Consider the following 57,671-nt stretch of genomic DNA (forward strand, 5'->3'; position numbering starts at 1 on the left):
AGATGTGTATAAGAGACAGGTCACCGTGGCTGCCATCGCAGCGCGTCGAGCACATGCAGCGCAACAAGCTGGTATTCGACAGCCGCAAGCCCTCGCGCACGCGCTCGGCTCCGATGTGATCAAGCGCATGCGCGCAGACTTCGTCCAGTTCCCGCCATTCGCAGGCGGCAACAAGCATTTTCCGATGCTGACGCGGATGGTGCGGCCCAAGTCTTAGAGAACCGAGAGTGTGGAAAAAACCAGGGCGTGAACCCATAAATTCGGATTGGTCGGCGGAGCTAATGGACTGCGCCGCCTTCGGTCACCTGCGTCCGAACAGTCCTCCGACCACGCCGCCGATCAGTCCGCCGGGGCCGCCCCCACCGTTGTGATGGTGAGCACCCGTGCGACGACGGGCCGAATGGTCGGCATCAGATTTGTCGCTACCGCTGAGGCTGGCAGGCGCCGCCGAGGCGGACTCGGTCAGTAGCGCCTGATGCTGCACCAGGTTCAGGAAGCCGGTTCTGGGATAGCCGCGTGCCGCCTGCCAGCGCGTGATGACGGCGCGGGTCGACCCGTCGAAGCGTCCGTTGACCTTGGTGTCGAAACCGAGACCGGTCAGCCGGCGCTGTACGTCGCGACGCCGTCCCTTGTTGAGGCCGATCTGATCTTCGGTTTCCTGACTTGCCTCGCCTGCCACCATCGTCGGATCGACGGATGCGATCAGCTCGCGGTCGGCCGTGCTCGGACCGGCTGTGGCGGCATTTGCACCGACGAGAATTCCCAAGACTGATAATGCGAGGATGAAGACACGCAATGGCATATTCTTCGCTGATCTTGAGTCTCGCAATGATTTCGCGTTGAACACCTGTATCGGTTCAAACAGCACCGCTGTGACACTCGAACGTCCGGCGGCGTCTAAATCAAAGGTCAACTCCGGGTTTCGTCGCTGGCAACTGTTACGGGGGGCAATTGTTCCCTAGCAGGCGTCGGTTGTTACACGACATTGCGCTGAGACTGCCCAACAAGAAGTCGGCGATGGACCGCGGCGGCATCCTTGCCAGCTTTCCGATGCTGACGCGGACGGTTAGGCCCAACGCCGCCTGGGGGCGTGGACTCAGAGCGGACGATTTCGGTCTGTCGTCGAGGAACAGTCGGCCTTCGCCTCGCGGCCGCACCGCGGTCGTTTATATCTGCGTCGAGGTGATCGTCATGCGATGGACTTCCATCTTTTGACCGATGCCCTTCAGGTTCTCGTAGTTGCGCGATACCGAGCGCGAGTTGACGATGTCACTGACGCCCGGTGCCTCCATCACCGTTGCACTGATGCAGATTTCGTCGACATCGGCGAGACCTTGCACGCGTGCGGCGATATTCACGTCCTGCCCGAAATAGTCGATCCGGTCGTTGAGCGTCACCGCAATCGCTCGACCCTTGTGGACACCGACCTTGAGGCCGAGCGGCCGCGAAGCGGTCCGGTTGAATCGCGACAGTTCTTCGATCATCTCGATGGAGGCGCAAACGGCGTCCTGGGGACGCTCGAATCCGGCCATGACCGCGTCGCCGATCGTCTTGATAATGGTGCCGGATCGTTCCCGGATGATCCTGTTCAAAATCTCGAAGTGTTGACGAACCAAAAAATACGCGTTCACGTCACCAACGCTTTCATACAGCGGCGTCGACTGCTTCAGATCGGTGAACAGGAAAGTCATGTCCGAGACATTGATGCTCTCGCCCTCATCCACCAGCTGCGCCTTGTAGAGTTCGCGAAAGCTCGGGGTGAGCAGCAACCGCTTGCCGGACAGGAACGGTTCATATTCGACCAGATGGGGCGTGAAACCCGGGGGATACTGGACGAACCAGAAGCGACCGCAATCGCCAGTGCGGTTCTCGATCCGGATGGTGTGCTTGCCTGGGTTGAGATCGGCCGTCTGCCGGAACGAAAAACGTCCGTCGCCGAGGACCATGTCTCTCGGTGCCGTGGGGCGGTCCGGTAGCAGAAAGCGGCCCGACTCGAGCTGGACCAGCGTCTCTTGCCGTTCTGCCGGCTCCCCGCCCGCGAAGAAGACCACAAGGAGTTTGTGGCAGAGGTCCAGCACCTCGAAACGGCCAGCTGTGACATCGAAGTCGAAGCTGCGGTGCTCATGGGCCTTGATATCGGCGAATCCGCGCGAGAGCGCAGCAACAAGCTGCTGGTGCGTCATCCCGTGCGGAGCGATGAAACCTTTCGAAAAGCTGTAGCGCAGGTAAAAGTCCTCAACAGTCAGCATTTCGGGATGGCGAAATATGATGTCGCGCACGCCGCTCGAGACCGTAAAGGTAACCTGAATGTAGTCGTCCAGCGACGCATCGTTGACCGCGTTGCAGAACGCGCACTGAAAGCGTGGATGGACCTGGTCGAGCTCGCGAAAGCTGCCGGCGACCTGCGGGCAATAGGCGCAGATGAGCAGCCAGTCCATCTCGAACAGGCCCACCTTGGCGGTGTGCACGTACAGCTCTATCGCGTCTGCCTCGGACAGACCGACGAGGCGGCCGTACTGGATCGGGTTGACGCGAAAGAGATCGTAGTCGTCGGCGGTACGGATGAAGCGTTCGAGATCCGAGAGAACATTCGGGGCCCAGCTTCTTGCCGATCCGAGCGCGCCGAGGCGTTGGCTCAGGAGAGTCTCCTTGACCGGAGACGGGGCACTCATCTCAAGCCTCCTATGGACTGACTTCAGCCGCTGCTCCGCTCGTCCATTTCAAGACCGGCGGCGGCGGCAACCCGCCTGCCTGCGCGCAGGAGTGCAAACTCTCGTCACTGAGCGGTAGCCGGGTCGGCCGTATCGGCAAGCACGATCAGCAAGTCGGTGCGTCGAGCTGCCCGTGCGGGCACTTGAAGCGATGCTCCGCGACAGCGCACCAATGTATCCTCGGCTCCACCCTCGTCGCAAGCAACCAACGCATGCATGGGCGGACAAGCGGACACGAGGCGTGCCCCTTACTGAGTACCTCGATTTATCGGTGCACTGCCTGGTGAGCCCTTCGATCGTTTTATTGTGCTGCTCGCGGGATCCCGGCGCGCTCTAGTGCCCGCCAAGATAGGCCGTGATCAGCTTGGGATCGTGGATGAGATCCTTGGCGGGGCCGGACTGCACGATCTCGCCGGTCTCGAGCACGTAGCCGTAGGAAGGATTACGGTGCCAGTGCACTCAACTAGACGCGGGTTGAGTGGGGTTGCGTGCCGTCCACCACTGTCACCGTAATTCCACGTTCCGCGATTGCCGCGAGGAGCTGCCGGAAGGGTTTAACTGCGTAACCGTAAGCTCACCTTAGGGCGCTAACGGCCCCGGATCGATTAATCGGGCTCCGCTTGCGAGCAATAGAAACATCGTCTGATAGCCGCGATATCTCGCGGCCATTCGCGTTCTCTCACGGCCCTTACCCAGGACAGTGCCAGACTGGTCGCAAACCCGCCATTCCCAACCACGACGATTGCGATCGATCAACATAAGCTCCAGCATTGAAGCTAAGCCACCCTGGATGCTGCACCGGGGGTTGGACCGCCGAAATTTATAGAAAACGGGAAAGTTGTCGCCGATAGCGCATCAATTGCGCTTTGCTCCTCCGACAGGCGCTTGATCAAGAACTCGCGTTCAAGATCTGATAAGCGTGTGCTCAGCAGACGGCGGTAGCGGTGGATATTGTTGCGATGGGCACGAAGGCACGCCAGTTTTTCATCCATTGTCATCTGGGCCTCCGAAGTTCACGCCGCGGCCGCACGTTCAGTCGAACGGAGGCGGTAAGGCTTTCCACCGGGTGGCGTTCGAGGGCCACCGTCCAGGGCGCATAGCGCTTCCAATATGTCATCGATCGATACCGGCTTTTTGAGCCCGGCAGGGGCGCGCATCGACGGGCAAGAGGCTATCGCAGATGCGTCGGACGCCCATGAAGCCAGAATTGCGCGCTTCTCGGCCGACGTTAGGGCCGGATGATTCAGGACGTCTTGCGGCGTTTCAAACACCGTACCGGGATGAAGCAGCGCGTTGAAGTCGAAAACGTTGTCGTCAGCGGTCGTCGGCCGCATGGTCTTCTCCTTTTCATGGACGAATGGATGGGAGCCGCACGACTTGCAGCGCGGCCCCCGCGGCGCTTGGGCTAGGCGGCGGCTTTGGCTTCAAGCCTCCGCACGTTGCCGGTCGAGGCATCACCAATCGCAATACGGCGCGGCTTCATGGCTTCCGGGATCTCGCGAACGAGTTCGATGGTCAGCAAGCCATTGTCGAACGCGGCGCTTTTGACCTCGACATATTCGGCGAGGCTGAACTGACGCTTGAAGCTGCGGGTCGAGATACCGCGGTAGAGGAAATCACGCTCGGTCTTGTCGGATTTACTGCCCTCGACCGTGACTACGTTCTGCTCGGCAGTGATCTCGATGTCTTCGGGCGCAAAACCCGCAACCGCCAGCGAAATTTGGTAGCGGTCGTCAGCCAGCCGTTCGATGTTGTAGGGCGGGTAGTTGTCCTCGCTGGCCCGTTGAGCCGTTTCCGCGAGGTCAAAAAGGCGGTCGAAACCAATGGTCGAGCGCCAGAGAGGAGCGAAATCGTAGGTGCGCATAGCCAAATCCTCCTAAGAGCAAGATGTCTACGAGCGGCACCGGACACAGCCGGTGCCCGTCTCTTGGCCCGGGCCCGTGAGGCGCCCGGACGCCATCCGTCCGATGGCGACAAGAAAATTAGCAAAGCTGATTTTGGTTTCAAGAGGGGTTTAAAAAAAATCGCTGGACCCGTCGTCAAGGTGCAACGAAGCGAGTTTGCGTTTGACGGTTGATATCGGATATCCGGGAGATGAGGGTCGGCGGTTGAAGCCCCCGCCATCCCACAAGCGGCGAGCATGGCATCATGCCACTGTTTTGCCCGACGGATCAAGTGGATTTCGTAAAATCCGCAATTGTTGCGACTAAGCGATTGATGTCGCTGCCACCGGCTACTGTGCATGGGGTTGTTTTCGCTATTTCTGTGTCGGGAGGCTCGCCGGGCCTGATCCTGACCGGCGCTAGTGTCCGCCGAGATAGGCCGTGATCAGCTTGGGATCGTGGATGAGATCCCTGGCGGGGCCGGACTGCACGATCTCGCCGGTCTCGAGCACGTAGCCGTAGTCGGCCGTCTCCAGCGCGGCGCGGGCGTTCTGCTCGACCAGCAGGATCGAGACGCCGAGGTCGCGGAGCGACGCGATGGTGCGAAAGATCTCGCGCACGATCAGCGGCGCGAGACCGAGGCTGGGTTCGTCCAGCATGAGCAGTTTCGGCTTGGCCATCAGCGCGCGCCCGAGCGCGAGCATCTGGCGCTCGCCGCCGGAGAGGGTGCCTGCCGCCTGGCGTTGCCGTTCCTTCAGGCGAGGGAAGCGATCATAGACCTCGCCCAGCGTCTTCTGGACGCCCGAGCGGTCGCGCAGGCTGTAGGAGCCGAGCAGGAGATTGTCGGCGACCGACATGTCGGAGAACAGCTCGCGCTTCTCCGGGACAAGGCACAGCCGGCGCTCGACGCGATCCTCGACGGACATTTTTCCGACGTCGTTGCCCTGAAACACCATGCGGCCGCGCGAGGCGAGCAGCCCGATGGCGGCCATCAGAAGCGTGGTCTTGCCGGCACCGTTCGGGCCGATCACGGTGACGATCTGACCTTCTTCGATCGACAGCGAGACGTTGCGGACCGCCTCGACATTGTCGTAGCAGACGGTCACATCCGTCATGGCAAACATCTCGCTCACGCGACGCCTCCGAGATAGGCCTCTTGAACCCGCTCGTCGCTGCGGATCGCCGCTGGCGCGCCTTCGCAAAGCTTGGAGCCGAAATCGAGCACCACGATGCGGTCGACCAGCGACATCACGAACTCCATGTCATGCTCGACGATCAGGATGGTCAGATGATCGGAGCGCAGCGAGCGGAGCAACTCCGCAAGCCTGAGCTTCTCCTGGCGGCGCAAGCCCGCGGCCGGCTCGTCGAGGACGAGCAGGGCAGGATCGGCGGCGAGTGCGCGGGCGATCTCGAGGATACGCTGATTGCCGAGCGGCAGATTGCCTGCGAGCTCAAATGGCTTTTCGCCGAGCCCGACGCGTTCGAGCTGCATCATGGCCTCGTGCCGGGTGCTGGCCTCCTCATGCTGGTTGAGGCGGAAGGCGCCGGCGAACAAGCCGGTGCGTGTGCGGGCGTAGGTGCCGAGCATCACGTTTTCGAGGAGGCTCATGCGCGGCCGCAGCTTCACATGCTGGAAGGTCCTGGCGACGCCGGCCTTGGCGATGCGGGATTGAGGATCACGCGTGATCGGACGCCCCGCAAAGACGATCTCGCCCTTGTTGACCCGCAGCGCGCCGGTCAGGCAGTTGAACATCGTGCTCTTGCCGGCGCCGTTCGGGCCGATGACCGCGAGGATCTCGCCGGAGCGGACCTCGAAGCTGACATTGTTGACCGCGACGAGGCCGCCGAATCGACGCTCGGCGCCATCGACCTTCAGAAGCAGCTCGCCCGGCGTCGGTTGGGGGCGACGCGGCAGCGGCGGCGCAGGCTGCGGCCGCTCGCGTTTGATCTTCGGCAAATGGCGCGCAACGAAGGGGACGATGCCCTGCCGCGCCCATTGCAGGAACAGAATGAACAACGCGGAGAAGGCGACGATCTCGAGCTGCCCCGAGGCGCCCTTGGCAATCAGCGGCAGATAGTCCTGCACACTGTTCTTGAGCAGGGTGACGACGGCGGCACCCACCACGCCGCCGAGCAGGCTGCCGGCGCCGCCGACCATCGACATCATCAGATATTCGATACCCATGCCGGCATCGAACGGACCCGGACTGATGAAGCGGCTCATATGGGCGTAGAGCCACCCCGAGAGCGAAGCCAGAAAGGCCGCGATCACGAAGGTCACGAGCTTGATCCGGAAGGCGTTGATGCCGAGGCTCTCGACCAGCGTATTGCCGCCGCGCAGCGCGCGCATGGCGCGGCCGAGCCTGGAGTCCAGCAGATTGTATCCGAGCAGGAGGACGGTAGCGACGATGCCCCAGATCAGGAAATAGATCTGCGCGCTCGAGACCAGCGCGAACGATCCGATGCTGATCGGCGGGATCGACGAGATGCCGTTGAAGCGGCCGAGCCCCTCGACATTGCCGAACAGGAAGCCGATGGCGAGACCCCAGGCAACGGTCGAGAGCGACAGGAAATGGCCCTGAAGCCGCAACGTAACGACGCCGAGGATGGCCGCGACGCAGCAGGTCAGCGCCACGCCGAACAGGAGGCCGAGCCATGGAGAGTATCCGTTCAATGCGGAGACCCAGGCGGTCGCATAGGCCGCGATGCCGACGAACGCAGCCTGTCCGAACGACACGATACCGCCGACGCCGGTGAGTAGCGCAAGGCCGATGGCAACCAGCGAATAGATGCCGATATAGTTCATCAGCGTGATGCTGAAGGGGCTCAGGACCAGAGGCGCGAGCGCGAGGCACACCACCGCCGCCATTGCCGCGAGTTGAACGTGAAGGCGCGTCATTCCTCGATCTCCTCCTCGGAATGCAGCGAGGCGAGGGATCGCCAGATCAGGATCGGGATCAGCAGCGAGAACACGATGACGTCCTTGAGCGCGCTGCTCTCGAAGGACGCAAAACTTTCGAGGATGCCGACGCCGACGGCGCCGATCGCAGCACCGGGATAGCTGGTCATGCCGCCGACAATGGCGCCGACGAAGGCCTTGAGGCCGATCAGGAAGCCGGAATCGTAGAACACCGTGTTGACCGGCGCGATCAGGATTCCGGAGACGCCGGCCATCAGCGATCCCAGCAGATAGGCGATCGTGCCGGCGCGGGCGGGCCGTATCCCCATCAGGCGCGAACCGGTCCGGTTCACAGCCGTGGCACGCAGCGATTTTCCGACCAGCGTAAAGTCGAAGAACAGATAGAGCAGTCCGCTGAAGACGAGGGCCGCGATCACGATCAGCATGGTCTGGCCCGACACCAGCGCGCCGGCGAACTCGGTCGAGAACGAGGTCAGCGGTTCGGTCCGGACACCTTCGGGGCCGAAGAACAGCAGGCCGAGGCCCACCAGTGCGAAATGCAGTGCGACGGAGACCGTCAGGAGCAACAGCACTGTTCCGTCCGCGATGGGACGGAACACGATCCGGTCCAGCAGCGGTGCGATCGGCGTGATCAGCATCAAGGCCAGGACGAGTCTGACGGCGAGAGGAGGATCGGCGCGCATTGTCAGCCAGGCGACGCCAACGACGGCGAGCGGAAGTACGAGATAAAAAAGAAGGGCACGCGGCAGCAAGCGAAGCTCGCCGGAGCGCAGCAGCGAGATGATCTCGATCAGGGTCGCGAGGCACGCGAGGATGACGACGAGCGCGCCGGTCCCGGGAAAACGCTTCGCATCGAGGGCTGCCAGCGTCAGCGCGGTGAATGCGGCGATGTCGCCAAAGGGAATGAAGATGACCCGTGTCACCGTGAAGATGAGGACGGTCCCGATCGCCACCAGTGCATAGACTGCGCCGGTGGCGATTCCGTCGATCCCAAGGATGGCTGCGATGTCACTCGTCATTGAGACGCCGTTCCCCCGTTCTGACTGCCTGCCGCCGTCCGACTACGGTGCGTACTTCCAGGCGCCGCCGCTCAGGCGCACCACGACGAGCGAGCGCTCGTCGACGCCGGTCACGGAACCCGGCTTGAAGTTATAGACGGCATGGACGCCCGGCAGCTCCTTGGTGCTGAGGATCGCGTCTCGCAGGGCGGTGTGGAATTCCGCCGTTCCGGGTTTCGCGGTCTTGAGCGCGCGCTCGGCGGCATTGGCGAAAATCAGCCAGGCGTCGAAGGAGTAGGCTGAGAAGCCGTCGGTGGTCGGAATGTTGTGGGTCTTCTGGTAGACGGCTCGGAAATCCAGCGCGATCTTCTTGGCGAAGTGCTCGTCGGGCAGCTGCTCGGCGACGATCACCGGACCGGCGGAGACCTGGATGCCGTCGGCCGCCTTGCCGCCGACATTGACGAAGTCCGGATTGACCAGCGCGACCGTGCCGTAGGTGTTTCCCTTGAAGCCGCGGTCGGCGAGGCTGAGCAGAGGCAGCGCGCCTTGCGTCCCGGAGCCGCCGTCCAGCACGGCGTCCGGCCGGGCGGCAAGCACCTTCAGAATCTGTGCGGTGACAGAGGTGTCGGTGCGGGCGTATCGCTCGTTGGTCTGGATCTTGATATCGCCGGCGGTTTCGGCAGCCTTGGCGCCGTTGTAGACGAGATCGCCCCAGGCATCGGAGAAGCCGATATAGCCGATGTTCTTCATGCCATCGCGCTTCATGCGATCGGCGACGATCTTGACGAGTAGGGACGCCGGCTGCGGCACCGACACCACCCACTGCTCGGGTGTTTCCGGCAGCTTGCCGATCGGCGAGACCGCGATCATCGGCACCTTCAGCTCGCTCGCCACCGCCGCCATGGCGATGGTCGACGGTGCCGTCGCGGTGCCGATCAGCAGGTCGACCTTCTCTTCTTCCACCAGCTTGCGCGCGTTGCGGGTCGCGGCCGACGGGTCGGAGCCGTCGTCGAGCTGGATCAGGCGAATGGTTTCGCCGTTGATGGTCTTCTTGTATTCATAGGCCGCGTTGATGCCGCGCCCATAGGGGATGCCGATCGACGAGCCGTTGCCGCTGAGTGAGGTAACGAAGCCGATAGTGATGTCGGCCTGCGCAGCCGGAGCTGCGACCACGCCGGCGACAAGTGCAAGTAAGCTCAGAGTCTTGCGCATTTGCGTTCTCCTCCGTTGATGCTGGATAGGAATGCTTCGATGCCGCCGCGCGGGGACTCCGAACGACGAACCAACCGATTGAAAACATTGCTGCGGCGCCAAATGCCGGGCGCGACCGAAGAGAGTGTGCTCGCCCGGGCGCTCAGCAGCCATGATGTTGCTTGCCGCGCGAACCACGGACCGGCGATGCTGTCACTGCCGGCTGTTCGAGCACGGCGACTGTCCACACGATTGAGTCTCTCAAAATCGGTGCCCTGCAACATCATTGTCATGGCCACCGGTCCCTGACCGGCGAGGAATTACTTAAAGCCTAAAGTATTGTCGGTGGCGCCGTCAACACGTGTCACGGGGCTGTCAGAAAAAAATGTTGTTGCATACAATTTCGTCAGTGTGCGGCGTTTCCCTGCTCCTCGACCGGACGAAAACGCCGTGCCCGCCTGGCCGTGACGGTGTCGGTTGTCGGCTCTGCCGCGCGCATTTGACGCGTGAATTAGTTTATGGTTGAAATATATTCATCGGCAGACGACGACCGATCCTCCGACCACCGCTTGAGGAGAAGGACGATGCGCATCTTCTGGCAGAGCTTCGTTGATGCGAGCGTCAACGCGCCCTACATGGCGCGGCTGTCGGAATACCTCAACAACATCGCTGCACCAGGCACGACGGTTCACGTCGAGGGCATCAGTCCGCCGGACCGCGAGTTCGGACGGCTTGCGGAATTGCGCTGCGCCGTCCAGGCCATCGACAACGGCATCGCGGCGGAGGAGGGCGGGTTCGATGCCTTTGTCATGGGGCATTTTCAGGATCCCGGCCTCTATGAGCTGCGTTCGGCGCTCGACATTCCCGTGATCGGGACCGGCGAGGCGACGTTGCTGGCGGCCTCGCAGCTCGGCCGCCGACTTGGCCTTGTCACGCTCGATCCCGTCTTCGAGGTCTGGCACTACGAGCAGGCCGAACGTCACGGCCTCGGCGGTCGCGTGGTCCACGTGACCGGTCTTGGCTGCAAGCCGGAAGATTTCGCCGATGCGTTTGCCGGCGACAATGCTGCGCAAGCCCGCATGATCGAGGATTTTGTCGCCTGCGCGCTTCCTCTGGTCGAGCGCGGCGCGGATGTCGTGATCCCCGCCGGCGTATTGCCTGGCCTCCTGATCGGGAAGGAGCATGGCCTGAAGGTTGGCCACGCGCCGGTGGTCAATTGCGCAGCCGTGGCGCTGAAGAGCGCCGAGATGTGGGTGCAGCTCCGGCAGCTCAATGGCACCGAACCAAGCCGCGGGCCGAGCTTCAGGCGGGCCAGCGCCCAGGCGCGCGCTGATTTCCGCGCGTTGCTCGCCCGTAACAGCCGTTAATCCCGGATAAGCTAGTCTTGGAGAACAAGTCATGATGACTCCCGAAAAGATCCTGTACGAGACTGAGGTGACGGCGACCGGAGGTCGGGACGGCAAGGCCGCCAGCGTCGACGGTCTGCTGTCGGTGTCGCTGTCCTTGCCGAAATCGATGGGCGGCCCTGGCGGCGAAGGCACCAATCCCGAGCAGCTCTTTGCGGCCGGCTACGCCGCGTGCTTTCTCGGTGCAGTCAAGCTCGTCGCGCGGACGCGGAAGGTGGCGCCCTCCGCCGAGCCGTCCGTGACCGCGAAGGTCGCGATGGGGCCGGTTCCCGTTGGATATGCGCTCGCTGTCGAGCTGAAGGTCAATCTGCCTGGTGTCGAGAAGGCAGTGGCCGAAGAGGTCGTTGCCGGCGCGCATGAACGCTGCCCCTATTCGAACGCAACCCGTGGCAATATTGACGTGAAACTGACGGTGGTTTGAGGCGGATGAACGAGGGCGGTCGGTGACCAAGACCTTACGTACACCGTATGATGGCGTCGTGATTGCGGCTCCCGTCACCATTCCTTATGTGCGCTACTCCATCGAGAGCGCGCAGTGGTGGATCGGGCGGGCGCTCAGCGCGCTCGTTGCGCAGGCCGGCATCAAGGCGTCCGATATCGATGGTCTGTGCGTCTCCAGCTTCACCATGGGCACTGACAGCGGTGTCGGACTGACGCAGCATTTCGGGCTCTGCGTGCGATGGCTGGATACGATTCCGCTCGGTGGCGCCAGCGCCATCGCAGGGTTGCGAAAGGCGGCGCGCGCGGTTCAGGCCCATGACGCCGACATCGTGGCGTGCGTGGCGGGCGACACCAACCACGTCGATTCCTTCCGGCTGACGCTGGAGAATTTTTCGCGGTTCAACCAGGACGCCGTCTATCCTTACGGAGCCGGCGGCGCCAATGCGAGCTTCGCGCTGATTGCGCGCAACTACATGCGAACCTTCGGTGTCACGCGTGAAGATGTCGGCAGGATCGCCGTCGCCCAGCGCACCAATGCCCTGCGCAACCCGCACGCGCTGATGAAGGCGCCGCTGACGATGGAGCAATATCTCGCGGCCCGGCCGATTTCTGATCCGATCCACCTGTTCGATTGCGTGATGCCCTGCGCCGGCGCGGAAGCGTTCCTCGTCATGCGCGAAGAGACGGCGGCGTCGTTGGACCTGCCGGCCGCACGACTTCTGTCGACGATCGAGCGGCACAACGCCTTCGCCGACGATCCGATGCAGGTGCGGGGCGGTTGGGCGATGGACATCGGCGATCTCTATGCGATGGCCGGCGTGAAGCCCGATGATCTCGACGTCGTGCAGACCTATGACGACTATCCCGTCATCACGATGATGCAGTTCGAGGATCTCGGCTTCTGCAAGAAGGGGGAGGGGGCCGAGTTCGTGCGCCAGCATGATCTCACCATCGATGGTGACTTTCCGCACAACACGTCGGGCGGACAGCTTTCGGTCGGGCAGGCCGGTGCCGCCGGCGCCTATCTCGGTCTCGTCGAGGGATTGCGGCAGGTTCTGGGGACTGCAGGCCCCACCCAGGTCAGGAATGCAAGCCTCGCCTTGGCCTCCGGGTTCGGTATGATCAACTATGACCGCGGTCTGGCCTCGGGCGCCGCGATCCTTGCAGGGCCTTCGCGATGATAGAGCCGATCAAGCCGCCCCGGCGCAAGAACCCGTTGCTGCGGACGCGGCTGCCTGCCTCGCCACCGCGACCGCGCAGCAGGACGTCGCACGGGTTCACACGGGCGGCCGCGGAAGGCCGCTTCATGCTGCAAAGCTGCGAAGCTTGCGGCTCTTTTGCTTATCCGGCGCGTGAGGCATGTCCGTCTTGCCTGTCGGCCGGCCTTGCCTTCGTCGACGCACCGCGCCGGGGCACGCTGCTCGCCGAGACGACGGCACGCGTGCCGAGCGACGTCTATTTCCGCGAACGGGCGCCGTGGCGAATCGGCCTCGTCAAGATGGATTGCGGTCCGACGATCGTCGCACATCTCCATGCTGACTGTGCGGAGGGCGCACCGGTCCGCATGTCGTTTCAACTCGACAAGAGCGGCCAGGCGGTGGCCTTTGCCCATCCCGAGGGGGAGACTCCCAACATGGCAGACGACAAGCAGTGGCGGGAAATGACGGCCGATCCGAAATTCCGGCGCGTGCTCGTGACCAACGGCCGCAGCGTGATCGGCCAGGAAGCTGTCGCTGCCTTGAAGGCCGCTGGCGCCAAGACGGTGTTCGTCGGCGTAGCCGAACCGTGGCGGCCGTTCGCCGGCGAGAGGCTGCTGCGCGGTCAGGACGGGATCGAGATCGTGACGCTTGACGCGGCCGACGAAAAATCTGCGGCCGATCTCGCAGCCGACATCGGCGGCAAGGTCGATATCCTCATCAACACGACGGAGTATGTGCGGCCGGGCGGCCTGCTCGACCGCAGGGGCACGAGCATCGCACGCGACGAGATCGACCAGGCCTATCTTGGCTTCATCAACCTCGCGCAGGCGTTTGGACCTGCTATGCGGATGCGCGGCGCCGATGGCATCAACAACAGTGCCGCGTGGGTCAACATTCTCTCGGTCTATGCGCTGGCGAACTGGCCTGCCTTTGGCGCCTATTCGGCCTCGCAAGCGGCGTGCCTGTCGCTGTCGCACTGCCTGCGCGCGGAGCTCAGGCCCGGTGGCGTCAGGGTGATGAACCTGTTCGCCGGGCCCGTCGACACCGAATGGTTCCAGACCGTGCCGCCGCCGAAGGTCGCGCCGCGCGCAATCGCGCAGGCGATCGTGTCGGGGCTGAGAGGCGGGCTCGAGGAGTTGTATGTCGGAGATGTCGCCGAAGAGATCCGGCAACGCCTGGCGGCCAATCCGAAAGCGCTCGAGCGCGAGCTCGATAGGTGAGATGCAGATTTCAAGCAAGCCGCAGGACGTGACGATGCAAAGCAACAATCTCCTGGAGCTGGCGGGTGCGATTTCCTCCGGCGCGGTGCGCGTGGTCGATCTGACCTTTACGCTCAGTCCGGACTTTCCGGTCATCGTGTTGCCGCCGGAGTTCGGCCAGGCAGCGCCGGTCCGCATCCAGGAAATCTCGCGATATGACGGTCGCGGCCCGGCCTGGTACTGGAACAACATCACCTTTGGTGAACACACCGGCACGCATTTCGACGCGCCGATTCACTGGTTCACCGGCAAGAACCTGCCAAACAATGCCGTCGACACCATGCCGGCCAAGGACATGATCGCTCCCGCCTGTGTCATCGACTGCTCCGCGCAGACGGCTCAGGATCCGGACTTTCTGCTCACGGTCCCGCTGGTCGAAGCCTGGGAAGCAACGCACGGCCGGATTCCAGAGCGGAATTGGGTGCTGCTGCGGACCGACTGGTCGAAGAAGGGCTGGCGCGACTATTCCAATCTCGGGGATGACGGCGCGCACACGCCGGGCCCGAACCCGGCCGTGATGAAGTGGCTGGTCGAGGAGCGCGGCATCATCGGGTTCGGCAACGAGACCATCGGTACGGATGCGGGGCAGGCCGGGCATTTCGAGCCGCCTTATCCGGCGCATCATTTCCTGCACGGCGCGGGCCGCTACGGCCTGCAATGCTTGTGCAACCTGGATCAGCTTCCGGCCACCGGCGCCATCATCGTGGCCTCGCCGCTGAAGATCCAGAACGGCTCCGGCAGTCCGCTTCGCGTCATCGCGCTGGTCTCGTCAACCTGAAGTGAATCAATGGCGCTTGCCAATCAGAACAAGAAATATTCGCGAAAGACAGGTGCCATGAACTCGATCAAGAGCCTGCTAGTCTCCACTGCATTGCTTCTCGCCGTCCCGCAGCTTGCGCAGGCCGAGATCCTCGTTGGCTTCGTTACCGGCCTCAGTGGGCCGGTGTCGTCGATTGGAATTCCGAACGCGAAGGGGATCGCAGCGGGCCAAGCTTATATCGGCGAGATCGGCGGCGAGAAGATTCGAGTCATCCAGCTTGATGACGGCTCCGATCCGACGGCGTCTGCGCGCAACGCTCGCAAGCTTGTCGAGCAGGAGAAGGTCGACGTTCTCATCGGCACGTCCGGTGCGCCGCAGACGCTCGCGATGGCGACGGCGGCCATCGAGATGAAGATTCCGATGATCGCGGTGTCGCCGATCGCGCCGGTGCCGGCAGGCGACGGTGGCCCCTGGGTCGTGCAGACGCCGCAGCCAACGCCCCTTCTCGTGCAAGGCATCGTCGACCACATGAAGGCGAAGGGCCTGAAGACCGTCGCGTTCATCGGCTTCTCCGATGCGTTCGGCGACCTCATGTACAATTCGCTCGAGCAAAGTGCGAAGACCGCCGACATCAAGATCATTGCCAACGAACGCTACGCGAGGTCGGATTCCTCGGTGACGGCCCAGGTGCTGCGCGCTCTCGCCGCGCGTCCCGACGCGATCATGCTCGGCGGCACCGGGACGCCCGGCGCGTTGCCGGTCATCGCCTTGTCCGAGCGCGGGTACAAGGGGCCGCTATACGGCAACCACGGGCTGATCAGCGCCGATTTCCTCCGTCTTGCCGGCAAGGCCGCCAACGGCATCATCTGCCCGACTGGACCTGTGACCGCGGCGGAGCAGCTTCCGGCCAGCAATCCGATTCAGAAGGTGGCCCTGGATTTCCGTGCGGCCTTCGAGAAGGCGAACGGCGAGGTGCCGACGGATTCATTCTCGTCCTATTCCTTCGACGGCTGGCTGGTGCTCGCCGATGCCGCCAAGCGCGCGATGGCAACCGGCGCCAAGCCGGGCTCGCCGGAATTTCGCACCGCGCTTCGTCAAGCGCTGTTCACGACCAAGGAGGTCGTGGGAACGCAGGGCGTCTACACCTATACGCCGGCGGATCGGCATGGCGTCGACGATCGCTCACGCATCATGGTCCAGATCGAGGACGGCAAATACAAGCTGTTGCCCTGAGCGAGGCGCAGATGACGGAGAGCAGCGTGCAGGCAAAGGCCGCCGTGGTCGGGGAGGGGAGTGTGACGCCAGCCTGGGCGCACGCGGTCGAGCTGTTTCCCCCGTCCGACCGGATCCTCTCCACCATCCTCACGCGGCAGGCGGAACGCTACGGTGAGCGCATCCTGCTGGTCGCGGGTGAGACGCGCTGGAGCTTTGCGCAGACCGCGGTGATCGCGGCCGCGTCGTCCCAGGCGCTCGTCGATGCCGGCATCAAGCCGGGTGATCGCGTCGCGCTGATGTGCTCGAACCGTCCGGAGTTTTTGCAGGTTTATCTCGGCTGTGCATGGCTCGGCGCCATCGCAGCCCGATCAATACCGCGCTGCGCGGCTTCCAGCTCTCCCACATCTTCGGCAACTCGCGTCCCGCGCTCCTCGTCGTCGAGGCTCAGTTCGCTAGCGCGATCGAGAGCGTCGATGCGGGTGTCGAGCTGCCGCCTCGGACCTGGATCATCGGAGCTGCCGCCGGGGAAATCGATGCCAGGCTTTCCGCGTTACCGTTGCCGGCTCTCGGAGCCGCGGCCCCGGCGGGCGCCGTCTGCCCCGGCGACACCGTTGCGATCCTCTACACATCGGGCACCACCGGGCCGGCAAAGGGTGTGTGTTGTCCGCAGGCGCAACTGTTCTGGTGGGGCATCTATTCGGCGCGTGCGCTCGGAATCCGCGAGGGCGATGTGCTGTTCACGACGCTGCCCCTGTTCCACACCAACGCGCTGAATGCGTTCTATCAGGCGCTCCTGAACGGATGCACCTACGTGCTGGAGCCGAAATTCTCCGCCTCGGGCTTTTGGGCCGCCGCTCAACGGCACAATGCGACGGTCGGTTATCTGCTCGGCGCGATGGCGTCGATGCTTCTGGCGCAGCCGAAGACTACGAACGATTCGACACATCGCCTTCGCGTCGCGCTTGGCGGCGGCGTGCCGCCGCAGATCCACGGTCCGTTCCGCGAACGCTTTGGCGTACCGCTAGTCGACGGCTACGGGTCGACCGAAACGAACTTCGTGTTCGCCGGCACGATTCCATCCGATCGTCCGGGAACGATGGGCTATCTGGCCGAAGGCATCGAAGCGCGGATCGTCGACGAGAATGATTCAGCGCTTCCTGACGGACAGGCCGGCGAGCTCGTGCTTCGGGCCCAAGAGCCCTTTGCTTTCGCCACCGGCTATTTTGGCATGCCGGAGAAGACGGTCGAAGCCTGGCGAAATCTGTGGTTTCACTCGGGCGATCGTGTGGTTCGAGATTCTGACGGACACTATCGTTTCATCGACCGCATGAAGGATTCGATCCGCAGGCGTGGCGAGAACGTATCCTCCTGGGAGGTCGAGCAGACCATCCAGTCCCATCCCGCGGTCGCCGCCTGCGCGATCTACCCGCTGCCGTCGGAACTGGGAGAGGACGAGGTTGCGGCTGCGATCCTGCTGGAACCAGGGCAATCGCTGGAGCCCGTCGACATCGTCAGGCATTGCGAAGGACAAATCGCTTATTTCGCCATCCCGCGCTACGTGCGCATTTTGAGCCAGATGCCGCTGACGGAGAACGGCAAGATCAAGAAGGGTGTGCTGCGCGACGCGGGCGTCACTGCGGATACATGGGATCGCGAGGCAGCCGGAGTGAAGGTTAGACGCTGACCGCTGCGCCGTTCAGGGTTTTTGCAGAGCTTCCCTGACGGCGCCCTTGAGCTCGTCGAGTTCGCCGATCAAGCCGTCGAACCGGTCCGCCGGGAAATCCGCCAGCAGCTCGGCAAGCCATGCGCCGTGGCTCTTGGCCATTCGCCTGAAGGTCTTGCGGCCTTCGACCGTCATGCAGACAATCTGCACGCGGCGGTCGAGGTTCGACGGCGTGCGGGTAATGTATCCGTCCGCGACCAGGCGGTCCACGATCGGCGTGAGGTTCCCGGCCGAGACCATCAGGCGCTTGGGCAGCTCTCCCAGCACAAGCCCGCTCGGTTCGCGGTCGAGCTGAGCCAGAACATCGAAGCGGGGCATCGTGAAATCGAACTCATCGCGAAACCGGCGCCGCAGCTCCCCTTCGATCAGGGTCGTGCAGGCGAGCAGCCGGAGCCAAACTCGCGTTTGAGCCCTGTACTCGGCCTCCTGATCCTCCCCATTCCTGGCTGATACAGGCGTGGACTCTTTCGCGAGTGCCAATCGAATCTCCCGGGCTTCGTAGCTTGTTGAAAGCTGGCGCAGCTCTCATGGTCGATAGCAAGATAGTTCGTGCCAAAAGTAAATTCAAGGCTGAGCCCTGGCGTCTCGGAACCGGCGCTGCTCTGTATCCAATTTGCACTGAATCTCAAGATCGACACTAGAGGGCCGAACCTGTCGCCGAGGTCTTTGCAGAACCCACCTTGACAAGGCACGCACCAGCGAAATATTTTAGGCTTAAAATAATTGAGGTGAAGGTTCAGCACAGGGCGTGACCCCGCGAAAGCGAGGCCGCGCAGTGAGCGGAGGAGGGATCAGATGAGCTCCGTTGCAAAAGTCATCAGGCGCGAATGGCTGGACTGGCCGTTTTTCGAGCCGCGTCATCATGCGATTGGCGATGCACTCGACCGCTTCGTGAAGTCGGGGGCCCTCGACAAGATCGATCACAGCGACATCGATGGCGCCTGCCGCAGGCTCGTGCGCGCGATGGGTGAGGCGGGGTTGCTCGATTGCGCGGTCGCGGCTCCCGATGGCGATGCCACGACAATCGATTCTCGTTCGATCTGCCTGTCGCGCGAATCGCTCGCCTATGCCGATGGCCTGGCCGATTTTGCCTTCGCCATGCAGGGGCTCGGCTCTGGCGCGATTGCGCTCGGCGGTTCGGCGGAGCTGCGCAAGGCCGTGCTGCCAAAGGTTCGTTCAGGCGAATGGCTCGCGGCCTTCGCGCTGTCCGAGAAGGAAGCCGGATCTGACGTTGCGGCGATGTCATGCACGGCGCGGGTTGACGGAAACGACTACGTCATCGATGGCGAGAAGACCTGGATTTCCAACGGCGGCATTGCCGACGTCTACACGCTGTTTGCACGAACGGGCGAGGCGCCGGGCGCGCGCGGCATCTCGGCCTTCGTCGTCTTTCCCGATGATCCCGGCTTTGGCATCGCCGAGCGCATCGACGTCATCGCGCCGCATCCGCTGGCGACGTTGCGCTTTAGCAATTGCCGGATCCCGGCGAGCCGTCGCCTCGGCGCGCCGGGCGGCGGGTTCAAGCTTGCAATGCAGACGCTGGATATTTTCCGCGCATCGGTCGCAGCTGCAGCCCTCGGCTTTACCCGGCGCGCGCTCGACGAGGCGTTGTCGCACGCGCGCAGCCGGAAGATGTTCGGTGCGACCTTGGGAGATCTTCAGCTGACCCAGGCCGCGCTCGGCGACATGGCGACTGACACCGACGCCGCCGCGCTGCTGACCTGCCGCGCGGCCTGGCGCCGCGATGTCCAGAAGCTTCCGACGACGCGCGAAGCGGCGATGGCGAAGCTGACGGCCACCGAGACTGCGCAGCGCGTCATCGACCGCGCCGTGCAGATGTTCGGCGGCCGCGGCGTGCGCAAGGGCGAGATCGTCGAAAGTCTCTATCGCGAAATCCGCGCGCTACGCATCTACGAGGGCGCGACCGAGGTTCAGAAATTGATTGTCGCGCGCGACCTGTTGAAGCCGCGCTGAGGGGGCTGAGAATTCCGCATGAGCACGATGAGAGAGCCGGAGGCCGGCGCGACCAGCGGTCTGCAAGTGCTTCAGCCCAGCGGCTGGCCGCAGCCGAAGGGCTATTCTAACGGTATCATGGCCGAGGGACGCCTTGTCGTGACGGGTGGTGTCGTCGGCTGGGACGTCGCAGGCCGGTTTGCCGACGGGTTTGTAGCGCAGGTCCGCCAGGCGCTCGAAAATATCGTCGCGATCCTGGCGGAGGGCGGTGCGAGACCCGACCATCTCGTGCGACTGACCTGGTACGTCGTGGACATGGACGAATACGTGTCGAACCTGAAAGCGCTCGGCAAAGTCTATCGCGAGGTGATTGGCACCCATTACCCCAGCATGGCGCTGGTGCAGATCGTGCGTCTCGTCGAGCCGTCCTCGCGTGTCGAGATCGAAGCGACGGCCGTCGTCCCGCGCTGATGAGGGCGCAAAGGGTCGATTAGAGCAGAAATATAGCTCTGTGACTTCAATCGCCGGGTGCTAGCGGTCGATCCAAACCGTCATGCCCGGCTCAAGGCCTGTCAACTCTCCCGCTGGGTCGAGGCGCAGGCGCAGCGTGTTGCGGTCATGATCGCCGATCACCCGCTCGGCCTGCCAGGTGGCGAACACGCCGAGCGGCCGCAGCTCGGTGACGACCGCCTTGGTTGCGGCGTCGGCGCCGCGCCGCATCACGTTCGCCGTCTCTCCCATCGCGAGACGATCGAGGTGATCTTCGCGCACGTTGAATGAGAGCCATTGCTTGCCCGCCGCCTCGACCACCAGGATCGGCTGGCCCGCGCGAACGTTTTCGCCGACCTCGGCGGCGATGACGCTGACCACGCCGTCGGCCGGTGCGCGCAACACCATCTTGTCCAGGCGGCGCTCGAGCACGGTGACCGCGGCGGCCGCGGCCTGCACCTGCGTGTCCGCGATCGCGCGCTCTTCCCGGGTCGGTCCCGCCACCGCGGCATCGTAATTGGCCTGGGCCTCGGCGACGTCGGCACGCGCGCTGGCAACGTCGTTCTCGGCCTGGTCGAGCGACTGCTGGGATTCGAAGCTCTGGCGCGCCAGCGTGCTCGTCCTGGTGAGTTGGGCCTGCACATAGTCGAGGCGGGCGCTGGCCTTGGCGATGGCGGCTTTCAGCGAGTCGACCTGCTCACGGCGGACGCCGGCATAGACGTTGTTGCGGTTGGCGGTTACTGATGCCAGTGCGGCGCGCGCCTGATCCGCCTGTGCCGTCAACTCCACTGCGGAGAGCCGTGCCAGAATATCGCCCGCGCGCACAGTGGCGCCCTTCTCGACCGCAATCGACTGGAGCTGTCCGGTCACCTCCGGCTCCACTCTCACTTCGGTCGTGCGCACGACACCGACGAGTGCAGGCGGTGATCCGGAACGATTTGCGGACATGATCAGGATGCCCGCGACGAGCGCGAGCGCAATAATGGCCGCAAGCCTAGCCTTGCGCATGTCGCTGTCCTCTCTTGACGACGAATGCCGAGATCACCGCAAGCGCGAAATAGACCAGCGCCAGCAACCAGAGCCCGAGCCAGTCATGGGTGACCTCCCAGATACTGGCGCCGAGCTGATTGATGCGCACGAGACCGTCGATCGCGGAATCGGCGGGGAAAATCCGGCCGAAGGCGAGGGCCACATCGGGAATCGCCTCGCGCGGCCATGCAAAGCCGGCCATGAAGAACTGCGGCAGGCTGGTCGCCAGCAGCAGGATGGTCGCGTTCTCCGGCCGCGTGAACCAGGCTCCGACCGCCTGGCCCATAAAACTCGTCGCCAGCAGGAAGATGGTCGCGAGCGCGAAAATCTGCGGCAGATGGCCGAGTGTCGAGAAACCGTAGATACGCGGCAGCACGATGAGATAGAGCGCGACCGCCGGCAGGTAGATGGTCAGATGCGCGACGCCGCGGCCGAGCACGCCGGTGAACGCGCCGCCGCGGCCCGCCAGCGCCGAGCCGGTCAGCATCGCCGCGCCAATCAGCAGGGTCTGCTGGAGGATCAGCACGAAGGCTGCCGGAACGACATAGCTCGCATAGCCGCCGACCGGGTTGAAGATCGGTTGCAGCAGAACGTCGGCCGGGCTCGCGCTTGCAAGCTTCGCCTTGACCAGGCTGCCATCCGAGCGTCCGCCGCGTGACACGAGTTCGGACGTCAGGGCGCCGAGCGCGGTGGCCACGCCGCTTGCAGTTGATCTGAAGACGAAGAGGTAGGTGGCGTCCGCATAGACCGGGATGTGCGCGGTGATGCCCTTGAGCACGTCGCGCTCGGTGCCTGCCGGAATGTCGACGGCGGCAAAGGCCTCTCCGCGATCGATTGCGGTGTGTGCCTCCGCAAGCGTGCGGGCGCGAACCGCAACGCTCAATGCGCCGCTCGCATCCAGCGTCTCGACCATCCGGCGGCTGAGATCGCTGAGATCGTTGTCGACGACCGCGATCGGAAGCTTGCGCAGGATCTGGTTCAGATAGGGCTGCGGGTAATAGACACCGTAAACCAGCGGCGCCAGGAACAGCACGCTAAAGGCGCTCCGCGTTCCCACCACGCGCCGCCACTCCGCGGTGAAGGCGCCGCCGATGCCGCGCGGTGCGGACTCGATCACCGGGGGCTCTTCGGGGCGCGCCGCCTCGAACCAGCCGCTGCGCGTCAGGTTCGCCATGCGCAGCCAGGCCAGGCCGGCAAACAGCAGCGCGAGGCCCGCGAGCGCCGCAAAGGGGACGGCGGATTCCGCGATCGGCAACCCGCGCGCCGCCTGTCCCAGCAGGACGGCCATGTACCAGCGCAGCGGCAGGATCGCGCTCCACACATGCGCAAAGGCGTTCATGCCGACGGTGGGAAATCCGACGCCGGCATAGCCGAATGCGGGAGAGGCAAACAGGCCAGCAAGCCCGAGCCCGGTCGCAAGGTCGCGGACCAGCAGCTGGAGCAGGGCGCCCAGCGACAGGTAGGCAATGATCAGGAGCGAGCCGGCGGCGATCATCAGCGGCAGGTCGCCCTTGAAGGGGACTTCGAGCACACCTTCGAGCACCAGCGGCTCGGCCAGCATGATCACGAGGAAGATGCAAAACAGCGGTGCGAGCTTGCCGGCCAGCGCTGTCACCGGATCACCTCCGGCGCTTGCGAGCCACGCCCGCGCATCGCGGCGGCGGAATTCAGAGCCGACCGAGTAGCCCGCAGCGAGCGTCATCACCACGTGGATGATCGTCGGCAGCAGCGCGCGCAGCAGGAACTGCGCATAGTTCTTCTGCGGATTGACCAGCGCGATGGTCTCGGTCGAGAGCGTCCCGATCGAAGCCGCCGCGGGCGCGGCGCGCTTGGCGGGAGCGGCCACGGCCGCCGCAGCGGACAGCGCATCGCTCAGACCCGACGAGGCGATGCCCGCCGCCGTCAGGAACTGCTGGTTATAGAAGGCGACCACCTGCGGGCGGCGTTGCGCCTGCAGGTCGCGCTCGAAATCCGGCGGGATATGGATCGCCGAGATCGCCTTGCCCGACCGGATGTCCTGCACCGCCGTGGACAATGTCCCGGAACGGTCGACGATGTTCAGGCTCGGCGACGCCGCGACGTATTCCACCAGCGCGCGCGAGGCGTCCGACTTGTCCTCGTCGACGACAGTCACGCCGAGCCCGCGGATGACCGGCTGGCTAAAGACCGTGGTGAGCACCACGAACGCAAACAGAGGCACGCCGAAGATCAGGAGCAGTGCCACGCGATCGTGAAACAGCCAGCGGCATTCGCGTCGCGCGACCAGCAGAAATCCGGGCTTTGGCGCCGGCCTCATGGCCGCGACTTCCAGTCGAGATAGGCGCTCATTCCCGGTCGCAGCTCGGGCACCGGCAGCACCGGATAGGCGCGGATCGAAAACGTCCGCAGGTCGAAATCACCGGTCGCACGTGTGGCCCGCCAGCTTGCATATTCGCCCTTGGTGGCTATGAGCTTGACCTCAACCGTGACGGAGCGGTCGCCCAGCGCCGGAATGCGGACATCGAAGCGATCGCCGACCTTCAGGCCTTTGACGAGATCCTCGCGAAGATCGAAGTGCACCCAGAGGTCGGCCAGATTGATCAAGGTGACGAGCGGGACGCCCGGCGACACGTATTCGCCAGGCTCCACGTTGCGCTGGTAGACCTGGGAGGCGATGGGCGCGTAGACCACAAGCTGATCGATGATCGACTGGACGCTCTGGATGTCGGCGCTGGCCTTTTCGACATTGCTCCCGGCAATGGCCCGCTCCTCCTTGGTGTAGCCGTTGACTGCCTGCTCATAGGCCGATTTGGCCTGATCGACCGCGCGCTCGCTCTCATGCAGCGCATCGGTCGCCTGGTCGAGGCGGGCCTGCGGCGCGTTGCCCTGATCGGTCAAAGTGTGCGTGCGGTCGTACGTCTTCTGCGCCAGCACGAGCGCCGCCTGCGCCCGCTCCATTTCCGCCTTCCGTGCCGCGATCACCTCCGCCCGCGTTCCGACCAGCACATTGGCAAGCTGCGCATCCGCAACAGCCTTGGCCGCCTTCATCTGTTCGTGCTTGGCCAGCGTCTCGGGATTGTCGATCTGGACGAGCACTGCGCCCGCAGCAACGTTCTGGCCGCGCTCGACGGGAATCTTGCCGACCCGTCCGTCCACGCGCGCCGCGATATCGAGCCGCGTTGCATCGACCTCGCCCTGGACCAGCAAGGGTTGAGGCCGCAACAGATAGAAGACGGAAAGCCCGACGACGGCAGCCGCAACGACACCGACGATGACGGAGGGTGTGCGTGTCGGGTTGGGCGCGGCTTTCACCTGTCCGTCACCCGGCGCGTCGGGCTTGCTTTGAATGTCCTTGTCAGAGCTCGGCACGTCCATGCCTGACTCCCTTTCTGATGGCCGGATGGCCATTTACTTTATTCGGTTGTCAGGCCCGGCTGCAATCGCGAGGCGATGAATTGTTTGAGTCAGAACGGACCATGTAGCCTGCCCGTTGCCCACGCTTGGACGTTTGATGTCCGACTTGTTGAAAGCTGCTGCTCTCGCTTCGTTCGTTGTCCCGATGCCCACGGAGGGGGGCAAGGGATCAAGCAGCAAACCCATCCCAGCGATGACATTCCTGTCCAAGATGAATGACCGCGATCGGGTCATAGTCGCGTCACCTGACCCGGTCCGTGGTCGGGCCAGGATGCAGGTGCGACATGCCAAACGCCGTCACGAAATCAACCCCCGCGATCCCTCGTCTCTTCGTCCTCGAACTGAATGCAGGCTGCATTCACGCCATGAAAACAGATGGCTCGGAACGCACGACCATCGTGACCGGCTGCCACCTTCCGGACGGCATCGTCGTGGATGTCGAGGCTGGCCATATCTACTGGACCAACATGGGGATCCCGAGCCTGGATGACGGGTCCATCGAGCGCGCCGACATCGACGGCAAGAACCGCAAGACAATCGTCCCGCAGGGACACACCCACACGCCGAAGCAGATCATTCTCGATAAGAAGAGTGGCAAGCTCTATTGGTGCGACCGCGAGGGCATGCGCCTCATGCGCTGCAACCTCGACGGCTCGCGGTTGGAGACGCTCATCGAGGCGGGGCGCGGCGAGGCCGATAGCAAGGATCAGACCCGGTGGTGCGTCGGCCTGGCGATCGATCCGAAATTCGGACGGATCTACTGGACGCAAAAGGGCCCCGACAATGCCGGGCTCGGCCGCATCTTCCGCGCCAATGTCGAAATACCCGCCGGCCAGACCGCAGCCACGAGATCCGACATCGAGATCTTCTACGACGGCCTGCCGGAGCCGATCGATCTGGAGATCGATCACAAGAACCGAGTTCTCTACTGGACCGACCGCGGTGATCCACCGCGCGGCAACACGGTGAACCGGGCGTCGATCGACCACAAGCCTGCCGAGTCCGAGATCGTGGTGACCCATCTCATGGAGGGGATCGGCATCGCGCTCGACGTCCCGAACGATCGCATGTTCGTGACCGATTTCGCCGGCTCGATCTACTCCGCACGGCTCGACGGATCCGGCGAGCGCAACTTCCTCTTCGCCCAGGGCAACCTCACCGGCATCGCCTACGCCGAAGTCTGACAACGCATTGGAGAGAATGACATGACCGACACCAAGCCCATTCGCCGCATCGCCATCATCGGCACCGGCGTGATCGGTGCGAGCTGGAGCTCGCTGTTTCTCGCCAAGGGACTTCAGGTCGTCGCGACCGATATCGCGCCGAACGCAGAGGTAGCTCTGAGGAAATTCGTCGAGACGGCCTGGCCGGCGCTCAAGCGATTGGGCCTGTCGCCCGGAGCGTCGCAGTCGAATCTCACCTTCACGCCCGATATCGCGCAGGCACTCGCCGGCGCCGACCTCGTCCAGGAGAACGGGCCGGAGCGGATCGAGTTCAAGCAGAAGCTCTATGGCCAGCTCGACGAGCTGTTGCCGCCCGACGTGATCATCGCATCGAGCTCGTCGGGGCTCACCATGAGCGAAATCCAGAAGGGCGCCGCGTCCCATCCCGAGCGCTGCGTCATCGCCCATCCATTCAATCCGCCCCACTTGATTCCGCTGACGGAGATCGTCGGCGGGGCAAAGACCTCGGAAGCCACGATCCGGCGCGCCGCAGAATTCTACACGTCGATCGGGCAACGGACGGTGCGCCTCAACAAGGAAATGCCGGGCCATGTCGCCAACCGCCTGCAGGCCGCGCTGAGCCGCGAGGTCTATTACCTCGTCGCCGAGGGTGTGGTGAGCGCCGCCGACGTCGACACCGCCCTGAGTTGGGGTCCGGGCCTGCGCTGGGGCGTCATGGGCAGCCTGATGCTCAATCATCTCGGCGGCGGTCCGGGCGGCATCGAGCACTTCTTCCAGCAGTTCACTGGCCCGATGACGGCCTGGTGGAAGACGCTCGGCTCGCCGGTGCTGACGCCGGATGTGCAAAAGAAGCTCATCGACAGCGTCCATGCCGAGGCCGGGTCGCGCACCATCGAGCAGCTGGAGGCGGAGCGCGATGAAATTCTGCTCGGCCTGATCGAGTTGCGCAAGAAAGCGGCCAAGCCGGGCTGACGAAACCGCCTGCGCCGACGAGATCAATCACAGCTTCAACCCGTCCTTCACTTTTCCGGCTTCCGAGCCGCAGCGAGGAGAGATCGCAAATGCCCACCGCAACCACAGCAGGCAAGACCGCCGCGCCGAAGCCGGCGCCCGCACCCGATGGCGACTTCTATCAACTGGTCGACCTTCTCACCCCGGACGAAAAGGCGCTCGTCAAGAAGGTGCGGACCTACATGGAGACCAAGGTTCAGCCGGTCATCAACAAGTACTGGTCCGACGATGCGTTTCCGTTCGAGCTGCTGCCGTCGTTCAAGGAGCTCGGCCTCGGCGGGCTCGGCTTCGAGGGATATGGCTGCGCCGGCGGGAGCCAGAAGCTGTTCGGTTTCGTCGCGATGGAGCTGGCGCGCACCGATGCTTCGTTCTGCACGTTCTTCGGCGTGCATAGCGGCCTCGCCATGGGCTCGATCTATCTCGATGGCTCCGAGGAGCAGAAGCAGAAATGGCTGCCGGCGATGGCGCGTTGGGAAAAGATCGGCTGCTTCGGCCTCACCGAGCCGCTGGTCGGCTCCGGAACGAGCGGTGGACTTACCACGACGGCCAAGCGTGAGGGCGACACCTGGGTTCTCAACGGACAGAAGCGGTGGATCGGCAACGCGCCGTGGTGCGACATCTCCATCATCTGGGCGCGCGATCTCGCCGACAATCAGGTTAAAGGCTTCATCGTCGAGAACAAGTCGACGCCTGGTTTCAGCGTCGAGAAGATCGAGCACAAGATCGCGCTCAAGGTGGTCCAGAACGGCCAGATCACGCTGAAGGACGTGCGGGTGCCTGAAGCAAACCGCCTCCAGGGCGGCAATTCGTTCCGCGACACCGCGCGCGTGCTGCGGATGACGCGGTACATGGTGGGCTGGGCGTCAACCGGCATCCAGATGGGCGCATACGAGGCCACCCTCAAATACGCCCAGGAGCGACTGCAATTCGGCAAGCCGATCGCCTCGTTCCAGCTGATCCAGGATCTGCTCGCCAAGATGCTTGGCAATCTGACCGCGTGCCAGTGCCTGATGCTCCGCCTGGCGCAACTCGATGACGAAGGCAAGCTTGGCGACCATCACGCGGCACTGGCGAAGGCGTTCTGCACCTCGAAATCGCGCGAGACGGTCTCCTGGGGCCGCGAGGTACTGGGCGGCAACGGCATCGTCGCCGACTACAACGTCGCGCGCTTCTTCGCCGACGCCGAGGCGCTCTATTCCTACGAAGGCACGTATCAGATGCAGAATCTGATCGTCGGCAAGGCCATCACCGGTCACGGCGCTTTCCTCTGACCTCTCAGCGGCGCCGGCGCACCCGCGCCGGCCGCCCTACCAGGAGACATCACTATGGTTTCGGGAACTGCACCGTTCACCCCTTCGCCTGCAACAGCACCAGCCTCAGCCCCCAGAGCGGCGCTGGCGCTTGCGAACGTCCTGTACGAGAAAAAGGGTGCGATCGCCTACGTCACGGTCAATCGGCCGAAAGTGCTCAACGCGCTCAACACGCCGACCTGGACCGATCTGCATACTGCGTTCGAGGACGCCAAGGCAGACGCGTCAGTGCGCGGAGTGATCCTCACCGGCGCCGGCGACAAGGCGTTCATCGCCGGCGCCGACATCAGTGAGCTCGCGCATGTCGACGCCTACGATGCCGAGGAGTCCAGCCGGTTCGGGCAGGGTGTGCTGGACCTCATCGAAAATCTCGGCAAGCCGGTGATCGGGGCGATCAACGGCTTCGCACTCGGTGGCGGCTGCGAGACCGCGATGGCTTGCACCATCAGGATCGCGGCGGAGCACGCCAAATTCGGTCAACCCGAGGTCAAGCTGGGCCTGCTGCCAGGCGGTGGTGGCACGCAGCGCCTGCCGCGCCTGGTGGGAAAAGGGCGTGCGCTCCAGCTGATCCTCACGGGTGAGACGATTTCCGCGCAGGAGGCTTATCGCATCGGGCTCGTCAACGAAGTCGTTGCCGCGGGCAGCCTGATTGATCGTGCCGAAGCGATTCTGAAGCAGATCATGGCTAACGCGCCGATCGCGGTGAAGTTCTCGCTGGATGCCGCCAACAAAGGCATGGACACGAGCCAAGCCGAAGGCTTCGCGCTGGAAGCCTCCTTCTTCGGCATTTGCGCCGCCACCGAAGACAAGAAGGAAGGCACCGCTGCCTTCCTCGAGAAACGGGCGCCGCAGTTTCGCGGACGCTGAAGCAAGGCCGCCCTCTACGAGTTCTGGAAAGGACCACCCATGGCAAACGATAACATTTTCTCCGGACTGAAGGTGGTGGATCTCGCGAGTTTCATCGCGGGTCCCAGCGCGGCCGTGATCTTGTCCGATTTCGGGGCCGACGTGATCAAGGTGGAGCCGCCGAGCGGCGAGCTGTGGCGACACGCGAACCATCTCCCGCCGCAACCGGTCGCCGACGATGCCTATCCCTGGCATCTGGCCAATCGAAACAAGCGCGGTATGGCGCTGGATCTGAAATCTCCGGGCGCCCATCAGGTCCTCGAGAAGCTGGTCAAATGGGCTGACGTTCTCATCGTCAACACGCCGCATCCCGCGCGCAAGAAACTGAAGCTCGAATATGAAGATGTGGCGGGATGGAATCCGCGGCTGATCTACGCCGACATCACGGGCTTCGGCGACAAAGGGCCGGATGCGAATCTCCCCGGCTTCGACATCACGTCGTACTGGGCCCGTAGCGGGTTGCTGTCGATGACGCGCGATGCCGGTGCGCCGCCGACCTGGCCCGTGGCCGGCAGCGGCGACAATGCCACCGCGGTCGGGCTCTATTCGGCGATCGTCACCGCCCTATATCGTCGCGAGCGCACGGGGGCGGGGGCGCATGTCACGACCTCGCTACTCGCCGAGGGGGTGTGGTCCGCCAGCGTCTCGATCCAGGCCGCACTCTGCGACGCGAAATTCTTCGGGCTGCATGATCGTATGCACCCGGCAAATGCCGCCATGAACGTCTATCGCGCCAAGGATGATACCTGGTTCGTCCTCATCATCACGCCCGACAAAATGGAGGCCGTGGCGAAGGCGATCGGCCGGCCCGATCTCCTGACCGATCCGCGGTTCTCCGACCCGGCCAAGCTGATGGCGAACATGGCGGAGCTTACGGCGATTCTCGACCAGACCTTCTGTTCCGAGCCGATGTCACATTGGTACGAGGTGTTCAACGGCGTCCACGTGACGTTCGGAGCGGTACGCGGTCCGCAGGAGGTGATCAACGATCCACAGCTCCGGGCGAACGACATCATCGTTCCGCTCGAGGGTGCCGGGGGCAAGCTGACGTCCACGATATCGAGCCCGCTTCAGGTGCACGGCGTCGCCAAGGTGTCCGCGAAACGCGCCCCGAAGATTGGAGAACACAACGACGAAGTGCTTCGGCAGCTGGGATTCAGCGCGGCGGAAATCGATGGTCTGCATGCGAGCGGCACCGTTCCGAAGGCGAAGGAACACGCGGCCTAGTGCGGCGGCGGGGGCGCGGCGGCAGGCCGCCGCGCCCCCCGCGCTCGCAGTGAAAATCACCAAAGGGACCAGGAGTTCGCCAATGGATGAGATCGTCACCGAACAGGCCGCAGGCATCCTGCGCATCCAGTTGAACCGCCCGACAAAGCGGAACGCGATGACGTCGGCCATGTACGTGGCTCTCGCGGACATCTTCAACGCGGCGGCGAAAGACGAGAGCACGCGTGTCGTCCTCTGGCATGGCGCGGGAGATTCGTTCTGTGCCGGCAACGATATCGAGGACTTTCTGAAGAATCCGCCAGGGGCGGGAGAATCGCCGCAGTCCCGGCTGATGGACGCGCTGCTCGGCTTCGACAAGCCGCTGGTCGCGGCAGTCCACGGCGCCGCCATCGGCGGCGGCACGACCATGCTGACGCATTGCGATTTCATCTACGCGGGCGAGAGCGCAAAATTCCAGATGCCCTTCATCAATCTGGCGCTTGTTCCGGAGTTCGGATCGAGTTGCTCCGTGCCGGCGCGGATCGGTCACGTCCGTGCGGCCGAACTGATTTTGATGGGATCTCCCTTTGATGCCAAGCGCGCTGCGGAGCTGGGTCTGGTCACCGAAGTTGTTCCCGATAGCGATCTCCGGGCGAAGGCAACCGACACGGCCCGGAAGTTGGCCGCGAAGCCGGCCGCAGCGATGCAGGCTAGCAAGAGGCTCATGAAGCAGCCATTTCGCGAGCAGATCAGGGCCGCGATGAAGGCCGAGAACGAAGAGTTCAGCGCGCAGGTTCGCTCCGAGGACGCAAGAGAGGCGTTCACGGCCTTCGTGGAAAAGCGCAAGCCCGACTTCAGCCGAAAGATCAAGTCCCAGACGACTGCATGACCGGCGAAAAGCCGATGGACGCGCGCGCGGGCGTTCGCCATCGCGCGGTGACGCTCAAAAATGGATCGGCCGCATTTGCTCGAATTCGTCGCGGCAGGCTTGACTGAAGTCACGCAACAGATCGATCGTGCCGTCGATGGCCATTTCGCGTAGCTCGACGAAGCTCTTGTCCGGCTCCAGATAGGTGTCCAGGATTTTGCGGGTGACATCCTCGGCATGATGGACCACCGGCTTCGAAGATATCGCCCGCATCGCGCTCATTTTTGCGTAAAGGCTGACCAGGCTGGGAATGTCGGCCTTATCGTGCTGGAGCGCATCGATGTAACATTTGGCGGCGTCTTCGATGAAGTCCCTGTACAGGGTCTGCCGGCGAGTCTCCTCGTGAAGAACCCACTGGGCGCGGACCTGGCTTCGCTGGCTCCGCCAATTCGCTATTCCGCTTGTCAGACCGCCCACGGCCGCTCCCGTGAGAGCAGCGAGCGCGGAGATGATGGAGGCGTCCACAGGTGTTATCTCCAACCGGCCGGAGAAGCCGGCAGTCACGGGTATCGGGCCTGTCTTTCGACTATGACGCGGGGGACCGCGGCCCTTCGGAAATCAGCCGCGAGCTCCGTTGGCCCGACAGATACGACCAGAACCACTGCGTCTGGACTCGAAACCTGTTCTGAAGCTGCGGCAGCGCAAGCACGTGCAGCGCGGCCCATATCAGCCAGGTCACAAAGCCGCTGCTGTGCAAATGGCGGGTCTCGAGGATGGCGAAGTTCTTGCCAACCACCGCCATATTGCCCTTGTTGCGATACCGAAACGGACGACCATCCTTGTGTCCCCTGACACGGTTGGCGATGACATGCCCGACGAATCGTCCCTGCTGAATGGCCGCCTGGGCCACGCCGGGGACGGGATGGCCATCCTGGGTCATCGTGGCAGCATCTCCAGCTACAAAGACGTTGGGCGCCTCGGGAACGTCCATGAAGGCGCCGACGACTGCGCGCCCGGCGCGGTCCGTCTGAGTCCCGAGCATTTTCACGACCGGCGAAGCGCTGACGCCGGCTGTCCACAGCACGGTGGCGCTGGGAATGCGGACGCCGGCCGCGATTACGCCCTGATCGTCGACCTTCTCGACCTTCACGCCCGTCGAAACTTCGACGCCGAGTTTCGCGAGTCGCTTGGCGGCCTTTCGCGACAGCGGTTCCGCGAAGGTTGGTAGAATGCGTGTGCCGCCATCCAGCAGGACAATTCGGCTCTTGGCCGGGTCGATCCTGCGGAAATTATTGCGCAGGGTCACCGAGACCAGCTGAGCGATCGAAGCGGCAAGCTCGACGCCGGTCGGGCCGGCGCCCACCAAGAGGAAAGTCATTTGTCGAGCGCGTTCCTGCTCGTCATCGGTTGCTTCCGCCAATTCAAACGCACTCAGGATCCTGGTCCGGATCGTTTCGGCGTCGTTCAGGCTCTTGAGGCCCGGTGCGAACTGGGCGAACTCGTCATGACCGAAATAGCTCGGACGCATTCCAGTCGCGATCACCAGGAAGTCGTACGCGAGCTTTCGACTGCCGATCTCCGGGCAGACGGCCTCGACGGTACGTGCTCCCGGGTTGATACCCTTGACCTCGGCCAGCAACACGCTGAGATTTTTCTGTTTCGCCTCGAGCTGCCGGATCGGCGCCGCGATCTCGGATGGTGACAGAACAGCGGTGGCGACCTGGTACAGCAGCGGCTGAAAGATGTGGTGATTGCGCCGGTCGATCAGCGTGATGTCGACATCGGACCGCTTCAGGGCCCGTGCCGCCGCGACACCGGCAAAGCCGCCGCCAACGATCAGGACGTGCTTTTTGCCCGGGGCCGGCTTTGCCAACGGCTGCTCATCTTGCGGGAACGATTTGGTGAGAATTGTCGTCATGGGTACACCGACTCTCCAGGGCCAGCCGCCCCCGTCAGGATCAACTACAGCGGAGCCCCGGATTAATCTTGGATGGCGCTGCGGTGCATTGAACGACCGTGCCTGATCATCCGGCGAAGGGCCTGAGGCGCTCGTACAGCAAGCGCGGGAGAATCAGCCCGAAGGCCATGGCCATGATAATCGAAAGTGCCGTGGTACCGCTCACGGCGATACTGGTCAGCAGAGCGACCGGTGCACCCGGGCCGATTGAGAGCAATTCGACAAGGCCCGTCGCGGCGTTGAACAGGAAGAAGCCCGGCATCAATGAGACAACGGCGGAGAAGGCGACGGCCGCGAAGGGCAGATGCAGCCGATCGACGACGGGCGCGGTGAGGGCACTGGCCAGCAGGCAGGCAACGAGTGCCCCGATGGGAGCACCAACACCGGCGGAGATCGCCGTCCAGCGTGCGGCATGCGCAAGCATGCCGACTGCTATCGGGAAAGGCAGCAGACGCCACGGCATCGAGAAGAACGTGCCGAAGGAAGCGACTGCTGATCCTGCTGCAATCACGTCGACGATCAGGGGCACGGGCGGAGCTGGTCTGGCCATCGCGAGCGTCCCGCCGGCGGCCGTGAACCCGAATAGACCGCCGGCGCAGATCAGCAACACTATAACGCCGGCGTAGGCCAGGCGTGTGATGCCAAGCGCGATACGCGTACGAGCGAGGTCGATGGCACCGTTGAGGATATGCGGACCGGGGACCAGCACCATGCAGGGACAGAAGGCGATCAGCGTTGTTGCATCTGATAGGCGGAAACGGCCGGCGGCAGCCGCCACGGCACCGGCGACTAGCGCGGCGCAAAGCGGCTGAACCAGCGGGTTATTGCTGAAGCCAGACAGCCAGCGCCTGACGAGCGCTCCGATGGCGGCGCTCGCCGCGATCAGCAGAAGGTTTACCGCATCGAGTGTGCCGAAGATGACGCCCAGCGAAGCCGCGCCAACGGCCGCGAACAGGGCAAAGCGCGGCGTGGAAGCCGGCGGCAGACTGCCAGCCGATTCCAGCGCGGATTTCGAGGCCGCGCTCGGCAGGGTGCCGTCACAGATCTGATCTATCACCGTCGTAACGGCGAGTACCCTGCCCATGTCGACGCCGAGCGGCCTGGCGGGCGCCGTTTGTGAGACGAGCGAGCCGTCGAGTTTGATGATGAGCTCGTCCCATTGCGGAAGAACCTTCACCGCCACGCCGAGCACGCGCCCAAGGCGCGTGGCAGCGACAACCGTCCGTTCCGTGGTCTGACCGTGAGCAAACAGAAGGGCCGCCGCCAGCGCGGTCGTGTTCAGCGCCATCTCGCTCGACGGTGGCTCGGCGCGCGAGCTCTCCTGCTTTCGCTCGCTCAATTGCGTTGCGCGGTCCAGTAACCCGAGCATCGTGAACTTCCCGAATAGCCGCTCCACCGTCCGCGACCCGAGCTCCCCGAAAGTCTTCCGGTGCCTGAGGCAAATTTATCTTGGACTGTCACCGAGGCGCGGACCGAACCGGATCTCGCGACGTATCCCCTGAATTTCACGAGGTTGGGATGGGTAACGACTCCATCGGCGATATTGACCGTGAAGTTGTAGCTGGGATCGCACGCGCCCCCTTGCGTGACGAAGACGAGATCCCAGGAGCCGTCATAGGCCGATCGCGCCTGCGCGGCTGGCGCCACCAGGCAAAGAGCTGCAATCGTCCAGAGCAAATGCGTCTTCATTGATAGTTCTCCGTGGGCTCGGCGTCCGTTTCCGCACAAACGGAACGAATCTCGCCGATGTTCAAACCAGGAATCCAAGCGTCACAGACATCAGGCGATGATCTGCTCTAGGAAAGATTGGTACAAAGCGCTTGTTGAAAAGTGCTCAGACCGCTTTGAATCGTGCGTTCACGAAAGATGCTGGCGAGACCAGGCGCCCCAGCCAATTATTTTGAGCAGGATTGGCACCAATCGAGCAGCCATCTTCAATCGTGGCCACGGCCGCGCAGACATACTGAACGCACGCACTGTCGCTGTTCGAACGGAACATGACAGGTCGCATTCGGAATGAACCTGGAGCCGCGAGATGAACGTCAAGTCCATTGCTGGCCAGCTTGGGGAAGGACGATCTCGACCTGACCATCGGCTCGCTGCCCATCGGAGTGTCTCCGACTTCGTCGCCCTCACAAAGCCGCGCGTGATGATGCTCGCGCTTTTCACGGCGCTTGTCGGATTGAGCTGCGCTCCGGTTCGACTTGATCCGCTAACGACCGTTATGGCGGTTCTTGCAATTGCGGCGGGAGCGGGAGCCGCCGGCGTGCTCAATATGTGGTACGACGCGGATATCGATGCGATCATGAGCCGCACTGCTATGCGGCCAATTCCTCGCGGCAAGGTCTCTCGGTTCGAGGCGCTTGTCCTTGGGCTTCTTCTTGGCGGTTTCTCCGTAGTGGCTCTCGCCCTGGCGACGAACCTCATGGCAGCCGCGTTGTTGGCGGGAACGATCCTCTTCTATGTTGTCGTGTACACGGCGTGGCTGAAGCGGTCCACACGCCAGAACATCGTCATCGGCGGCGCCGCCGGTGCGCTGCCGCCCGTGATCGGATGGGCCGCGGCAACTGGCGACATCGGGCTGGAGCCGCTCGCGCTGTTCCTCATCATCTTTCTCTGGACGCCGCCGCATTTCTGGGCGCTGGCGCTTAACCGCACCGACGACTACGCGCGTGCGGGCGTGCCGATGCTGCCGGTTGTCGCGGGCCGCACTGCGACGACGCGGCAGATCCTGATCTACAGCGGCCTTCTGGCTCTCGCCTCGGAGCTGCCCTGGGCGATCGGGTTCGCAGGCACGATGTATGGTGCGATCGCCTCCATCGGCGGAGCGATCTTCGTTCTGCGCGCGGCTCGCTTGAACCGGACTGTCGAGGCCGATCGCCGCACCGCTCAACGACTATTTGTATTCTCCATCGCCTATTTGTTCGTGCTGTTCGCGGCTCTCCTGATCGACCATCGAGGCGAGCCGTCGTCATTCATGCGCGCGTCGCAGAATGGCATCGTCAACTTCAGCGAGGTCTGACATGCGCTATGGTTTACTTGCTGTCGTCCTGATCAGTGCCGCGACCCTCGGCGGCTGCGAAGGCGTGCTCGATCCGAAAGGGCCGATCGCGCTGGCCGAGCGGCAAATTCTGATCAACGCGCTCGGCATCATGCTGGCGATCGTGATCCCGGTGATCCTCGCCACACTTGGCTTCGCCTTCTGGTTTCGTGCATCGAACGAGCGCGCGCGCTATCGGCCGGATTTCACATACTCCGGGCGTCTTGAGTTGCTGGTTTGGTCCATCCCCGGGATGACGGTGCTCCTGGTTGGCGGCGTCGCATGGATCGGCGCACATGATCTCGATCCGGGCAGGCCGATCAGCTCGACGGTCAAGCCTGTCAACGTTCAGGTCGTCTCGCTCGATTGGAAATGGCTCTTCATTTATCCGGACGAGGGGATCGCGAGCGTCAACAAGCTGGTTGTGCCGGTTGGGACGCCGGTCAGCTTCGAGCTGACATCATCGAGCGTCATGAACAGCTTCTTCGTGCCTCAGCTCGGGAGCCAGATCTACACCATGTCGGGAATGGCGACCCGCCTCCACCTGCAGGCGGACCATCTGGGAACCTATCCAGGGATCTCCGCCATGTTCAGCGGTGACGGCTTTCCCGACATGCACTTCACGGTCGATGCAGTGACAGACGACAAATTTGCGCAATGGGTGCGGCAGACCCGCGAAACCGGTTCGGTCCTCGATAAGCAGGGTTACGCCGATCTGGTCAAGCCGAGCAGGGCGGTTGCGCCGTTCACCTATCGTGGCGTCGCCCCCGATCTGTTCGGCAGCATCGTAAACGCCGGCATGGGTACCCAAGACTCCCATCAAGACGCTTCTCTATCAGTTTGTTCAACCTCGCAGAGGGCCGAGCGATGAATTTCCTTGGAAAGCTCGATTGGAACGCGATTCCCCTGCATGAGCCGATCATCATGGGTGCAACGGGCTTCATGGTCCTGGTCGTGCTGGTTGTTCTCGGATTCGTCACGGTGAAGGGGGCCTGGCCCTATCTATGGCGCGAGTGGCTCACCTCCGTCGATCACAAGCGGATAGGCGCCATGTATTGCATCCTGGCGCTCGTCATGATGCTGCGCGGCTTCAGCGATGCGATCATGATCCGCTCGCAGCAGGCGCTCGCAGCCGGCGGTGCACAAGGTTATCTGCCGCCGGAGCATTTCAATCAGATTTTCTCTGCCCACGGCACGATCATGATCTTGTTCATGGCCATGCCGTTCGTGGTCGGGCTCATGAACTTCGCAGTGCCGCTGCAACTCGGCGTTCGCGACGTGGCATTCCCCACCCTCAATTCCGTCAGCTTCTGGCTGACTGCCTCGGGCGCGTTGTTGGTCAACATTTCGCTGGCGGTCGGTGAGTTTTCAAAAGCCACCTGGTGGGGCTATCCTCCCCTGAGCGAAATGCAATATTCGCCCGGCGTCGGCGTCGACTACTATCTCTGGTCGCTGCAAATCTCCGGTATCGGCACCTTGTTGGCGGGAATAAATTTCGTCACAACAATCCTCAAGCTGCGCGCGCCAGGGATGAGCTATATGCGCATGCCGGTCTTCTGCTGGACCGCGCTTGCCGCTAACCTGCTCATTGTCGCGGCGTTTCCGGTCCTGACCGCCACGCTCGCGATGCTGGCGCTCGATCGCTATCTCGGCTTTCACTTCTTCTCGCTCGAAGGCCAGGGCAATCAGATGCTGTACTCGAACCTGTTCTGGGTGTGGGGGCATCCCGAAGTCTACATCCTGATCCTGCCGGCGTTCGGGGTATTCTCGGAGGTGATGGCGACCTTCTCTGGCAAGCCGCTGTTCGGCTACCGCTCGATGGTCGCCGCGACGATGACCATCTGTGTCCTCTCCTTTCTGGTCTGGCTGCACCACTTCTTCACGATGGGGGCAAGCGCAAACGTCAACGGCTTCTTCGGCGTCATGAGCATGATCATTGCTTTGCCGACGGGCGCGAAGGTCTTCAACTGGCTGTTCACGATGTACGGCGGTCGGGTTCGGTTCTCGGTGCCGGTGCTGTGGTCGATTGGCTTCATAGTGACTTTCGTCATCGGCGGCATGACCGGCGTGCTCATGGCAGTGCCCCCGGCTGACTTCCAGCTGCACAACAGTGTGTTCCTGGTCGCGCACTTCCACAACGTCGCCATCGGCGGTGTCGTGTTCGGTGTGATGGCGGGGTACAATTATTGGTTCCCAAAGGCGTTCGGATTCAAGCTCGACGAACGCTGGGGCAGAGCTTCGTTCTGGTGCTGGTTCGTCGGCTTCTATGTTGCCTTCATGCCGCTCTACGTGCTCGGCCTGATGGGTATGACCCGGCGCATGCAACATTACGATAATCTGTCGTGGCAACCGTGGTTGATCGCGGCGGCATTCGGCACTGCCATCATCCTGGTCGGTGTCGTGTGCCAGATCGTGCAACTCGTGGTGTCGATCCGTCATCGTGAGGAATTGCGGGACGTGACCGGTGACCCCTGGAATGCCCGCACGCTGGAATGGGCGACGGCGTCGCCGCCGCCGGCATGGAATTTTGCATTCCAGCCCAAGGTCGCCGGACTGGACGCGTTCTGGAGCAGCAAGAGCCACGCCCAAGCGACGAGGGAGGAGCCAGCGCCGCCGCGCAATTACGAGCCCGTCGAAATGCCGAAGAACAGCGCAACGGGCTTTGTTACTGCGTTCTTCGCCGTCGTCATCGGCTTTGCGCTGATCTGGCACATCTGGTGGCTGGCCGGCGTCGGGATGTTCGGCGCATTCGTGACGCTACTTGCCTTCTCATTCCGCCGACACAACGAAATTGAGGTGCCGGCCGAGGAGATCGCTCGGTTCGTACGGGCCCATCAGGCTGGAGTTGCAGCATGAATATCGCCGTAGCAATTGATCAGATTCCGCAGGAGGCACTGCCAAGCGCCAGTGAAGCGGGACCTGCTCCAAAGAGGATCGTGGTCGCCTTTGGCTTCTGGATCTTCCTGCTGAGTGACATCGTCATGTTCGCCGCGCTGTTCGCGAGCTACGCGGTCCTCGTGCGCTCCACGGCCGGCGGCCCGACCGGCGCCCAGCTGTTCAATCAGACGACGGTAGCGATCGAGACGGCCTGCCTGCTCTTTTCGAGCTACACTTGCGGGCTGATGTCCTTGGCGGTGAATTCGCGCCGGTATTTAAGGACCTATTTGGGTGCGCTGATCACGTTCGCACTCGGAGCCATATTTCTTGGTCTCGAGATCCGCGAATTCCTGAGCATGATAGCCATTGGTGCGGCGCCGCAGCGGAGTGCGTTTCTGTCCGCATTCTTCACGCTTGTCGGATGCCACGGCCTGCACGTTGCGCTCGGACTGATCTGGCTGACCGTGATGATGGTGCAGGTTGCGGTATTTGGATTCGCCGCGAGGGTGCAGCATCGCCTGCTCTGCTTCTCGTTGTTCTGGCACGCGCTCGATATCGTCTGGGTCGGAGTCTTGACGGTGGTTTATCTGATGGGAGTGAGTTCATGACCGAGGTTCGACACGAACGCGCACCCGGAGACCGGCCGAGCCGCGAGATGAACGAATCGGCTCCATCCGAGTTTCTCGTCTACACGATCGGCCTGGTTGTGGCGGTTCTTCTCACGGCCACGTCGTTTTGGACGGCGAACACGACGCTGCTCTGGTCAGGCGGTGTCGTCCTCGGGCTCGCGGTCCTGGCTATTGCCCAGATGGGCATTCACCTGGTGTTTTTCCTGCACATCAGCAGCGGGCCGGAAAGCACCAACAACGTGCTCGCACTCGCCTTTGGCGCTCTCATCGTATTCGTCGTGATCGCCGGCACGATGTGGATCGTGGCTGATATGAATACGAACATGATGATGCCGTCGGGCGCGCCGATGAGTATGAGGATGCAACATTGAGGAGCGTCGCAGGGACGGGCGCTGTCGATCGATCATGCCCGTCCCCGCGCAATTTATTTTGCGGTGCTGGGGACTTCGTCGATCAAGAGGCATTTGTCCCCACGCGCTGTCGAACAGCGCTGAGGGATGGACGTCTTACGAGCTGACTATCTTGTGGTGCGTTTGCGTGGGCTATTGGTATCCCTGGCGCCGGGCATTTGGGTGATTTCTACCTGGATCACCTGCCTGCAAGCATCGCTAAGCTCGGAGCTCCGTTCTCTGAGACAAATCGCTATGTCGTCCGCATTTGGGATGAACGCGCTGCAAAGTCTGAACGCGTCGGGCGTGCATGCCGCGCGCTGTTCCGGTGTCCCTTGCGAGAACGAGGGCGCAGGCCAGCTCGTGGCGAGCAGCAGGCACAGGGACGTACCCCGTGCTAGGGATCTCGACCACCGTGGCATCCGTCTATCTGAGCTTTTCGTTTTCATCAGGAGTCTCGCGCTGATTAATCGAGGCCGATACCCGGCCTCGTCAAGCAGACATCGATACGCGCTGGTCCGAGCACGGGCTTGTCGCAAAACGTCAGCATTTGTAGCTTTCGACCCTGCCTCGGCGCACCGCGACCGGGAGCGGACCTGTGGGGGCGGGCAATATGGAGCTGCTCGGTTCGGGCCGGTTTGTATCAACGGCGAGCCGCACGAACTGCCAAGTCATCACACGTTCATCCAAGCGTCGAGTGTGATGCAGACGCTAGTGTTGGATCTTGGAATGATGCGCCTGACACCGACTGCTGGCGGGGCGAAGACATGCTCAAGGGATTTACGGCTCCTCGGTCGCCTCGGGGGATTGCTGCATTGGTCCCGCCGCCACCTTGGCACTTCGCTGGTGACGTGCTCGCGGTGGAATTCTGGAATGATCCAGATGTATCGGTCCAGATCCTCCCGTTGGGTGTGGAGCTTGATGAGCGAGGCCGAGGCCACTCGGTCGCACTCTTCACGGACTATCAGTTCACGGCGCAGAACGAGGAGTATCTGGACCCGGCCAGATATCAGTGCCGCGGGTTCAGCGTTCTCCTCGACGCGGTATGGAAGGGGACTCCAATAGCGTGGTGCCCTTACTGCTATGTGGACAACGACGCTGCATTGATGAGAGGCTGGATTCAGGGCTATCCGAGAAAGTTCGGCACTGTGCACCTGACGCGCACCTTTGCCGCGGCGAGCATGGCTTCGGCGCCACTCGTCAACGATGGCAGATTTTCGGCCTGCATGTCCGCTCACGGCCGCTTGCTGGTGCAGGCGAGCGTCACCTTGCGCGAAAAGGTCGAGCGTCTTGTCGGGTTTCTCGACCGCCGGATTGTGGGGCGGCGGTATTTTCCGCGGCTTTCCGCCGGCATGCACGACAAGCCGGCCGTGGATGAACTCGTTCGATGTGTCTCGGATCATTCTCTGATCACAAACATCTGGATCGGCGAGGGTGAGCTCAATTTTCCGGAGGCCTACGGAGAGGAATTGGAGATGCTGGGTCCGCTCAAGGTGGGACGCGCATATCGGTTCTCGTTCTCTTATTCCGTCACCGACATCGAAGTTCTGGCAGACCTGACGGCGTAGCGGCCGGCGTGTTCCGGATTGCGACAGGAATCAACAAACCGCCGCATTTCAATCAAATCAAGCGGGGCTGGTTCCGGTAGCATCGGTACTGAAAGCAATGCACCAGGACACGGGAATGCTGAAGGGCTTTACAGTTCCGAAGTCGCCATTCGGTCAGGCCGCTCTCACTCCGCCGCCACCCTGGCACTATGCTGGCGATGCTGTCGGGGTCGAGTTCTGGGCCGACCCCGACGCGACAGCAGCGACATTGCCGCGTGGCCTTTCCCCGGATCCGGACTCGAGCGGTCACGCCGTCATGCTGTTCCTGGATTGGCAATTCACCGCCCAGGACGACGAATACCTCGAACCGGCCCGTTATCAATATCGCGAGGCGCTTGTCTTGGTCGATGCGATGTATGCCGACGTCCCGGTCATGTGGTGTCCGTACATCTATGTCGACAATGACGCTGCGCTGGCGCGCGGTTGGACGCAGGGATTTCCGAAGAAGATGGGCAGCATCTGTCAGACGCGCTCCTTTGCGGCCTCAGGGCCCGCCGCGGCGCCGATCGCGCCCGGCAGCCGGTTTGGTGCCAGCCTCTCGGCGCATGGCCAGCGTCTTGCGGAAGCGTGCGTTACCTTGCGCAAGCCGGTCGAAGACGGACTGTCTCTGCTCTCCCGCCCCACGGTGTTGCTGAGATACTTTCCGAGACTGGTGGCCGGAGGCCAGGACAATCCTGCGGTCGACGAGCTTGCGATGTCGGTCACCGACAATCTCACCGTTGCCGGCGCATGGATCGGGACGGGCGAACTCAATTTTCCGGAAACGAACGGCGAAGAACTCCATGCGCTCGCACCGAGGCGGATCGAGGCGGGATTCCGCTATTCACTTTCCTACTCAACCAGTGATCTGAAGGTCCTTGAAGACCGGGGCTCGTAAGCGGCCTACTCCCGGTTCTGGACGTCGATCTATTTGGAAACAGAGGGGTTTTCTCGTTTTCGAACGTTTGCCCAACAAAAGAGCATTTGTTCATTTAACTGTTCAGAACACTACTTAACAAGCCATGAGGGTCCCCTTGCTGCACTCTCTCGCCGATCCGGGGCTGGCGGCCTGATCGTCGAGGACATGACTATGGCAGGACTTCCGGCTACCGCACTAGAACCATCCTCGGCATCTGACCAGCAGTTCAACCTGGTGGCGAACAGCCTGGCCACGCTGCTTGAGACGGCAAGACGGGAGCTGGAACGTGATCGAGATGCGGCCAGGTTGTCGCTGGCCACGGCATCTCACATCCTGCAAGCGGAGATCGAGCGACATTCGGGCGCCAACGGTACCGCAAGGGGCGGTCTGGCTGCCTGGCAGATCCTGCGCGTGCGGGCCTACATTGACGGCAATCTGCACCGTACCATTCACATTCGGGATCTCAGTGCAGTCGCACGTCGAAGCCCGGCGCATTTTTCCCGGAAGTTCAAGCTGGCTGTCGGGGAGTCGCCGCATGCTTACGTGGTGAGAAGACGCCTGGAGAGAGCCTGCCACCTCATGATGACCAGTGCGGCGTCGCTGAGTGAAATTGCCCTGAGCGTAGGCTTTTCCGATCAGGCGCATCTATGCAGGCTCTTCCGACAAGCCTTTGGTCAGAGCCCGGCCAACTGGCGACGCGAGCGCGGAATCCCCTGCGAGCCTACCCCCAGAACCGACATGGACGAGAATGCCGCATGAGCGGTCGGCAGGGGACAGTCTTCAGCTTCGGCCCCTTTGAACTGTCAATCGCAAACAGACTTTTGACGAACGACACGAAAGTCGTGCCGCTGGGCGCGCGTGCCATGGATCTCCTCATCGTCCTGGTGGAGCAGGCAACCAAGGTTGTCGGCAGGAGGACGCTGATCGAACGTGTTTGGCCGGAGAGGGGCGCTGAGCAAGCCAGTTTGCGTGTCCATATCTCGGCGCTGCGGAAGGCGCTCGATCAAAGCGACCCCGGCAGGCGATATATCGCCAATATACCCGGGCGAGGGTACAGTTTTGTCGTGCCGGTCACTTCACGTGACTCCCAAGCATCGGAGAATCCCAAGGGGCCTTCGAGGGCCCGAGTGCCTGCGCGCTTGATGCGGATGCTTGGGCGAGAAGACGCCGTGGCCGAGATCCAGGCGAAGCTGGCCGAGCAGAAATTTGTCACGATCGTTGGGCCTGGCGGCGTCGGCAAGACCACGGTGGCCGTTGCAGTCGTCCATGAAATGGGCGCAGTTTTCGACGGCCAGGTTCTTTTCATTGACCTCAGTGCGCTCGGCGAGTCTTCACTCGTCGCGCCAGCCATCGCCACGTCACTCGGCATGTCGGTGCAGACAGCCAATGTCGTACCTATCTTGATCGATCGTCTGCGGGAAAGGCCAATGCTCGTCGTGCTCGATTGTTGCGAGCATCTGATCGCCGGAGCCGCGGCCGTCGCGGAGGAACTGGTTCGCCGTGTCCCGACATTGCATTTGCTCGCGACCAGCCGGGAGGCCATGCGCGTCGAGGGGGAGCATGTCTACGAACTCGGTGGGCTTGAATGCCCTCCGGATGACAGCAACCTGTCGGCGCGGGACGTGCTGCGATACCCATCCGTTCAGCTGCTGATCGATCGTGTGCGGGCCGTGCGAAGTGACTTCGAGCTGGCGGATGCGGACGCGCCGATTGCCGCGGCAATCTGCCGGCGGCTTGATGGTATTCCGTTGGCCGTCGAACTAGCGGCCTGCCGGGTCGATATATTCGGCCTTGGCAAGACGGCAAGCCTGCTCGACGAACGACTGAACCTGTCATGGGTGGGGCGCCGAACCGCCCCGTCCAGGCATCAGACGTTGAACGCCACGTTGGAGTGGAGCTACGATCTGCTCGGCGAGGCCGAGAAGCGCATCTTGAATCGGCTCAGCGTATTTGCCGGTGGCTTCACGTTCGAAGCGGCAGTCGCCGTTGTGGCTGACGAGGCGGTGGATGAAGCAAATGTATCGGATTGCATTTGGGAGCTTCGTTCGAAATCGATGATTGCCGCTCAGGGACAGGACGGGCGGCTGCGCTTGCTTGACCCTACCCTCGCGTTTGCCTTGCAACGACTGGCCAGGAGCGAGGAGCAGGACCTTTTTCGCCGCCGTCACGCTCTCTATTTCACAGATCTGTTCAGACAGGGGGCCGCGATGGACATATCGGGTTGGCCCAAGGCGCTCGGGATCGAGGTCGACAATCTCAGAGCCGCCCTGAATTGGGCATTTTCCGCCAAGGGCGATACGAGGATCGGCGTTGAACTCGCCGCGGCATCGGCAAGCGCCTGGATGGGCATGGCGCTGCTCACCGAATGCGTGGAATGGATGAGAAAGGCGATAAGCCATCTCGACGACATGAATTCTGGCACGCGACAGGAGATGGTCCTCCAGTCGGCCCTCGCGAGTTGCGTGATGTTCACGGGCGGTATGACGGAAAAATCATACGCGACATGGGCCAAGGCGCTGCTTCTCGCCGAGGGCCTCAACGACGTCGACTATCAGATGGACGCTGTGCTTGTGTTGTGGGCGCACGAGTTGCGTGTTCCGAACTATCCGCAAGCGATCGCGCTTGCGGACCGGGGCGGCACTTTTTCGGAAGGAACAGGCCGGATCGGCGCCATCGCCACGGCAAACTATATGCGGGGCATCGCGTACTACCATGTCGGCCGCATTGCGGAAGCACAAGGCCTGCTGGAATTGTCGCTGCATCGTGATGACGAGGCTGCGCGACAATTGCTGATCAAGCGGTTTGGCTATGATCGCAAGGTCGACAATCTGGCCGGTCTTGCGACGCTGGCGTGGTTGCGCGGCTCTCCGGACCAGGCCCGCAGATTCAATCAGATGGCGGTCGCCGAGGCGCGCCAATCCAATCTGACCGTGAACCTTTGCGGCGCGCTGACCTTTGCGGGCCTCATCGCGTATTTCACAAATCCGGATGACGGCGAAGCCGAGGCACTCCTGGACGAGCTCGTCACCCATGCCGGGAAATTCGCTCTGCACAACTATCAGGGGCTCGGTCTCGGGATGCAGGCTCTCTACGAAGTCAGGCGAGGAGGGCAAATCAGTGCTGCCTCCGCCATGCTTGACTCAGGTCTCGAGAAACTGTCCGCGGCACGCTACGGAATTTTCGACTGGTTCTTGCAGGCGGAGTTTGCGATGTGCATGGCCCTCGCGGGCCGATCGAGGGAAGCGCTTGATGTGTTCGAACGGGCGAAGATCGATCTCGACGAAAGCCGATGGTACGGCCCGGAGCTACACCGTATCAGAGGCGAGCTGGCGCTGAGCTGCGGCGAGGGATTGGCGGTCGGGAGGCAATACTTCCAGCGCGCGTTCGAGCTTGCAAACAGGCAAGCGAGCTTGTCGTGGGCGCTCAGGGCGGCGACGAGTCTCGCGATTGCCGAAGAGTCGACGGGGCGAAAAGAGGCCGCGAGACAGGTGCTGCAAGCGACTTGCTCGAAGTTCCGGGAGGATTTCGAGACGTTCGATCTGCGGCTGGCCAGGCAGGCGCTGAACGGTTCACACCGGCGTGATGGCATCGCAAATTCGGTGCCGTGACGGGCTTGTTGCTGAAAGGAGTTTCGTTTAACAATTGATCGGTTGACGTGCGTTTGCGCAAGACTGACGGCGAACGGTGCGATAACCAAATCGTCGACGGTCTTGGCGGAATTATTCATGTCAGTCCAGCCAATTGGCTCACCAAGTGCAATCCGGCTTCGGTTTGGCCCGTTCGAGCTGAATGTCGCAGAACGGTCTCTCAGCAAGGCGGACCGGGTCATTCCCTTGGGTGGCAGAGCCTACGATATCCTGCTCGCCTTGCTTGAAAACGCCGGTGACGTCGTCCCGAAGTCCGAACTGATCGCCAGGGCATGGCCTGACGTAACGGTCGAGGAAGGCAGTCTTCGCGTCCATCTATCGGGGCTGCGCAAGACGCTGGGTGACGGTCAATTCGGTAACAAATACATCGCGAACATCCAGGGCCGCGGCTATAGCTTCATTGCGCCGGTCACGCCGCTTCCCGCGGCCCGCGACAGCGGTGACGCATCCTTGGGATTGTCCAACCTGCCGCCGGCACTGGGCCGCATGGTTGGGCGCAATAACGTGATCCTCGAGATTCGGCGTTTGCTGGAGACGGAACATCGCCTGATCACGATTCTGGGTGCAGGGGGCATCGGCAAGACGACGGTTGCCCTGTCTGTGGCGCACGGGGCGCTGGCGGACTTTCCGGGGTCTGTATTTTTTGTCGATCTTTCGATGGTGACCGGCAAGGAGCAAGTCATCGGTGCTGTCGCTTCCGCGGTCGGGCTCGCCCCGCAGCTGGTCGATTCGAGGGCGGCGTTGCTCAATTTCCTGAGCGCTCGCAGGGCGCTCGTCGTTCTCGACAGTTGCGAGCATCTTGTCGAGAGAACCGCGGAGATCGCCGACTATATTTTCCAGAATACCAGTGACGTCTACGTACTCGCGACCAGCAGGGAGACCTTGCGCGTTCCCGGCGAGCGCGTACTTCATCTTTGTCCACTGGACTGCCCGCCAGAGCAGCCGCGACCGACTGCGTCAGAGGTGCTTGCTTATCCGGCAGCACGGTTGTTCGCCGAACGAGTCAGTGCTCGCCGAGGCAGCTTTTCGCTCAGTGACGACGAAGCCCCCATGGTTGCCGAGATTTGCCGCAAGCTCGACGGCATCGCCCTGGCCATCGAACTCGCCGCTGGAAGGGCCGCCGTTTTCGGCGTCAGAAGTACCGTGGCAAGATTGGGGTCTCGCCTCGATCTGCTGAAGTCCGGTCGCCGGACGGCAAATCCGCGGCATCAGACGCTCAAGGCAACGCTGGACTGGAGCCACGATCATCTGTCCGAGCTCGAACGAATCGTGCTGCGCCGTGTCGCGATCTTCATCGGGCATTTTTCGCTGGAAGCGGCGTGTACGGTTGCAGAGCAGGAGGGAATTGGCCGGTCCGAGATCGAGGGGACGATCGAAAATCTGGTCAACAAATCGCTCGTTGTGGCGTGGCCCAGCTATCGGCGGATGCTTTACCGATTGCTCGACACCACGCGCTCCTATGCCTTGGAGAAACTCGCCGCAAGCGGTGAACATAATTGGGTGGCGGCGTGTCATGCGAGCTATTTGAGCCGATCATTGGATGGCACCCGCAGCAACCTTTTCGATCTGGAACCCGGACAATCTCTGGCAGATACGATCCAGCACTATCTCGGGGATATCCGTGCCGCGCTGGAATGGGCCTTTGGTCCCGATGGAAACGATGGCGCCGCCATCCGGATGGCGGCGGCCGCCTCGCAATTGCTTCTGGCTAAGTCGCTTTTCATGGAGTGCCGGGATTGGATGGAGAGGGCGATCGATCGAATTGGTACGGACTGCGACCCGCGCGATCAGATGGAAATCCACGCCTCTCTTGCCTTGTCGCTGATGTTCACTGCCGGGAACAGCGAGCGGGTTCGCGATGCCTTCAATTCGGCGCTGGCGTTCGCTGAGCAGCGCGAGGATGCCTACCAGCAACTGCGCCTTCTCAGCGGGCTGTCGATGTATCTTCATCGTACGATCGATGCGGCGGGTAGTCTTGAAGTTGCGCGACGCGCGGAGTCTGTTGCGAGCAAGACCGGAAATCCGGAAGACGCTGCGCTTGTGGATTCGATGCTGGGATCGGCGTATTACATGCTTGCGGACCACGTCCGCGCGCCGAAATACCTCGAGCGAGCCCTGCACGGGGCCCCGGCTTCCCGGCGGTTCAACGCAACTCAATATCTGTTTGATCTGCGCACGACTTCTCTGTTCAACCTTACCAGATCGCATTGGTTCGCGGGCAATCTCGACAGGGCCTCCAATTATGCTGCAAGAGCGGTCGAGGAGGCGGAGAAGTCGGATCATCCGATCGCCCTGTGTCGCGCTCTTATTCTGACGATGCCGCTCTATTTCTGGGTCGACGATTTGGCCGAGGCCGAGCGGAATCTCTCTGCGCTCGAGCTCACCTCCGAGAAATATTCATTGGAGCCGTTTCGCGCCGTCGCCCTGGGACTTCGCGGACGTTATCTGGTCCGTGTCGGTCAGATGGCGGACGGCATGTGTCATTTGCGGAACAGCTTGGACAAGCTCCGGGCGCTCCGATACGAAATGCTTGTAACCGATTTTGTTTCCGAGCTGGCGATCGGTCTCGCAAGACAAAACGAGCCCGCGGAAGCGCTGGCTCTCATCGACGGTTCGATCGCCACGCAGATCGGATCGAACAGGCCTCTTCACCTTCCGGCGCTGTTGCTGGCGAAGGGTTCGGCCCTTTTGTCAGGCGAGCCCCAACAGCGTGATCTGGCTATGGCGTCTTTCGAGGAGGCGATGACGCTGGCAGGGCAGCAATCCGCGCTGTCGTTCGAACTGCGGGCGGGATTGGAGCTTGCGCGGCTTTGGATGGACCGGGGGCAGATCCGAAAAGCCCATGGTCTCGTTGGCGCTGTTTACGGCCGGTTTACCGAGGGCTTCGAAACGCCGGATCTCGTGTCGGCGAGGCGGCTCCTCGAGCAGACGCGGGTTCGTGCGCGGCGAGCCGGATGAAAGGCGAAGCGTTATCGCGTGGTGACAATGCCCAGGGTCTGCGCGCGTGACACGGCCTGCGCGCGCTTCTCCACACCCAGCTTGCTGAAAACGCTCTTGAGGTGCGACTTCACGGTCTCGGGACCGATATCGAGGCTTCGGGCGATTTCCTTGTTTGACAATCCATCCGCGATCCGCGTGAGAATGTCGGTCTCGCGACGGCTCAATGCGCCGAGAATCCGTGCGCTCGAACTCGGCGCCGAGCGATCCTGTCGTGCGCGCTGGAGGCCCGTCGCGAGACGATCGACGTAGGGGATCAGGTCCGCCTTGAGGTTTCCTCCCTCCCGGGTCGCCCGGAGAAGCTCTGAAATGGCTGGCCCCTCGTCGAGCACGGTCTGATAGAGACCGGCCGCCGCACACGCGGCAAGCACGCGACGAAACCGGCTCACAGCCTCCGCGGCCTTGCCCGCGCTGAGCTGAACTGCCGACTGACGGATCGCAATGCAGATCAGGAATTGACGGTGTTCCATGGCTTCGGCTTCGTGCTGCAATTGTTGCAGGATTGAAATGGCCTCGTCCGGGCGAGCTTGCTGGCCCAGCAAATGAGCGCGGGTCAATCTGTGGTACCATCCAATCTCCGACCAGGCGCCAGGCCTCGGTGCGGGGTATTTGAGTGCCAGGCGTTCGAGGCGATCGACGCAGGCGGCGGCTTCATCCAGCCGGCCATCGTTCAAATAGAGCCGTGCCTGCTCGGCGATCACGCCGGCCGAGAGCCTCCCCCAATCCCGCGCGACGCCGAGATTTTCGGCGCGCTCCAACAGAGTGCGCGCCCGCTCGAAGTTCATCCGCGCCGCGGCGACCCGGGAGATCACGAAATAGGTGCTCCACACGCAGTCGAGCATCGTCCCCGAGTTGATCAGCGGGACGCGATCGATCACCCAGGCTTCCGCCTCATCGAGCAGGCCTTGCTCGTACTTCATTCGCGCGATCAGGCTTGCGGGCAAGGCCGCGGCAACCGAATTCGGCCCGACATCCTGCTCGGCGATCCGAAAACCCTCGCGGTAGTGCTCGTCTGCCGCCGCCAGACGTATCTGCCGCTCTTCTGCGAGCCCGTTCAGGCAGTGTCGGTACACCGAAGCAAATACGTTTCTGCGATCCTCCTCGACCGAATAGGGTATCCAGGGTGTTGCATGGAACTGCTTGAGGTTGCCCGCCTTCATATGACTGAAGCGAACGACGTTTGAGGCGACGTTCGCGGTCCAGGGATCGGACGAACGATTCACGCAATCCTGTGCCAGAGGCAGCGGGCTCTCGCTGTCATCCTTCAGCGCGATGGCGACCGAGCGAATCGCCTGGCATTCGCACAGCAAGTTGCCATCGGGCAGTGGCGTTGCCGCGATATCGACTTCGATGTCGGCCGCGAGCTTCAGGGCCTCCTCAAAGCGAAGCGCGAGCGCCAATCCCCAGGCGATCGCCAACCGGACCTCGCACTGTCCTCGCATGAGTTCGTCGGGAAATTGGCGCTGCCATTCCAGAAGGGTGAAGAGATCGCCTCGCTTGATCAAGGCCATCGCGCAATTGTTGATCCAGCCGATCGCACGATCGGAAGCGCCGGCCGCAATCGCGTGCTGAACCGCCTCGGTCCACAATTCATGAGAGGCATACCATAGCGCCGCACGCCCGTGCAGTTCAGGAATCTCGAGGCCGCGATCCGCCTCCAGCCGCTGTCTCAGATACTCGGCAAGCAGCGTGTGATAGCGAAACCAGACACCGTCATTGTCGAGTGGCGTGAGCAGCATTTGGCGCTGGGCAAGGGATGCCAGGATTATGCGGCTCGAGCTCGAGCCCGTTACCGCCTCGCACAGGGGGCCGGAGAGCCTGTCAAGAACGGCCGTTCGCAACATGAAGTCGACCAGTTCGGCCGGGAGCCCATCCAGCATCTCGGTCAGGTAGGTGGCGATTGGACGCTGCGAACCCGAGAGATTGTGGACATACTCTCTTAGACCGGATCCGGACTGCGAAGGCATGGAGGAGATAATTCGAAGCGCCGCGGGCCACCCTTCGGTCTTGCGTTGCAGGAGTTGGACGTCGGGGATTTCCAGGACCCCGGGCTTGGTGCCGTCCAGAAATGCCTTTGTCTCCTGCATGTCGAACCGCAGCGCTTCGGCGTCGATCTCGATCAGCTGGTTCTGAGCGCGCAAGGTCGCGAGCGGCAGCGGAGGTTCGGTACGCGTCGTCAGCACCACATGACAGTGGGACGGTGCGTGCTTCAGAAAATACGCAACGGTCTGATGGATGCGGGAAGCGCTGACCCAGTGATAGTCCTCGAGAAACAAGTAAACATCATCCTCGATCTCGGCCAGATCGTTGATCAGGCTCGACAGGATCGCCGTTGGGTCGATCAGATTGTTCTCGAGAATCAGCCCGATCGCGCCGGCGCCGACGCCCGGGCAGGCGTGGTGCAGGGCCTGCGAAACGTAAAACAGAAACCGAGTGGCCTCGTCGTCGTCCGGATCAATCGTCAGCCACGCAACGGCATTGCCGTCTTGCTCGAGCGTCTCGGCCCAGGTGGCGGCCAGTGAGCTCTTGCCGAAGCCGGCCGGAGCCTTGATGACGCCAAGTCGCTTGGCCAGAAGCTCGGACAAGATGGCGAGGAGCCGGGGGCGCGCGACCAGCCCGCCGAACCGTGCCGGCAAGATCTTGGTCGCGAGAAATGGCAGCTGTCCCCCGCCGGGCAAGGGGCCCGTTCCATGAGCCGGATGGCTGGAGTGCGGCTGAATCAAGGGCTCCCCCTAACCACGTCGGTCCTCCCCCCATTCGGGGGATGCAAACAATGGCGAAAGTGTACGATCTCTGTCAGCGAGAGGGAAGCGCCGGGCATTGTCGGTTGTGTGCAGTCCGCACGCCGGTCGCCGCGTGCTGGTCCCTTCAGATCCGCGCGTGGAGCCGAAAGCAAGCTGATGTCTATCAAGAACGCACGCTTGGGTTTCGCGCGGAGCAATGAACATCCAGGAAAAGCACCCCAAGCCCGTGCCAACAGCCATGGCTGACGACGAGCCTCGTGGAAATCTGCGGTTTGGCCCCTTCGAGCTTTCGAGCAAAGAGAGGGCGCTTCGGCGCGACGGCGTGGCGCTGCCCCTCGGCAGCAGGGCCCTCGAGATCCTGATCTACCTTGCGGAGCGACCGGGCAAGGTGATCGCAAAGCAGGAGTTGATCGATCACGTCTGGCCGGACGTGACGGTCGAGGAGGGGAGCATCCGGGTCCACGTGGCCGCGATCCGCAAGGCGCTTGGCGACGGCCAATTCGGCAACCGCTACATCGCAAACATCAAGGGACGGGGCTACTCCTTCGTCGGCACATTGGCCTCCCTTGAAGGCGCCACCGAAAGCAGGGCCGCCAGGTCCCGGCATCAAGCCGGGCTTCCGGTGCGACCGATCATGATGATTGGACGCGAGACGTTCGTCACTGAGGTCGGCGACAGGCTTCTGAAAGATCGGTTCGTGACACTGCTCGGTCCCGGCGGCATCGGCAAGACAGCCATCGCTCTGGCCGTCGGCCGCGTCGTCGCCGAGGCGTTCGGCAGGGAGATATTTTTTGTCGATCTGGAAAGTGTCACCGATCCGCACCATGTTGCCGCGGCCGTTGCGACATCCCTGGGGTTTTCACTCAAATCGAAAGACCCAGGCCCGGAGCTGGTCGACCTCATCCGGTCGCGGAGGCTCCTCATCATACTCGACAGCTGCGAGCATGTGATCGAGGCGGTCGCATCGTTTGCCGAACAACTCTACCAGCAAACGGAAGAGATTCATGTTCTGACCACGAGCCGGGAATTGTTGAAAGTCGAGGGTGAGCATTGCTGCCGGGTTCTTCCTCTTGATTTTCCGCCAGGCGATTCGGAGCAAACGGCAAATGCAGTGCTGCGATATCCGGCAGTGCAGTTGTTCGTACGGCGCGTGGCAATGCGAGCAGGTCGTGTCGTTCTCTCCGACCAGGAGGCGCCATTCGTCGCGGACATATGCCGAAAGCTGGATGGGATTCCGCTGGCGATCGAGCTGGCCGCGGGGCAGGTCGCCGCCCTTGGCCTGGAGAACACGGTTGACCTCCTGGTCTCCCGGCTGGAATTGCTGAGACTGAGCCATCGGACGGCAGTCGCCAGACATCGGACGCTCAAGGCGACCCTGGATTGGAGCTACGATCTGCTGTCCGACGCAGAGAGGATCGTCTTTCGACGCATCGCTGCTTTCGTTGGACATTTCACTCTCGATGCCGCGCGGTCTGTTGCCGGAGAACCCGGTGTGGCCGCCGAGGACATTTTCGACGCCGTCGCAGGGCTGGTCGAGAAGTCGTTGATAACAACTCGGATCGATGTCGTGCAGGCGCAGTATCGGCTGCCGAACACGACCCGGGCATACGCACTGGCAAAACTGGAGGAGCATGACGAAGTCGACATGGTCTTCGGCCGGCATGCGGAGTACCTCGCCGGACATCTCGAAGCGCTGAGGGAGTTTCTATCAGGTCTGCCGGGCACCGAAAAAGCCGCGGCTTATTCCGACCAATTGAGCAACGTCCGTGCGGCGCTCGAATGGAGCTTTGGGCCGCGCGGCGATGCCGAGACGGCAACGAGACTGGCCGCCGCTTCCACGCAGGTGTTTCTGGAGCTGTCGCTGCTGATCGAATGCCAGGCATGGGCCGAGCGCGCAATGGCGGGCCTGGGAGGTCCGCATCAATACTCCCGCTTCGCCATGGAGATCTCTGCATCAATTCCGCTGGCCTTGATGCATACGGAAAGCAACGATCAACGCGTGCGGACTGCTTTCGCGAACGCGCTGGATATTGCAATCGAACAGGGCGATCTCGCTCACGAGCTGAGGGTTCTCAGCGGACTTTTCATGTATTCGCACTGGACCATGGACATCCGAGGTGCGAGCGAGATCGCCACCCGGAGCAGGAAACTGGCGTCGACAACGGGAAATCACGACGACATGGCGCTGGCGGAAGCAATGCTGGCGGCCTCCGAACATCTGTCGGGAAATCACCTTGCCACACAGCTACATTGCGAAGCGGGTCTCCGGCACCTGGCGTCCAGACCGCGCCCCCGAACGGAACCATATCTCTTTCACTATACGAGCTTTCTGCTCGTCGGCATGACACGTTCTCTCCTGTACAGGGGCTTGCTCGGCCAATCGCTGGACTATGCAAGGCGCGCCAGAGAGGAAGCCAAGAGGTCAGGCAACCCCGCCACGTTATGCCGATCCCTGGCCTTGATCCTTCCTGTGTTTCTGGCCATGGCGGACCTGAGCCAATCGGACCAGTACATTGGTGAGCTGAGTGAGCTCTCCGTTGCGCATTCCCTGATGCCATATCGCGCCATAGCGGCTGGCCTGAAGGGCCAATGGCTGCTTCTTCAGGACAAGCGCAGCGAAGCAATCCAATTGTTGAAGAGGGCCCTGGAAGAGCTTCACGCCCAGCATCATGAGATGCTGAACATGGATTTTACCTGCGATTTGGCCGTCGCGCTTGCGGACCTCGGTGAGCATGAGCAGGCGCTGACCCTCACGGTGAATGCAATCGCGCAACAGCAGCGTGCCGGCAAATTCTTGCACATGCCCGCCCTGTTCAGGATGAAAGGCCTCATCCTGGCGTCTCGATCCGCGGAGGATCATTCCGGCGCCGAAGCAAGCCTGCTGTCGGCAATCGACTGGGCCAAACGCCAGTCCGCCACCCTGTTCGAATTGAAGGCCGCGACGGACTTGGCCGGGCTGTTGCTGAAACAGGATCGCATGCCGGAAGCTTACGAATATCTCGGCGCGAGTCTTGATCGAATGCCGGCCGGAATTTCATTTCCTGTTCGGACCCGCGCCGTGCAGATGCTCGGCCAGCTCCAATCCGGAACCGAGGACGTCGGCTGAACGGTGCGCCATCCGCAGCCGTGTGCCGTCTGCGCAGGCGGGTTCAAGTCCTCGCATTCCGATCCAAGCCCCGGCAGCGCAGTTGGGTGCACGCTGTGGCAGGAACGGTCACAGCATGGGTTATGTCATGGGTAAGCTGGTCGCGGATATCATTGTCGAGACCTTGCAAAGCGCAGGCGTCAAGCATTGTTACGGCGTCGTCGGCGACACCCTCAATCTGATCGCCCGCTCCCTCGAGAAAAGCGAGATCGAGTGGATATCGATGAGACACGAGGAGGCGGGAGCGTTCGCCGCGCAGGCGGAGGCGCAACTCGCCGATCGCCTGACGGCAGTTGCCGGCAGCTGCGGACCCGGAAGCCTGCATTTCATCAACGGGATCTTCGAGGCCAATCGCAATCGTGCGCCCGTGATCCTGATCGCAAGTCAGATCATTCGCGACGAACTGGGCTTCGATTTCATCCAGGAGGTCGACTTCAAGCAGGTCTACAGGGATTGCAGCGTCTTCTGCGACATGATCCATACCCCGGAACAGGCGCGCCGGAAGACGGTGATCGCCTGCCAGACGGCTCTGGCGAAACGCGGTGTTGCCGTGCTGATCGTGCCGGCGGATATCTCCGCCTCGAGCGTTGATGACAAGATCCCCTATGCGGTGCACGTCGCCAGGCCCGTCACCAGGCCGAACGATACGGATCTTGATGGGATCGCAGAGATCCTCAACACGAGTGAAAATGTCGTCCTGTACGGCGGCTCAGGCTGTCAGGGGGCGCATCAGGAGATTCTCGCAGTCGCCAACAGGCTGAAGGCGCCGATTGCGCATACGTCACGGGCCAAGGATTTTCTCGAGTTTGACAATCCCTACAACATTGGAATGACTGGGATGCTCGGCAACGAGGCCGGGTACCACGCCTTGCTGGACTGCGACGCGTTGCTGATGCTGGGCGCGGACTTTGCCTGGCGGCAATTCTACCCGGACAAGGCCAAGATCGTACAGGTCGATATCGACCCGACCCATCTGGGACGGCGTCATCCGATCACGAAGGGTGTCGTCGGCGATGTGAAGGCGACACTGGAGACTTTGCTGCCGAAGCTGGTCGAGCGCACCGACGCCTCGTTCCGAAGCGCGTATGTGAAGCGCTATGCGAAATATCGGGAAGCCGAACGGGCCAAGGTTGCTGCCGGCCACGATGGCAGTATTCCCGGAAGCTATCTGACTCAGGTGATCAGCCGCCATGCGGCAAAGGATGCGTTGTTCACCGCCGATGACGGCACCCCGGCTGCCTGGGCCTATCGCCATATCGAGGCGAACGGGCAGCGCCGCATGTTCGCCAGCCTGCTTCATGGAACGATGGCCAACGGCATGCCGTCGTCCATCGGGCTCCAGAAGGCAGCACCCGGCCGCCAGGTCATATGCATGGCAGGCGACGGTGGAATTTCGATGCTGTTCGGAGACCTGATGACGGTCGTCTCGCAGGAACTGCCCATCAAAATTGCCGTCTATGACAACGGCAAGCTTGGCTTTGTCGAGATCGAGCAAAAGGCGGAAGGCATGCTCGATACCTTCACGAAGTTGAAGAATCCAAATTTCGCCGGCGTTGCGCGTGCGCTGGGTCTCTGGGGCCAGACCGTTTCGGACGCAAGCGAGCTGGAGACCGCAGTCAAGGACTGGCTGGCGCAACCGGGACCGGCGCTTCTGCACGTGCACGTCAACCCGATGCAGCTCGTCATGCCGCCATTCATGCAGGTCGAGCCTGCAATCGGGATGGCGCTCTATTCCGCTCGTGCCGTCCTGCACGGTCGCGGAGGCGACGTCTGGGAAATGGTGAAGGAGAATTTCCTCTAGTCGAGGTCGCCGTCCCTCAGCAGCACTGTGGCTTCGCCGCACGGCGCTGAGAGCGGCCGAGCATTGCCGTCATGGGTCGATCGAGATTGCCGAAACCGCCGCAGCCATCGGCTTTGCCCATGGCAAAATATCTTGCGGTCGTCGGGGGCGCACTCGCCGTTCTTCTGCTGATAGCCGGCTGGTCTTTGCCGGAGCTGCCGGACAGGTTTTCCGATCGGCCGAACAGCACCGGCGCGGCCGCCATCCGGATTGCATCCGAGCGCAAATGGCCGGAGAAGGTCGTCTTGGATACCAGCCAGCCGACATTTTTTTCCCCATCCATCGATGTGGCGCCGGCCCGCGACTTGGTCGAGCGTCTGCCCGATGACAGGACGGATCAACCGGTCGTCGCCCCTCAGGCCGACGCGGCGGCGAAGCCGGATGTTCGACCGGCCGTTGCCGAGCATCCACCCGTGCGAACCAGGCACAGGAGGTCCAGGGCAATTCCATCGGTTCGTGTGGCAAGAGCTCGCAGTCCCAATGAGCTCCAGGGACCGGCCGAGGCGTGCTGCTGGTTTGAGCCGATGGACAGGCGCGCACTATCGAGACCTGCCTCGCGCAATCGCCTCGCGCGTCGTGACTCATGGACCGAATGGCATTTTCCAGAGACAAATTGAAAGTCGGGCTGCTCTGCCAGCCTCGTCCTTGTCGTTCTGCCGACCTCACATCCAACATGCGCACAATTGTCCAATACGCGCAGTCATGGGGTCGCTACGCTGATGGCGACCATGTCGCAATGCTTGGGGGGGCGGGCTCTAGACGCCGCAATCCCGGCGCTGCGCAGGCAAATCGTCGGTGGAAGAGATGGGCAAGGCTTCGGTGCGTTGACGATGAAGATTCTCGCTA

The 57,671-nt window shown here is 62.6% G+C and carries 48 protein-coding genes and 2 pseudogenes (1 of these 50 running past the window's edge); 30 read left to right on the forward strand and 20 right to left on the reverse strand.

Annotation, left to right across the window (positions count from 1 at the left end):
* Positions 1-217, forward strand: a pseudogene (locus FXB40_RS07230) (hypothetical protein); the annotation flags it as partial.
* Between the two features lie 84 nt (positions 218-301).
* On the opposite strand, the gene FXB40_RS07235 reads toward FXB40_RS07230, so the two are convergent.
* The 11 genes from FXB40_RS07235 to FXB40_RS07290 all read right to left on the reverse strand — a co-directional run bounded on the left by FXB40_RS07235 (position 302) and on the right by FXB40_RS07290 (position 9,996).
* Positions 302-868 carry a peptidoglycan-binding domain-containing protein gene (locus FXB40_RS07235; protein WP_246207431.1) on the reverse strand — a complete coding sequence of 189 codons (567 nt, stop codon included), beginning with the start codon at positions 866-868 and terminating at the stop codon, positions 302-304.
* A gap of 298 nt (positions 869-1,166) precedes the next feature.
* On the reverse strand, positions 1,167-2,672 hold the full coding sequence (locus tag FXB40_RS07240) for an adenylate/guanylate cyclase domain-containing protein (RefSeq protein WP_148771522.1): 1,506 nt from the start codon (positions 2,670-2,672) through the stop codon (positions 1,167-1,169).
* 372 nt (positions 2,673-3,044) lie between these two features.
* On the reverse strand, positions 3,045-3,170 hold the full coding sequence (locus FXB40_RS49840; protein ID WP_283812887.1) for a hypothetical protein: 126 nt from the start codon (positions 3,168-3,170) through the stop codon (positions 3,045-3,047).
* 317 nt (positions 3,171-3,487) lie between these two features.
* Positions 3,488-3,709 (reverse strand): hypothetical protein, encoded by a 222-nt coding sequence (locus FXB40_RS07255; RefSeq protein ID WP_148771524.1) that lies wholly within the window; start codon positions 3,707-3,709, stop codon positions 3,488-3,490.
* A 15-nt stretch (positions 3,710-3,724) separates the two neighbouring features.
* Positions 3,725-4,045: a hypothetical protein gene (locus FXB40_RS07260; RefSeq protein ID WP_148771525.1), complete on the reverse strand. Its 321-nt coding sequence runs from the start codon at positions 4,043-4,045 to the stop codon at positions 3,725-3,727.
* Between the two features lie 71 nt (positions 4,046-4,116).
* On the reverse strand, positions 4,117-4,575 hold the full coding sequence (locus tag FXB40_RS07265) for an Hsp20 family protein (protein WP_148771526.1): 459 nt from the start codon (positions 4,573-4,575) through the stop codon (positions 4,117-4,119).
* Between the two features lie 438 nt (positions 4,576-5,013).
* The gene (locus tag FXB40_RS07270; RefSeq protein WP_148771527.1) at positions 5,014-5,727 is read right to left on the reverse strand and encodes an ABC transporter ATP-binding protein; all 714 of its coding nucleotides are present in this window, start codon (positions 5,725-5,727) and stop codon (positions 5,014-5,016) included.
* Positions 5,724-7,493: a branched-chain amino acid ABC transporter ATP-binding protein/permease gene (locus FXB40_RS07275; RefSeq protein WP_148771528.1), complete on the reverse strand. Its 1,770-nt coding sequence runs from the start codon at positions 7,491-7,493 to the stop codon at positions 5,724-5,726. The genes FXB40_RS07270 and FXB40_RS07275 overlap by 4 nt, the downstream gene beginning before the upstream one ends.
* Positions 7,490-8,533, reverse strand: coding sequence for a branched-chain amino acid ABC transporter permease (locus FXB40_RS07280; protein ID WP_148771529.1), 1,044 nt, complete (start codon positions 8,531-8,533; stop codon positions 7,490-7,492). Before FXB40_RS07280 ends, FXB40_RS07275 begins: the two co-directional genes overlap by 4 nt.
* 42 nt (positions 8,534-8,575) lie before the next feature.
* On the reverse strand, positions 8,576-9,724 hold the full coding sequence (locus tag FXB40_RS07285) for an ABC transporter substrate-binding protein (protein ID WP_148771530.1): 1,149 nt from the start codon (positions 9,722-9,724) through the stop codon (positions 8,576-8,578).
* Complete coding sequence (locus tag FXB40_RS07290) at positions 9,709-9,996, reverse strand: hypothetical protein (protein ID WP_148771531.1); 288 nt, start codon at positions 9,994-9,996, stop codon at positions 9,709-9,711. The genes FXB40_RS07285 and FXB40_RS07290 overlap by 16 nt, the downstream gene beginning before the upstream one ends.
* 291 nt (positions 9,997-10,287) lie before the next feature.
* Here FXB40_RS07290 and FXB40_RS07295 point away from each other — a divergent pair, with 291 nt between their 5' ends.
* The 7 genes and pseudogenes from FXB40_RS07295 to FXB40_RS07325 all read left to right on the forward strand — a co-directional run bounded on the left by FXB40_RS07295 (position 10,288) and on the right by FXB40_RS07325 (position 17,667).
* Positions 10,288-11,070: an aspartate/glutamate racemase family protein gene (locus FXB40_RS07295; RefSeq protein WP_187436717.1), complete on the forward strand. Its 783-nt coding sequence runs from the start codon at positions 10,288-10,290 to the stop codon at positions 11,068-11,070.
* Positions 11,071-11,101: 31 nt separating this feature from the next.
* Entirely contained in the window at positions 11,102-11,530 is a 429-nt protein-coding gene (locus tag FXB40_RS07300; protein WP_148771533.1) for an organic hydroperoxide resistance protein, read from the forward strand.
* A gap of 22 nt (positions 11,531-11,552) precedes the next feature.
* Positions 11,553-12,731: a thiolase family protein gene (locus FXB40_RS07305; RefSeq protein WP_148771534.1), complete on the forward strand. Its 1,179-nt coding sequence runs from the start codon at positions 11,553-11,555 to the stop codon at positions 12,729-12,731.
* Entirely contained in the window at positions 12,728-13,969 is a 1,242-nt protein-coding gene (locus FXB40_RS07310; protein WP_148771535.1) for an SDR family NAD(P)-dependent oxidoreductase, read from the forward strand. The genes FXB40_RS07305 and FXB40_RS07310 overlap by 4 nt, the downstream gene beginning before the upstream one ends.
* A gap of 34 nt (positions 13,970-14,003) precedes the next feature.
* Positions 14,004-14,786, forward strand: a complete 783-nt coding sequence (locus FXB40_RS07315) for a cyclase family protein (RefSeq protein ID WP_187436736.1) — start codon at positions 14,004-14,006, stop codon at positions 14,784-14,786.
* Positions 14,787-14,843: 57 nt separating this feature from the next.
* A complete protein-coding gene (locus FXB40_RS07320; protein ID WP_187436737.1) occupies positions 14,844-16,001 on the forward strand; it encodes an ABC transporter substrate-binding protein in 1,158 nt (385 codons plus the stop codon).
* Positions 16,002-16,012: 11 nt separating this feature from the next.
* Positions 16,013-17,667 (forward strand): annotated as a pseudogene (locus FXB40_RS07325) (ATP-dependent acyl-CoA ligase).
* Between the two features lie 12 nt (positions 17,668-17,679).
* Here FXB40_RS07325 and FXB40_RS07330 read toward each other — a convergent pair.
* A complete protein-coding gene (locus FXB40_RS07330; protein ID WP_148771538.1) occupies positions 17,680-18,186 on the reverse strand; it encodes a MarR family winged helix-turn-helix transcriptional regulator in 507 nt (168 codons plus the stop codon).
* A gap of 315 nt (positions 18,187-18,501) precedes the next feature.
* On the opposite strand from FXB40_RS07330, the gene FXB40_RS07340 reads away from it, so the two are divergent.
* Together FXB40_RS07340 and FXB40_RS07345 are read left to right on the forward strand one after the other, a co-directional pair.
* Positions 18,502-19,680: an acyl-CoA dehydrogenase family protein gene (locus FXB40_RS07340; protein ID WP_148771539.1), complete on the forward strand. Its 1,179-nt coding sequence runs from the start codon at positions 18,502-18,504 to the stop codon at positions 19,678-19,680.
* Between the two features lie 18 nt (positions 19,681-19,698).
* A complete protein-coding gene (locus FXB40_RS07345) occupies positions 19,699-20,130 on the forward strand; it encodes a RidA family protein (protein ID WP_148771540.1) in 432 nt (143 codons plus the stop codon).
* Positions 20,131-20,190: 60 nt separating this feature from the next.
* Here the strand turns inward: FXB40_RS07345 and FXB40_RS07350 are convergent, their stop codons facing one another.
* Genes FXB40_RS07350 through FXB40_RS07360 form a run of 3 tightly spaced genes read right to left on the reverse strand, consistent with a single transcriptional unit; the run spans position 20,191 to position 24,531 of the window.
* On the reverse strand, positions 20,191-21,156 hold the full coding sequence (locus FXB40_RS07350; RefSeq protein WP_148771541.1) for an HlyD family secretion protein: 966 nt from the start codon (positions 21,154-21,156) through the stop codon (positions 20,191-20,193).
* Positions 21,143-23,473, reverse strand: a complete 2,331-nt coding sequence (locus tag FXB40_RS07355) for an ABC transporter permease (protein ID WP_148771542.1) — start codon at positions 23,471-23,473, stop codon at positions 21,143-21,145. The genes FXB40_RS07350 and FXB40_RS07355 overlap by 14 nt, the downstream gene beginning before the upstream one ends.
* Positions 23,470-24,531, reverse strand: coding sequence for an HlyD family secretion protein (locus FXB40_RS07360; RefSeq protein ID WP_148771543.1), 1,062 nt, complete (start codon positions 24,529-24,531; stop codon positions 23,470-23,472). Before FXB40_RS07360 ends, FXB40_RS07355 begins: the two co-directional genes overlap by 4 nt.
* A gap of 323 nt (positions 24,532-24,854) precedes the next feature.
* Between FXB40_RS07360 and FXB40_RS07365 the strand changes: the two genes are divergently transcribed.
* The 6 genes from FXB40_RS07365 (at position 24,855) to FXB40_RS07390 (ending at position 31,076) form a co-directional block, all read left to right on the forward strand.
* A complete protein-coding gene (locus FXB40_RS07365; protein WP_148771544.1) occupies positions 24,855-25,754 on the forward strand; it encodes a 3-hydroxyacyl-CoA dehydrogenase in 900 nt (299 codons plus the stop codon).
* Between the two features lie 21 nt (positions 25,755-25,775).
* The gene (locus tag FXB40_RS07370) at positions 25,776-26,726 is read left to right on the forward strand and encodes a 3-hydroxyacyl-CoA dehydrogenase NAD-binding domain-containing protein (protein ID WP_148771545.1); all 951 of its coding nucleotides are present in this window, start codon (positions 25,776-25,778) and stop codon (positions 26,724-26,726) included.
* Positions 26,727-26,815: 89 nt separating this feature from the next.
* The gene (locus FXB40_RS07375; protein ID WP_148771546.1) at positions 26,816-28,036 is read left to right on the forward strand and encodes an acyl-CoA dehydrogenase family protein; all 1,221 of its coding nucleotides are present in this window, start codon (positions 26,816-26,818) and stop codon (positions 28,034-28,036) included.
* Positions 28,037-28,090: 54 nt separating this feature from the next.
* Entirely contained in the window at positions 28,091-28,942 is an 852-nt protein-coding gene (locus tag FXB40_RS07380) for an enoyl-CoA hydratase-related protein (RefSeq protein ID WP_148771547.1), read from the forward strand.
* A 39-nt stretch (positions 28,943-28,981) separates the two neighbouring features.
* Positions 28,982-30,208: a CaiB/BaiF CoA transferase family protein gene (locus FXB40_RS07385; RefSeq protein WP_148771548.1), complete on the forward strand. Its 1,227-nt coding sequence runs from the start codon at positions 28,982-28,984 to the stop codon at positions 30,206-30,208.
* A gap of 82 nt (positions 30,209-30,290) precedes the next feature.
* The gene (locus FXB40_RS07390; protein WP_148771549.1) at positions 30,291-31,076 is read left to right on the forward strand and encodes an enoyl-CoA hydratase; all 786 of its coding nucleotides are present in this window, start codon (positions 30,291-30,293) and stop codon (positions 31,074-31,076) included.
* 54 nt (positions 31,077-31,130) lie between these two features.
* On the opposite strand, the gene FXB40_RS07395 is transcribed toward FXB40_RS07390, so the two are convergent.
* The 4 genes from FXB40_RS07395 to FXB40_RS07410 form a co-directional block, all read right to left on the reverse strand.
* Positions 31,131-31,580, reverse strand: a complete 450-nt coding sequence (locus FXB40_RS07395; RefSeq protein WP_210352133.1) for a hypothetical protein — start codon at positions 31,578-31,580, stop codon at positions 31,131-31,133.
* 61 nt (positions 31,581-31,641) lie between these two features.
* Positions 31,642-32,973, reverse strand: coding sequence for an NAD(P)/FAD-dependent oxidoreductase (locus FXB40_RS07400; protein ID WP_148771550.1), 1,332 nt, complete (start codon positions 32,971-32,973; stop codon positions 31,642-31,644).
* A gap of 106 nt (positions 32,974-33,079) precedes the next feature.
* Positions 33,080-34,300 (reverse strand): threonine/serine exporter family protein, encoded by a 1,221-nt coding sequence (locus FXB40_RS07405; RefSeq protein ID WP_187436718.1) that lies wholly within the window; start codon positions 34,298-34,300, stop codon positions 33,080-33,082.
* 47 nt (positions 34,301-34,347) lie between these two features.
* Entirely contained in the window at positions 34,348-34,701 is a 354-nt protein-coding gene (locus FXB40_RS07410; protein ID WP_148771552.1) for a hypothetical protein, read from the reverse strand.
* A 346-nt stretch (positions 34,702-35,047) separates the two neighbouring features.
* On the opposite strand from FXB40_RS07410, the gene FXB40_RS07415 reads away from it, so the two are divergent.
* From FXB40_RS07415 to FXB40_RS07465, 10 genes are all read left to right on the forward strand, one after another.
* Positions 35,048-36,034 carry a heme o synthase gene (locus FXB40_RS07415; RefSeq protein WP_148771553.1) on the forward strand — a complete coding sequence of 329 codons (987 nt, stop codon included), beginning with the start codon at positions 35,048-35,050 and terminating at the stop codon, positions 36,032-36,034.
* A gap of 1 nt (position 36,035) precedes the next feature.
* Positions 36,036-36,923 carry a ubiquinol oxidase subunit II gene (gene cyoA / locus FXB40_RS07420; protein WP_148771554.1) on the forward strand — a complete coding sequence of 296 codons (888 nt, stop codon included), beginning with the start codon at positions 36,036-36,038 and terminating at the stop codon, positions 36,921-36,923.
* Positions 36,920-38,908: a cytochrome o ubiquinol oxidase subunit I gene (cyoB, locus tag FXB40_RS07425; protein ID WP_148771555.1), complete on the forward strand. Its 1,989-nt coding sequence runs from the start codon at positions 36,920-36,922 to the stop codon at positions 38,906-38,908. Before cyoA ends, cyoB begins: the two co-directional genes overlap by 4 nt.
* Complete coding sequence (locus FXB40_RS07430) at positions 38,905-39,537, forward strand: cytochrome (ubi)quinol oxidase subunit III (protein WP_148771556.1); 633 nt, start codon at positions 38,905-38,907, stop codon at positions 39,535-39,537. The genes cyoB and FXB40_RS07430 overlap by 4 nt, the downstream gene beginning before the upstream one ends.
* Complete coding sequence (gene cyoD / locus FXB40_RS07435; protein ID WP_148771557.1) at positions 39,534-39,929, forward strand: cytochrome o ubiquinol oxidase subunit IV; 396 nt, start codon at positions 39,534-39,536, stop codon at positions 39,927-39,929. Before FXB40_RS07430 ends, cyoD begins: the two co-directional genes overlap by 4 nt.
* A 785-nt stretch (positions 39,930-40,714) precedes the next feature.
* Positions 40,715-41,515 (forward strand): acetoacetate decarboxylase family protein, encoded by an 801-nt coding sequence (locus FXB40_RS07445; protein WP_148771559.1) that lies wholly within the window; start codon positions 40,715-40,717, stop codon positions 41,513-41,515.
* Between the two features lie 115 nt (positions 41,516-41,630).
* A complete protein-coding gene (locus tag FXB40_RS07450; RefSeq protein WP_148771560.1) occupies positions 41,631-42,431 on the forward strand; it encodes an acetoacetate decarboxylase family protein in 801 nt (266 codons plus the stop codon).
* 192 nt (positions 42,432-42,623) lie between these two features.
* Positions 42,624-43,211, forward strand: a complete 588-nt coding sequence (locus FXB40_RS07455) for a helix-turn-helix domain-containing protein (protein ID WP_187436719.1) — start codon at positions 42,624-42,626, stop codon at positions 43,209-43,211.
* The gene (locus FXB40_RS07460) at positions 43,208-46,060 is read left to right on the forward strand and encodes an ATP-binding protein (RefSeq protein WP_187436720.1); all 2,853 of its coding nucleotides are present in this window, start codon (positions 43,208-43,210) and stop codon (positions 46,058-46,060) included. The genes FXB40_RS07455 and FXB40_RS07460 overlap by 4 nt, the downstream gene beginning before the upstream one ends.
* A gap of 117 nt (positions 46,061-46,177) precedes the next feature.
* Positions 46,178-49,057 (forward strand): ATP-binding protein, encoded by a 2,880-nt coding sequence (locus FXB40_RS07465; RefSeq protein ID WP_148771563.1) that lies wholly within the window; start codon positions 46,178-46,180, stop codon positions 49,055-49,057.
* 11 nt (positions 49,058-49,068) lie between these two features.
* Here FXB40_RS07465 and FXB40_RS07470 read toward each other — a convergent pair whose 3' ends face one another.
* Positions 49,069-51,819, reverse strand: coding sequence for a winged helix-turn-helix domain-containing protein (locus FXB40_RS07470; protein WP_148771564.1), 2,751 nt, complete (start codon positions 51,817-51,819; stop codon positions 49,069-49,071).
* Between the two features lie 217 nt (positions 51,820-52,036).
* Here FXB40_RS07470 and FXB40_RS07475 point away from each other — a divergent pair, with 217 nt between their 5' ends.
* From FXB40_RS07475 to FXB40_RS07490, 4 genes are all read left to right on the forward strand, one after another.
* The gene (locus FXB40_RS07475) at positions 52,037-54,946 is read left to right on the forward strand and encodes an ATP-binding protein (protein ID WP_148771565.1); all 2,910 of its coding nucleotides are present in this window, start codon (positions 52,037-52,039) and stop codon (positions 54,944-54,946) included.
* A 115-nt stretch (positions 54,947-55,061) separates the two neighbouring features.
* The gene (locus FXB40_RS07480; protein ID WP_246207435.1) at positions 55,062-56,786 is read left to right on the forward strand and encodes a thiamine pyrophosphate-dependent enzyme; all 1,725 of its coding nucleotides are present in this window, start codon (positions 55,062-55,064) and stop codon (positions 56,784-56,786) included.
* Positions 56,787-56,905: 119 nt separating this feature from the next.
* Positions 56,906-57,442: a hypothetical protein gene (locus FXB40_RS48680; protein ID WP_210352134.1), complete on the forward strand. Its 537-nt coding sequence runs from the start codon at positions 56,906-56,908 to the stop codon at positions 57,440-57,442.
* 213 nt (positions 57,443-57,655) lie between these two features.
* Positions 57,656-57,671: the 5' portion of an OpgC domain-containing protein gene (locus FXB40_RS07490; protein WP_148771568.1), read on the forward strand. 1,136 nt of this gene lie beyond the right edge of the window; 16 of the gene's 1,152 nt are visible here — the first part of the coding sequence; its start codon is at positions 57,656-57,658; the stop codon falls past the right edge of the window.

This window comes from Bradyrhizobium rifense (genome assembly GCF_008123425.1).
Lineage (GTDB): Bacteria > Pseudomonadota > Alphaproteobacteria > Rhizobiales > Xanthobacteraceae > Bradyrhizobium > Bradyrhizobium rifense.

Coding starts and splice junctions, on each gene's coding strand:
- FXB40_RS07240 (WP_148771522.1), bottom strand. CDS start 2,672: ATGAGTGCCCCGTCTCCGGTCAAGGAGACTCTCCTGAGCCAACGCCTC.
- FXB40_RS07255 (WP_148771524.1), bottom strand. CDS start 3,709: ATGACAATGGATGAAAAACTGGCGTGCCTTCGTGCCCATCGCAACAAT.
- FXB40_RS07260 (WP_148771525.1), bottom strand. CDS start 4,045: ATGCGGCCGACGACCGCTGACGACAACGTTTTCGACTTCAACGCGCTG.
- FXB40_RS07265 (WP_148771526.1), bottom strand. CDS start 4,575: ATGCGCACCTACGATTTCGCTCCTCTCTGGCGCTCGACCATTGGTTTC.
- FXB40_RS07275 (WP_148771528.1), bottom strand. CDS start 7,493: ATGACGCGCCTTCACGTTCAACTCGCGGCAATGGCGGCGGTGGTGTGC.
- FXB40_RS07280 (WP_148771529.1), bottom strand. CDS start 8,533: ATGACGAGTGACATCGCAGCCATCCTTGGGATCGACGGAATCGCCACC.
- FXB40_RS07285 (WP_148771530.1), bottom strand. CDS start 9,724: ATGCGCAAGACTCTGAGCTTACTTGCACTTGTCGCCGGCGTGGTCGCA.
- FXB40_RS07290 (WP_148771531.1), bottom strand. CDS start 9,996: ATGACAATGATGTTGCAGGGCACCGATTTTGAGAGACTCAATCGTGTG.
- FXB40_RS07295 (WP_187436717.1), top strand. CDS start 10,288: ATGCGCATCTTCTGGCAGAGCTTCGTTGATGCGAGCGTCAACGCGCCC.
- FXB40_RS07300 (WP_148771533.1), top strand. CDS start 11,102: ATGATGACTCCCGAAAAGATCCTGTACGAGACTGAGGTGACGGCGACC.
- FXB40_RS07310 (WP_148771535.1), top strand. CDS start 12,728: ATGATAGAGCCGATCAAGCCGCCCCGGCGCAAGAACCCGTTGCTGCGG.
- FXB40_RS07315 (WP_187436736.1), top strand. CDS start 14,004: ATGCAAAGCAACAATCTCCTGGAGCTGGCGGGTGCGATTTCCTCCGGC.
- FXB40_RS07320 (WP_187436737.1), top strand. CDS start 14,844: ATGAACTCGATCAAGAGCCTGCTAGTCTCCACTGCATTGCTTCTCGCC.
- FXB40_RS07340 (WP_148771539.1), top strand. CDS start 18,502: ATGAGCTCCGTTGCAAAAGTCATCAGGCGCGAATGGCTGGACTGGCCG.
- FXB40_RS07345 (WP_148771540.1), top strand. CDS start 19,699: ATGAGCACGATGAGAGAGCCGGAGGCCGGCGCGACCAGCGGTCTGCAA.
- FXB40_RS07350 (WP_148771541.1), bottom strand. CDS start 21,156: ATGCGCAAGGCTAGGCTTGCGGCCATTATTGCGCTCGCGCTCGTCGCG.
- FXB40_RS07355 (WP_148771542.1), bottom strand. CDS start 23,473: ATGAGGCCGGCGCCAAAGCCCGGATTTCTGCTGGTCGCGCGACGCGAA.
- FXB40_RS07360 (WP_148771543.1), bottom strand. CDS start 24,531: ATGGACGTGCCGAGCTCTGACAAGGACATTCAAAGCAAGCCCGACGCG.
- FXB40_RS07365 (WP_148771544.1), top strand. CDS start 24,855: ATGCCAAACGCCGTCACGAAATCAACCCCCGCGATCCCTCGTCTCTTC.
- FXB40_RS07370 (WP_148771545.1), top strand. CDS start 25,776: ATGACCGACACCAAGCCCATTCGCCGCATCGCCATCATCGGCACCGGC.
- FXB40_RS07375 (WP_148771546.1), top strand. CDS start 26,816: ATGCCCACCGCAACCACAGCAGGCAAGACCGCCGCGCCGAAGCCGGCG.
- FXB40_RS07380 (WP_148771547.1), top strand. CDS start 28,091: ATGGTTTCGGGAACTGCACCGTTCACCCCTTCGCCTGCAACAGCACCA.
- FXB40_RS07385 (WP_148771548.1), top strand. CDS start 28,982: ATGGCAAACGATAACATTTTCTCCGGACTGAAGGTGGTGGATCTCGCG.
- FXB40_RS07390 (WP_148771549.1), top strand. CDS start 30,291: ATGGATGAGATCGTCACCGAACAGGCCGCAGGCATCCTGCGCATCCAG.
- FXB40_RS07400 (WP_148771550.1), bottom strand. CDS start 32,973: ATGACGACAATTCTCACCAAATCGTTCCCGCAAGATGAGCAGCCGTTG.
- FXB40_RS07405 (WP_187436718.1), bottom strand. CDS start 34,300: ATGGCGCTGAACACGACCGCGCTGGCGGCGGCCCTTCTGTTTGCTCAC.
- FXB40_RS07410 (WP_148771552.1), bottom strand. CDS start 34,701: ATGAAGACGCATTTGCTCTGGACGATTGCAGCTCTTTGCCTGGTGGCG.
- FXB40_RS07415 (WP_148771553.1), top strand. CDS start 35,048: ATGAACGTCAAGTCCATTGCTGGCCAGCTTGGGGAAGGACGATCTCGA.
- cyoA (WP_148771554.1), top strand. CDS start 36,036: ATGCGCTATGGTTTACTTGCTGTCGTCCTGATCAGTGCCGCGACCCTC.
- cyoB (WP_148771555.1), top strand. CDS start 36,920: ATGAATTTCCTTGGAAAGCTCGATTGGAACGCGATTCCCCTGCATGAG.
- FXB40_RS07430 (WP_148771556.1), top strand. CDS start 38,905: ATGAATATCGCCGTAGCAATTGATCAGATTCCGCAGGAGGCACTGCCA.
- cyoD (WP_148771557.1), top strand. CDS start 39,534: ATGACCGAGGTTCGACACGAACGCGCACCCGGAGACCGGCCGAGCCGC.
- FXB40_RS07445 (WP_148771559.1), top strand. CDS start 40,715: ATGCTCAAGGGATTTACGGCTCCTCGGTCGCCTCGGGGGATTGCTGCA.
- FXB40_RS07450 (WP_148771560.1), top strand. CDS start 41,631: ATGCTGAAGGGCTTTACAGTTCCGAAGTCGCCATTCGGTCAGGCCGCT.
- FXB40_RS07455 (WP_187436719.1), top strand. CDS start 42,624: ATGGCAGGACTTCCGGCTACCGCACTAGAACCATCCTCGGCATCTGAC.
- FXB40_RS07460 (WP_187436720.1), top strand. CDS start 43,208: ATGAGCGGTCGGCAGGGGACAGTCTTCAGCTTCGGCCCCTTTGAACTG.
- FXB40_RS07465 (WP_148771563.1), top strand. CDS start 46,178: ATGTCAGTCCAGCCAATTGGCTCACCAAGTGCAATCCGGCTTCGGTTT.
- FXB40_RS07475 (WP_148771565.1), top strand. CDS start 52,037: ATGAACATCCAGGAAAAGCACCCCAAGCCCGTGCCAACAGCCATGGCT.
- FXB40_RS07480 (WP_246207435.1), top strand. CDS start 55,062: ATGGGTTATGTCATGGGTAAGCTGGTCGCGGATATCATTGTCGAGACC.
- FXB40_RS48680 (WP_210352134.1), top strand. CDS start 56,906: ATGGCAAAATATCTTGCGGTCGTCGGGGGCGCACTCGCCGTTCTTCTG.